Raw genomic sequence first — 57,085 nt, 5'->3', positions numbered from 1 at the left:
CTGCGATTGCCGCCTTTATCGCCGTGGAGCGGGGCATCTACTTCAGTTTCAGCCTGCGCCAGGCGAAGAAACTGGAGTCTGTGCTCAACCCGAAGATGCACAGCGTTGACGACCTGCCCGCCGAGCTGCGCCAGCGCAACAGCCTGCCCCTGGAGATGGTCGCCGAGCTGTTTGCCCACAAGCAGGGGCTGGCCAGCCACAAGGACCTGGAAGACCTCAGCGAGTCGATCTACATCGCCACCCGCAGCAAGCTGATGCATGGCCTGTGGCTGCTGGAAACCGTGGTCACCGCCGCGCCCCTGCTGGGCCTTCTGGGCACCATCCTGGGGATCATCGACACCTTCAAGGCCCTGGCCGAGACCGGTGTCAGCGACCCCGGTGAAGTGTCCAAGGGCATCGGCACTGCGCTGTACGCCACCGCCCTGGGGATCGCCATCGCCCTGGGCAGCATGATTTTCCACAACCACTTCCAGGACCGGGTCGAGCGCATCACCGACCACCTGAAGATCCTGCTGCTGCGCGCCGGCATGGGCACCGCCCTGAAGGCCCCCGCACCCACGGTCCAGGGCAATCTGCAACCGGCCTGATGACCTGACGTGACCTGTAGCCGCTGCCGCAGGCTCGGGCCGCGTTCGGACGATCGACGGCGAGCGCTGTTCCCCAGCGCTCGTCTCTGTCCGATCCAGGCCTGTGTCAGCGGCCTTTTTTTTGCTGATCTGCCAAGGATTTCTTTCATGTCCCGTCTTCGTCCCATGCCCCGGTTGCTGGGTGCACTGACCCTGGCCCTGGTCACCCTGGCCGGTTGCAGCTCGCTGCCGCGCGAGCCGCAACCGGTGGCGGTGAACATCGTCGCCATCAACGACTTGCACGGCTATTTGCAGGCCAACCCCTTCAGCTACAAGGACCCCCAGGCCCCGGGCGGAGTGCGCAAGCTTGCGGCCGGCGGTATCGCCACCCTGGGCGGCATGCTCACCCAGCTGCGCCAGCAGGACCCGCAACTGCTGTTCATCGGCGCCGGTGACCTGGTGGGCGGCAGCCCGCCGCTGTCGGCCATGTGGGCCGACGAGCCGACCCTGGAAGCCCTGCGCCGCATGGACATGAAACTCAGCGCCATCGGCAACCACGAACTGGACAACGGCAAGGCCGAGTTCCTGCGCCAGCTCAATGGCGGCTGCCAGTCATCGCGGCCGGACAAGGCCTGCCAGTTCCGCCCGAACTACCCCGGCAGCGGCTTCCCCTACCTGGCGGCCAACCTGCTGGACAGCGACACCGGCCAGCCGCTGTTGCCGGCCTATCGCATCGAGGAGGTGCGCGGGGTCAAGGTGGCCTTCGTCGGCGCGGTGCTGCGGGACGTGTCTTCGGTGGTCAGCGCCAAGGGCATGCGCGGTTTGCAGGTGGCCGATGAAGCCGACGCCATCAACCGGCTGATTCCCGAACTCAACGCCAAGGGGGTCAACGCCATCGTCGCCGTGGTGCACCAGGGTGGCGCGACCCCGGAACCGTTCGACCAGCAGGACTGCTCGCAGTTGAGTGGCGATATTGTCGACGTGGCCAAGCGCCTGGACCCGGCGGTGGACGTATTGATCAGCGCTCACTCGCACCAGGGCTACCTGTGCAAGGTCGGGCCATTGCTGGTGACCCAGGGCAATGCCTACGGCCATCTGTTGACCCATCTGACCCTGCAAGTGACCCCGGGCCAGCACCGGGTGACGAGCATCCAGGCCCTTAACCTGCTGGCCGATCCGGCCCGTTATCCACAGGACCAGGACTTGGCGAAGCTGCAACAGGAGGTCGAGGCCCGCAGCAATCAGGTGCTGCTCCAGCCGGTAGGGGCGATTGCCGCCTCGCCGATTGCCCGGCGCGCCGACAACGCCGGGGAAATGCCCATCGGCGACCTGATCGCCGACGCCCATCTGGCGGGTGGTCGGGCCAACGGTGCGCAAATCGCCTTCATGAACACCGGCGGCATTCGCAGCGATCTGGCCCTGGAGCCGGGGCAGACCCAGGTGAACTACGGGCAACTGGCGACCTTGCAACCGTTCAACAACAACCTGATCGCCTTCGATCTCACGGGGCGGCAGATCGAACAGGTGCTCAACCAGCAATGGAAGGGCGCGGAGGATGCCAACATCCTGCAAGTGTCCCAGGGCTTCAGCTACCGCTGGGACGCCAAGCGTCCGCTGGACAGCCGCGTGGTGCCGGGCAGTGTGCGTCTCGATGGCCAGCCACTGCAGGCCGACCGCAGCTACCGGCTGGTGATGAATGGTTTCCTGGCCGATGGCGGCGACCGTTTCAGCCTGTTCAAGAGCGGCCGCAATCGCAGCGACCTCGGGCTCAGCGATCTGGACGCGATGCTGCAGTACCTCAAGGCCATGGACCAGCAGGGCCGGCCGGTGGGTTCCAGCACCAGCGCCGGACGCATCCAGCGCCTCAACTGACACCAGAAGCGCCCCGATCCTTGTAGCCGCTGCCGAGCCTGCGAGGCTGCGAAAAGGTCCGCAGGACCTTGCTTGGCGATCTCCCGCCAAGCCAGCAGCGGCCTCAAGACCTCCGCGACCGCTTCGTCGGAATACCGCCCAGCCCGTTCGCCGCCTGCGCCAGCGGCTATAGGGGATGCATCGGGCCGGGAGGGGCGTTTTCGCCGTCGTGAAAATATTTTCAAAAAACAGGTGAGGTCTTTGCGTTCGAGCCACGTGTAGTGCTTGAAAGTGCGACTAATTCGCATTCATGGCTTTTTTACACGCGAGTCTCAAGCATGAAGTCCAGGGCACATTCGGCGGCAAACGCTTCGGTCAAACGGTGGTTCGGCGCTTCGGCGCTGGTGGTGTCGGGGTTGGCATGGCTGCCCCTGAGCGTGGCGCAGGCGGCCGAGGCCGGCAGTGCGCAACACGGTGCGCTGTTCAACTTTGCCATCGTGGCCAAGCCGCTGCCCCAGGCCCTCAGCGATTTCACCCGGGTCACCGGGATCAGCGTGGTCTACACCGACGAAGCGCCTTACGCGTTCAAGGCACCGGCCCTCAGCGGCCCGTTCAGCGCCGAACAGGCCCTGCAGCGTCTGCTGGGCGGTTCCGGCTTCACCTACCGGCGCAGCGACGCGCACACCCTGGTCCTGGAACCCTTGCCCAGCAGTGGCGCACTGAACCTGGGGGCCACCAGCATCACCACCCCGGGCCTCGACGACAGCACCAGCTACCAGCCGCCGGCCACCACTTCGGTGGCCCGTTCCCAGGCGCTGAACCAGGAAATCCCGCAGATCATCAACGTAGTGCCGGCCCAGGTGCTGCGGGACCAGACCCCACGCAACCTGGACGATGCCCTGAAGAACGTCAGCGGCATCACCCAGACCAACACCCTGGGCGGCACCCAGGATGCGGTACTGCTGCGCGGCTTCGGTGACAACCGCAACGGCTCGATCATGCGCGACAGCATGCCGGTGGTGCAGGGCCGGGCGCTGAATGCCACGGCGGACCGGGTGGAAGTGCTCAAGGGCCCGTCGTCTCTGCTGTACGGCATCCAGGACCCGGGCGGGGTCATCAACATTGTCAGCAAGAAGCCTGAACTGCAGCAGTCCACGGCCCTGACCGTGCGTGGCTCGACCTACGGCTCGGGCAAGAACGGCAGCGGCGGCAGCCTCGACACCACGGGGCCGTTGGGTGATTCCGGGCTGGCCTACCGCTTGATCGTCGACCATGAGGACGAAGACTACTGGCGCAACTTCGGCACCCATCGCGAATCCCTGGTGGCGCCGTCCCTGGCCTGGTACGGCGAGCGCACCAAGGTACTGCTGGCCTATGAGCACCGCGAGTTCCTGACCCCCTTCGATCGTGGCACCGCCATCGATCCCAAGACCAACCACCCGCTGGACATCCCGGCCACCCGACGCCTGGACGAGCCGTTCAACAACATGGAAGGGCGCTCGGACCTGTATCGCTTTGAAGTCGACCACGAGCTCAGCGACGACTGGAAGGCCCACTTCGGCTACAGCTGGAACCGCGAGACCTACGACACCAGCCAGGTGCGCCTGACCGCGGTAAATGCCAACGGCACCCTGACCCGGGCCATGGACGGCACCCAGGACGCCTTGACCACCGACCGCTACGCCACCGTCAGCCTGGAAGGCCAGGTGCAACTGGGCGGCATGCGCCACGATCTGGTGTTTGGCCTGGATGATGAGTACCGCAAGATCTACCGCGCCGACCTGATCCGGCAGAAAAGCCGGACCACCTTCAACTACCTGAACCCGGTCTACGGCCGGGAAGTGGCCGGAACCACAGTCAGCGCCAACGACAGTGCGCAGACCGACCTGTTGCGCAGCGACTCGCTGTTTTTCCAGGACGCCATCCACCTTACCGACCAGTGGATTCTGGTGGGCGGCGGACGTTTCCAGGAATACGACCAGTACGCCGGCAAGGGCCGGCCGTTCCGGGTCAATACCAACAGCAACGGACAGAAATTCGTGCCGCGGGCCGGGCTGGTGTATCGCTACACCGACCAGTTGTCGCTCTACGGCAGCTACACCGAGTCGTTCAAGCCGAACTCCAGCATCGCCGATCTGGCCGGTGGCAGCGCGGTGCTCGACGGCTCCATCGCCCCGGAAGAAGCCAAATCCTGGGAGCTGGGGGCCAAGCTCGACATCCCTGGGCGCATCACCGCCAGCGCGGCGCTGTTCGATATCACCAAGCGCAATGTGCTGGTGACCACCGCCACCGCTACCGAGACGGTCACCAGCGTCGCCGGCGAAGTGCATTCCCAGGGCCTGGAACTGGACCTGACCGGGCAGCTCACCGATCAGTGGAGCCTGATCGGCAGCTACGCCTACACCGACACCGAAGTGACCAAGGACACCCAGTACAAGGGCAAGCAGTTGCAGAACGTGGCCAAGAACACCGGCTCGCTGTCGGCGGTCTACGACTTTGGCAGCCTGATCGGTGGCGACCGCCTGCGCGTCGGCGCCGGGGCCCGTTATGTCGGCGAGCGCGCCGGGGATGCGCCCAACAGCTTCGACCTGCCGGGCTACACCGTGGCCGATGCCTTCGCCACCTACGACACCCGGGTCGAAGGGCAGAAGGTCAAGTTCCAGCTCAACGTGAAGAACCTGTTCGACAAGACCTACTACACCTCGTCGGCCAGCAAGTTCTTCGTGTCCATGGGGGATGCCCGCCAGGTGTCGCTGTCCAGCACCCTGGAGTTCTGATGAGCACCCTGATCCAGGGCGTGGCCGTGGCGCCTTAGTCGGCGCCCAGCGCCAGGGCTTGCGCTTGCGCCGCACAGTCGCCGCCGGCAGTCAGGCCCTTGGCGCGAACGGCCAGCAGCTCTTGCCGGGCGACGGCGAAGTCGGCCTGGAAGGTCGGATCGGTGTGCAAGCGTGCCACGGTGGTCGCGCCAATCTCACGGCCTTCACGGACGTCGCTGTACCAGTGCACGTTGCACACCATGCGGCTTTCCGAATAGGCCCGGCCACGGGCCCAGAGCGCGTTGCCGTACTCGGGGGCCAGTTCGCTCAACAGCAGCGCCCAGGCCCAGCCGATGGCGCTGTGGCCCGATGGGTAGGAACCATCCGCGGCCAGCTTGGCTTCATCTTCCGGGGTGCAACTGGGCTGCTGGTTGTAGACGAAGGGCCGGGGGCGCTGGTAGCGCTTCTTTGCGCTATAGGTGGCCAGCCCGGCATCGGTCAGGGTCCGGCGCAAGACTCTGTACAGCGCAGGTGTTTGCTGTTCGCTGATGGGCGCATTCAGCGCACAGGAAAACGTCTCTGCGGCGGCGGGGAATTTCAGGTTGGCATCGCTGATGGCCAACGCCCAGCGTTTGCTGCCACGCAAGGCCTGGCTTTTTTCAGCCATGCTCTGGTCCAGCGCGAAGGCTGGCGTGCCCACCGCAGGAGGTGGTGGTAACAGCGACAGACTATTGGGCAGATCCTGCTGTTTCAGATAACCGATCAAGTAACCCGGTCGGAACTCCGGGACGTTTTCCGCTTGGCTGGTTTGTTTGGCTGCGGCGCTGTGGATCAGACTTGAAAACAATAGACCGGCCAAACAGTTCGATAGTAGGCGTTGCATGTGGATATCACCTCTAGGAGTTTGATTCGCTACATGGGTTCTGCTTATTGGGTTACTTGATGTTCCAGGCGTAATTGAACATCAGCCGTGTATCATCGGTGTCGCGAATGAAGTTCTTGGCATAGTTGGAGCGATAGTGTGCGGTGCGCAGGCGCACACTCAAGTTTTTCAGTGGGCCTTGTTGCACGACATAACGCAGTTCGTTATCCAACTCCCATGACTTGCCAATGGTTCGGGTTCCGGTGATTTCTGCATGGCTGCCGGATATATAGCGGCTGTTGATACTCAGTCCCGGCAAACCCAGGTTGGCGAAGTCATAGCCATAACGCAGTGCCCAGGAACGTTCCTTGGCATTGGCGAAGTCACCCAGTACCGATAAGTTGATCAAGTTGGCATCGGCGCCCAGGATGTTGGCATAACCGGTGTCTCCCAACATTCGCTGATAAGCCAGGCCAAGGCTGTGGCCTTTATAGGCATAGCCGAGCAGCCCCTGCAGAGCGCGGTTGTCGATCTTGCCGCCTTTGGCATTGCCATAGTCGTTCATCAGGCTCAAGCGCAGATCGCTGCTGAACGTCCCCGCGCCCCAGGGGCTCTTGTTGACCAGGGTGAAGACCTGCTGGCGGTAGATGTCCTCCAGTTGGGCGACATGCACCCGCGCCAGCCATTGCTTGTGGAACCGATAGTCGACGCCCGCCATGTCGAAGTGTTCTGCCGTGGCCCCCTGACCCTGGAAGCGCCGGTTCAAGGGGCTCAAGGTCAGCGGCGTGTACTGCGTGGCGTTGCGCTGCATGACCCGGCTCAGGCGCCCGGCGGTCAACTCCAGGTCATCGATTTCATTCGAGGTCAGCAGCCCGCCTTCGAAAATCTGCGGAAACAGGCGGCCGTCGTTGGGTTTCAAGGTTGGCAGTACCGGTGGCACCAGCGCGCCGAACTTGAACAGGGTCTTGCTGGCCTTGAGCTTCCCGGTCAGGGCCAGTTTCCAATAGTCATCCTCTGCCCGGCCATCGCGCCCCACCTTCAGCAGCCCGGTGCCGGTTCGGCCAGGCGCGGAGTCCAGCTTGATGCCGAGCATGCCGATGGCGTCGGCACCCACACCCAGGCGGCCCTCGGTAAACCCCGAGTCCAGGCGCAGGAGCAAACCTTGTGCCCATTCTTCGCGGGTGGGCGCGGTGCCTTCGCGATAGTCCCGATTGAAGTAATAGTTGCGCAGTTCCAGGCGCGCGCTGCTGTCTTCAAGCAGTTCGGCTTTTACCGGGATGGCCAGCAGCCCGGCGCAAATTAGGGTAGAGCGGTTGAGCCATCGTCGTGGCCAGTGTCTTGAAGGCATTTCATCGTCCTCTGTTTTTGTTGTTTTAGGAGAAAGGCGATTGGGGGCTGATGTGTTGAGTCTTTGCCGCTTTGTTTAAATCTGATGAATGGTGGGTGAAGTTGTGGGTGTGGCTGTTTTGGGGTTGAAGTTAATGGGGGGAAGGCGTGTGGCTGTTTGTTGAATCGTTGCGTAATGCCGGGGATTCAAGGCCTAAAGACTAAGTTGGGGCTGGGGTTAAACAAGAATCATCAGTTCTGTGAATGGGGTGATAACTGAAGTTTTAAAATAATTACCTGTTTGCGTTTTTGTTTGTCATACAGGTACTTGTTAGAAGTGCTCTTTTATAGAGGGCTGCGTAGGAGTTTATTAATTGTTTGGTAAGAGTTGTCCTGTTTAGGTAAAGAATTTGAGTAACTTACTTATTCAGGCGTGCCGATGCGGACTTTGGCATAAGAAGGGGCCTACAGAGGCGGGTCAGGATCAAGCCGAACTTCAGCGCAGGAATGCCAGGCGGTAGTCCCCCGGTGTTCCACCCAGGGCCTGGCGGAAGCGATTGTTGAAGTGGCTGGCACTGGCAAAACCACAGGCCAGGGCAATCTCCCCCAGAGGCTGGGCAGTGCTGCGTAGCAGGTGCCGGGCCCGGCTCAGGCGTCGGGCCAGCACATACTGATGGGGCGGCAGGCCGAAGCTGGCGCGGAACATGCGGGCGAAGTGGTACTCCGACAGCGCACACAACCCCGCCAGTTGGCCCAGGCTCAGGGGCGCGTCCAGCTGGCTGTCGATGTAGTCCACCAGCAGGCGGCGCTGGTGCGCGGCCAAGCCGCCCTTGAGCCGGGCACCCTGGCGCAGGCCCACTTGATTGAGCAGGGCATGGCTGAGCATCTCGTGGGCCAGGCTGCTGGTGAGCAGGCGCTCGCCGGGCTCGTCCCAGTTCAGGCGGACCAGTTGCGCAAAGCGCCGGGTCTGCTCGGGGTCATCGACAAAGGTGCTTTCGCGCAGTTGCATTGCCCGGGGTTCGCGGTCCAGCAGGGTGACGCAACCCAGGGCGAATTGTTCGGGGCTGAAATACACGTGGGCCAGGCGGATATCGCCGTTGATCACCCAGGCCGACTGGTGCTCGGCAGGCAGGATGCACAGCTTGCCCGGGCCGCCTTTGCTGCCCGGCTGATCGCGGCGAAAGGTGCCGGTGCCGCCGGCCAGGTAGCAGGACAGGGTGTGGTGGCCGGGTGCCTCATATTCCTGGGCGTCGTGATGGTTGCTCCACAAGGCGGCGGACAAGCCGTCTCCGAGCTCGGCGCTGTGCTCCAGGCGAGCATGGGGCGAGCGGTTCAAGGCTTGGAAGACTTGCAGGGTATCCAGTGCGGGCATGCTGTTCGAGTCGGCAAGGGGTCCGGTTTCCGGTGGTTCGCATGCTACTCCCTCGCCGGTTCGCCGCCAGCCCCGGGCCGATAAAAAGCGCAAGTTTATGCAAGCGCCCAAGGTCGGGCGGGCGGGACACTGCACGCCTTATAAAGGAGTCGCGCCATGAACCTATCGCTGTACCTGTTGACCGTGCTGATCTGGGGCACCACCTGGATCGCCCTGAAACTGCAACTGGGGGTGGTGGCGATTCCGGTGTCCATCGTCTATCGCTTCGCCCTGGCGGCCCTGGTGCTGTTCGTCCTGCTGCTGCTCAGTCGCAAGCTGCAGCCGATGAACCGCCGTGGCCACCTGATCTGCCTGGCCCAGGGCCTATGCCTGTTCTGCATCAATTTCATGTGCTTTCTGCACGCCAGCCAATGGATTCCCAGCGGCCTGGTGGCGGTGGTGTTTTCTACCGCGACCTTGTGGAACGCCTTGAATGCGCGAGTGTTCTTTGGCCAGAAGATCGCCCGCAACGTGCTGCTGGGCGGCGGCCTGGGCTTGCTGGGGTTGGGGCTGCTGTTCTGGCCGGAACTGGCAGGCCACAGCGCCAGTCCGCAAACCCTGCTGGGCCTGGGCTTGGCCCTGCTGGGCACCCTGTGTTTCTCGGCGGGCAACATGCTCTCCAGCCGGCAGCAGAAAGCCGGGCTCAAGCCCCTGACCACCAATGCCTGGGGCATGGCCTACGGCGCGACGATGCTGGCGGTGTATTGCCTGTCCCAGGGCATCGCCTTCGATGTCGAGTGGACCACCCGCTACATCGGCTCGCTGCTGTACCTGGTGATACCGGGTTCGGTGATCGGCTTCACCGCCTACCTGACCCTGGTGGGGCGCATGGGCCCGGAACGGGCGGCCTATTGCACGGTGCTGTTCCCGGTGGTGGCGCTGAACGTCTCGGCCTTTGCCGAAGGCTACCAATGGACCGCCCCGGCATTGGCTGGACTGGTGCTGGTGATGCTGGGCAACGTGCTGGTGTTCCGTAAACCCAAGGCTGCGCCAGCCTCTGTAGCCGCTGCCGAGCTTGCGAGGCTGCGAACGGCGGCGCAGCCGTCGCAAAACCAGGCGACCTGATGCTGCCGGGCTATCGCTGAAGGTCCTGCGGACCATTTCGCAGCCTCGCAGGCTCGGCAGCGGCTACAGGTGGTGATAGGCAGTGGGTGGTCAGCCCTTCCACACTTGCGGGTTGACCAGGTCCTGCGGGCGTTCGCCCAAAAGGGCGCTGCGCAGGTTGCGCATGGCGCGTTCGGCCATGGCGTCACGGGTTTCATGGGTGGCCGAGCCGATGTGCGGCAGGGTCAGCGCGTTCTTCAGCTGGAACAGCGGCGATTCTGCCAACGGCTCTTTCTCGTACACATCCAGGCCGGCGCCGCGGATCTGGCCCTTCTGCAAGGCGTCGATCAACGCCGGCTCATCCACCACCGGCCCGCGGGAAATGTTCACCAGGATCGCGCTGGGTTTCATCAGGGCCAGTTCGCGGTGGCTGATCAGGTGCCGGGTCTGTTCGCTCAACGGCACCACCAGGCAGACGAAATCCGCCTCGGCCAAGAGTTGCTCCAGGCTGCGGAACTGCGCCCCCAGTTCCTGCTCCAGGGCGGTCTTGCGGCTGTTGCCGCTGTAGAGGATCGGCATGCCGAAGCCCAAACGCCCACGGCGGGCGATGGCCGCGCCAATGTTGCCCATGCCGACGATGCCCAGGGTCTTGCCGTGCACATCGCAACCGAACAGCGCCGGGCCGACGCTGGCCTGCCATTGCCCGGCCTTGGTCCAGGCGTCCAGTTCGGCCACCCGGCGGGCGTTGCCCATGAGCAGGGCAAAGGCCAGGTCGGCGGTGCTTTCGGTGAGCACGTCCGGGGTGTTGGTGAGCATCAGCCCGCGTTCGTTGAAGTAGTCCAGGTCGTAGTTGTCGTAGCCCACCGAGATGCTCGACACCACTTCCAACTGCGCGGCTTTTTCCAGCTGTGCGCGTCCCAGTTTGCGGCCGACGCCGATCAGGCCGTGGGCCTGGGGCAGGGCTTCATTGAACTGCGCGGCGATGTCCCCGAGCTTGGGGGTGGGGACGATGACCTCGAAGTCCTGTTGCAGGCGTTCGGTCATCTCGGGGGTGATGCGGCTGAAGGCAAGTACCGTCTTTTTCATTGCGGGAAGACTCATCAGGCGGGAGAGAATGCCAAGCAAGCTAACATTCCCCACCGGCTTTTTGTAGCCGCTGCCGCAGGCTGCGATGGCGTGCACAGGGGCGGCCTGGTGGCCGCTCTGGAGGGTTCGGCGTGCGTTGCTCAGGCTGGGCCCGTGCAGCCTCGCCTTGGCTCGACAGCGGCTACAGGCCCCCGGTTCAAGGGGGCGGGCTCAGGTGGCCAGGCGTGCGCCGCTCAGGCTGCCGCTCAGTTCATAGGCCGCCAGTTCCGCCTGGTGCGCGGCGAGGATCTCCGGCAGGGAGCCGCGCAGGTATTCGACCCAGGTCTTGATCTTGGCGTCCAGGTACTGGCGCGACGGGTAGATGGCGTACAGGTTCAACTCCTGGGAGCGGTACTGGGGCATGACCCGTACCAGGGTGCCGTTGCGCAGGCCTTCGATGGCGGCGTACACCGGCAGCACACCCACTCCCATGCCGCTGATGATCGCGGTCTTCATGGCGTCGGCGGAGTTCACCAGGAACGGCGAGCTGTTGATGGTCACCATCTCCTGGCCTTCCGGGCCGTCGAAAGCCCACTTCTCAAGCGGTATCACCGGGCTCACCAGGCGCAGGCAGGCATGGTTGAGCAGGTCGCTGGGTTTGTGCGGGCAGCCGTTGGCTTTCACGTAGGCCGGGGAGGCGCAGACGATGCTGTAGGTGATCCCCAGGCGCTGGGAGACGAACCCCGAGTCCGGCAGCTCGCTGGCCAGGACAATGGACACGTCGTAGCCCTCGTCCAGAAGGTCCGGCACGCGGTTGGCCAGGGTCAGGTCGAAGGTCACGTCCGGGTGGGTCTTGCGGTAGCGGGCGATGGCGTCGATCACGAAGTGCTGGCCGATGCCGGTCATGGTGTGCACTTTCAACTGGCCGGCGGGGCGGGCGTGAGCGTCGCTGGCCTCGGCCTCGGCTTCTTCGACGTAGGCCAGGATCTGCTCGCAGCGCAGCAGGTAGCGCTTGCCGGCTTCGGTCAGGGCGATACGGCGGGTGGTGCGGTTGAGCAGTCGGGTTTGCAGGTGAGCCTCAAGATTGGAGACTGCGCGCGAGACGTTGGCCGTGGTGGTGTCCAGTTGCACGGCCGCGGCGGTGAAACTACCGGCTTCGGCGACGCAACTGAAGGCGCGCATGTTTTGCAAAGTGTCCATGGGGTGCTCTCTGGGGAGATGGCAAATTGTGACACGAAGTTACGGGGGCTTGGATAGGCGACCAAGGGATTATCGCGTTTACGGTAACAAAGATTCACAGGAATCCCACCTTATCGCCGCCACGGGCGCCCCCTAGAATTGCGCCGATCCGTAGGAGCCGGTTTGCCGGCGATCCGCGCAACGCGGTTTAGCAGGCGTATCGCTGCGCCGGCCAGCCGATGCCTACGAGAGAAATACTCCCCCCGATCTTCAGGAATTCGCAGCAGTGCCGCGTCGCATCAGCAGAGGGTTCAAGACCCTCAGTGTTTGGGCTTTATCGTTAGCAATCAGCGGCTGCATCGGAACCGGAGGCATTGCCCCACTAGGCAAGACACTTCCCGCTAATACACTGGCCACCGACGAGGCGATAAAGAGCGCCGCGCAAGAGGCCCACTGGCCCAATGCCCAGTGGTGGCAGGCCTATGGCGACCCGCAGCTGAACCGCTGGATCACCCTCGCCATGCAAGGCAGTCCGAGTCTGGCCATGGCCGCCGCCCGGGTGCGTCAGGCCAAGGCCCTGGCCGGTATTGCCGAGTCCGCCGAGTCGCTGCAGATCAAGGGCGACGCTACCCTCAAGCGCCACAACTGGCCCACCGATCAGTTCTACGGCCCCGGCGCCCTGGCCAACAGCACCACCTGGGACAACAACGCCGCCCTGGGCTTGAGTTATGCCCTGGACCTCTGGGGCCGGGAAAGCAACAGCACCGAGCGCGCCGTCGACCTGGCCCACATGAGCGTGGCCGAAGCCCGCCAGGCCCAGCTGGAACTGGTGAACAACGTGGTGCGCAGCTATATCCAGCTGTCCCTGCACTTCGCCCAGCGCGATATCGTCGCCGCCACCCTGAAGCAGCAGCACCAGATTCTCGAACTGGCGCAACGGCGCCTGGACGGCGGCCTGGGCACCCATTTCGAAGTCAGCCAGGCCGAGGCGCCGCTGCCGGAAACCCATCGCCAGCTGGACGCCCTGGACGAAGCAATCGCCCTGACCCGCAATCAACTGGCGGCCCTGGCCGGCAAGGGCCCGGGGGAGGGCGCGCAACTGCAGCGACCGAGCCTGTCCCTGGGCGCCGCGCTGAAACTGCCCTCGGCCCTGCCCGCCGAGCTCCTGGGCCAGCGCCCCGACGTAGTCGCCAGCCGCTGGCAAGTGGCGGCCCAGGCCCGTGGCATCGATGTGGCCCACGCCGGCTTCTACCCCAACGTCGACCTGGTGGGCAGCATCGGTTTCATGGCCACCGGCGGCGGGGCCCTGGAGTTCCTCACCGGCAAGAAGCTCAACTACAACGTCGGCCCGGCCATCAGCCTGCCGATCTTCGACGGCGGGCGGCTGCGCTCGGAACTGGGTGAAGCCGCGGCCGGCTACGACCTGGCCGTGGCCAGGTACAACCAGACCCTGGTGGACGCGCTGAAAAGCATCTCCGACCAGTTGATCCGCCGCGAGTCCATGGACAAGCAGCAGGCCTTCGCCGCCGAGTCGGTGGCTGCGGCGCAGAAGACCTACGACATCGCCACCGTGGCCTTCCAGCGCGGCCTGACCGACTACCTGAATGTGCTCAACGCCCAGAGCCTGCTGTTCCACCAGCAGCAGATCCAGCAACAGGTGCAGGCCGCGCGCCTGACCGTCCAGGCGGACCTGGTCACGGCCCTGGGCGGCGGGCTTGAAGCCGGCCGTGACGTCCCCGCGGAAAATCGCACCCAGGCACCCAAGACCCCCGCGGCCCTGGCCGTGTTCGACCACTGAAGCAGGCCCTCATGACTTCCTTGCCCGCCCCTTTGCGCTGGCTGTACTCCCTGGAATGGCGCCGGGGTTTCTTCGACTGGGCGCGCAGCGACGGCGTGACCTGGGTGTATATCTTCAAGGTCCTGGCCGCCGCGTTCCTCACCCTGTGGCTGGCCATGCGCCTGGAGTTGCCGCAACCGCGCACGGCGATGATCACCGTGTTCATCGTCATGCAGCCGCAGAGCGGCCAGGTGTTCGCCAAGAGTTTCTACCGCTTTCTCGGCACCCTGACCGGCTCGGCGGTGATGGTGGCGCTGATCGCCCTGTTCGCCCAGAACACCGAGCTGTTCCTCGGCTCACTGGCGATCTGGGTCGGCATCTGCTCGGCCGGTGCCGCGCGCTACCGCAACTTTCGCGCCTACGGTTTCGTGCTGGCCGGCTACACCGCGGCCATGGTCGGGCTGCCGGCCCTGGCTCACCCGGAAGGTGCCTTCATGGCGGCGGTGTGGCGGGTGCTGGAGATCTCCCTGGGGATTCTCTGCTCGACCCTGGTCAGCGCCGCGATCCTGCCGCAGACCGCCAGCGCCGCCATGCGCAACGCCCTGTACCAGCGCTTTGGGGTGTTCGCCCTGTTCGTCACCGACGGCCTGCGCGGGCGCAGCCAGCGCGACAGCTTTGAAAGCAGCAACGTGCGCTTCATTGCCGAGGCCGTGGGCCTGGAAGGGCTGCGCAGCGTCACTGTGTTTGAAGACCCGCACATGCGCCGGCGCAATGGCCGCCTGAGCCGCTTGAACAGCGAGTTCATGGGCATTACCACGCGCTTCAACGCCCTGCACCAGTTGCTCGAACGCCTGCGCAGCAGCGGCGCCGACCATGTGGTGGCGGCGATCAAGCCGGGCCTGCAGGACCTGGCGGAACTGCTGGACGGTTTCTCCGGTCGGGCCCTCACCAGCCCCGACGCGGCGCGCCTGGCCACGGCCCTGGCGGCCTACAAGAGCGAGCTGCCGGCGCGGGTGCGCAGCCTGCGCGCGGCCTTCCAGGAGAGCGGTCCGAGCGATGCCGAGCAGCTGGATTTCCACACCGCCTACGAGCTGCTCTACCGCTTCGTCGACGAGATGCACAGCTATGCCCAGACCCACGCATCCCTGGCCGACCACAGTCACGAACGCGAGCGCTGGGACGAGCCCTACACGCCGCAGACCAACTGGCTGGCCTGCGCCGCTTCGGGCATCCGCGCGGCCTTTGTGCTGGTGGTGCTGGGCAGCTACTGGGTGGCCACCGCCTGGCCCAGCGGCGCCACCATGACCCTGATCGCCGCCGCCACCATCGGCCTGTCCGCCGCGACGCCGAACCCCAAGCGCATGGCCTTCCAGATGGCCTGCGGGACCTTGATCGGGGCCCTGGTGGGCTTCGTCGAAATGTTCTTCGTGTTCCCCTGGATCGACGGCTTCCCGCTGCTGTGCCTGATGCTGGCGCCGGTGATCGTGCTCGGTTCATTCCTCGCCTCGCGGCCCAAGTACGCCGGGGTCGGCCTGGGCCTGCTGATCTTCTTCAGCACCGGTTCGGTGCCGGACAACCTGACCGTCTACAACCCCTACACCTTCATCAACGACTACATCGCCATGGTCATGGGCATGCTGGTCTGCGCCGCGGCCGGGGCGATCATCCTGCCGCCCAACAGTCGATGGCTGTGGCGGCGCCTGGAGCAGGACCTGCGCGGCCAGGTGGTGTACGCCATCAGCGGCAAGCTCAAGGGCCTGGCCTCCAGTTTCGAGAGCCGCACCCGCGACCTGCTGCACCAGGCCTATGGCCTGGCGGTGGGTCAGCCCAAGGTGCAGAGCGAACTGCTGCGCTGGATGTTCGTGGTGCTGGAAGTCGGCCACGCCATCATCGAGTTGCGCAAGGAACAGGCGATCCTCCCGGTGCACCCGGCCTATGCCGAATCCCAGCCCTGGCGCCAGGCGATCCGGGTCATGGGGCGCTCCCTGGTGCGGCTGTTCCTGCAACCGAGCCAGAGCAACCTGGAGCGCGGGCTGATCGCCGTGGACCACGCCATCAGCCGGGTCCAGGCCACCGACGAACCCTTTGCCCCGCACTTCGACACCTCGGCCCTGCGCCGGGTCAAGAGCTACCTGCACTTCATCCGCACTTCACTGCTCGACCCGCAATCGCCGCTGGCGGCCTATGCCGTGGCCAAGCCGGCGGCGCCTGCCCCCCAAGGACTTGACCATGCCTCGTGAAATCGCCTTCCACGGCGTTTACATGCCCACCATGACCCTGATGTTCTTCATCGCCGCTGCCCTGGCCTGGGCCCTGGACCGGTTCATTTCCGGCTATGACCTGTATCGCTTCTTCTGGCACCCGGCGCTGCTGCGCCTGAGCCTGTTCTGCTGTCTGTTCGGCGCCATGGCGCTCACTGTCTACCGTTGAGATTCGCCCAATGAAAAAGTTTTTCAGCCTGCTCGCCACCCTGCTCGTGCTGGCCCTGGCCCTGTGGATCGGCCGTACCCTGTGGGAGCACTACATGTACACCCCCTGGACCCGTGACGGCCGGGTGCGGGCGGACATCATCAACGTCGCCGCCGACGTCACCGGTGAAGTGGTGGACGTGCCGGTCAAGGACAACCAGTTGGTGCGCAAGGGCGATCTGCTGATGCAGATCGACCCCGAGCACTACCAGATCGCGGTCAAGCAGGCGCAATCGCTGGTGGCCTCGAAGAAGGCCACCTGGGAGATGCGCAAGGTCAACGCCAAGCGCCGCGCCGACCTGGACAACCTGGTGATCTCCAAGGAAAACCGCGACGACGCCGGCAACATCGCCGACTCGGCCCTGGCCGACTACCAGCACGCCCAGGCCCAGCTGGAAGCGGCGGAGCTCAACCTCAAACGCACCCAGGTGCGGGCGGCGGTGGACGGCTACGTCACCAACCTCAACGTGCACCGCGGCGACTACGCACGCATTGGCGAGGCGAAGATGGCGGTGGTCGACATGAACTCGTTCTGGGTCTACGGCTTCTTCGAAGAAACCAAGCTGCCCCACGTGCGCGTGGGGGATAAAGCGGACATGCAACTGATGAGCGGCGAAGTGCTCAAGGGCCACGTGGAAAGCATTTCCCGCGGCATCTACGACCGCGACAACCCGGAAAGCCGCGAACTGATCGCCGACGTCAACCCGACCTTCAACTGGGTGCGCCTGGCCCAGCGCGTGCCGGTGCGCATCCACATCGATGAAGTGCCGGAAGGCGTGCTGCTGGCGGCGGGCATCACCTGCACCGTCATCGTCAACCTCGAGCCCCTGTAAGAGCTGGCAGGGGCGATGCAAGGCTCGCGGGCCTCTTCGCCGGCAAGCTGGCTCCTACGAGGGAGGCATCGGCTGTAGGAGCTGGCTTGCCAGCGAAAGCGTCGGCATGGGTGATGCGAGGCTCGCGGGCCCTTTCGCCGGCAAGCCGGCTCCTACGACAGTGGGGGGGACGGTTATTTGTAGGTTTTCTGCATGATCGCCAGGGACTTCTTCGCCGTGGCTTCCAGACCGTCGTTGACGTGGTTGATCGCGGCCACCAGCTTCGGGTTCTGCAGCACGTCGACACCGGGGTAACGTTGTTGGGCCAGGCGCGAGACGATGATGTACTGGGTCACCGCGTAATGCAGATCGAACTTGCCGCTGTCCCGGGCCTTGGCAATGGCCGCTTTGACAAAGGCCTGGCGCTCGGCCGTGGTCATGCCCTGGAACAGGTCGGGGAGATCGAAATGGATCTCGGCCGAGAAAATCGCCACCTCCTCATCCCGCGCTTCGTCGTACATCACCTGCTTGCTGGTTACGCGCTTCTTGAGGTCGGCAAAGCGCTGTTCGCCTTCGGCCAGTTGCTCTGGGCTCATCTTGCCTTTCAGGGCATCCAGCTGGCTGGTGTCCTCGGTGTTGTCGATGACTTTCAGCCAGGCGTAGGCCTTCACCAGATCGCCGGACTCTTCGGCGGCGTCGGCCAGGCTCTGCTGCGGTTCCGGGTTGCCGTGCAGCGCCGAGCGTTCCAGCCAGCGCAGGGCCAGGTCCCGGTCCTTGGGAATGTCCTTGTCGCCGAACCAGTAGGTGGCGTACATGCCGTACTCGGCGCACCAATCGTTCTGCGACGCCGAGTAGGCGATGTAGTTGAACGACTCGCGGTCGCGCTCGGCCTTGGGCTTGTCCGTTTCCTGGTCAGTGGTGGTGGACAGGTAGCAGAAGGCCCGGGTGTAGTGCGGCGCGGCCATGGCGAAGCAGCCCTTGGCGTTCTTGTAGTCCTCGATCTCGTTCAGCTTGTAACCGATGCCGTACAGCAGATCGGCCTCCATGGCCGGGTTGCAGTATTCGTTGCTGCTGACCTTGGGCAAGACGCTGTCCAGCGTCAGCTTGGGCAGGGTGTCATTCAGTTCGGGGACTTTCGGTTCGGTGTTTTCCGGAGCTGTGGAGGCGCAGGCCGCCAGCAAGACAGCCAAGGCCAGTGGCAGCGCGTTGAACAATTTCAATGGGTATTCCCTGATCGGCGAATGAAAAGGCGCGCATGAAATCAGGCTGGGACAGGACGGGAGAGGGTGGAGCGTTAGCCATTCCGTGCTTGGGTGTCGACGCCAGCGATTCCATGCTGCATGAGCCCTAAGGGCTCAAGGTCGCGCATTCTACTGGGATTGAGAGGGCGTACAACCCAAACCGCGGCATCTGGTTGACCGCGGCAAGGGGACCTGAGGCCTTGAGCGGATGACACTTCGGCGACGGCTTCAACAGCGCTAGCGCCGCCGCTCCCGTTCTGACTTGCGCTTGGCCAGAATGATTTTGGCCTTGGCTACGCTGTCTTCCACGCTCAGGTCATCGTCCTCCAGCACGGCCTGCAGCGCCGGGTCTTGCCACAGGTCCACGGCCGGGCCGGTGCTCTGCACCAGGCGGGAGATCAAGGCGTAGGCCACCAGTTGGCCGCGGGTGTGGAACTTCGGGTGGCGGTCCTGCATGTCCACCAACTGGGCGACGAACGCATGCCGTTGCTCAGGCGACATGCCCGCGAATACTTCCGGGTAGCTGAAGTACAGATCCCCTGTGCCCAGGGCGATGAGGTCCTGGCGCAGCGCCTGCTCAATCTCCTGTTTCGGCGTGAGTTGACCGAGCAATCGGGTGTAATGCTGCTCGCCTTCGGCCAACTGCTGAGGGCTCATCTTGCGTTTCAGCGCTGCGAGCGTTTGGGCGTCATCCAGGGTTCGGGCCCAGGCGAAGGCCAGCGGCAAATTGTCCTGTTCGTTGCGGCGCACCATCTCCTGTTGCGAGTCCTGGTCGCCGTGCCGAGCGGCGCGTTCCAGCCAGGCCATGGCCAATGCCTTGTTCGGGGGCTGGTCCAGCTTGCCGACGTTATAGATGTGGTACAGGCCCGCTTCCGCACAGGATTCATTGTGCTGGGCGGCGTAGGCGATGTAGTTGAAGGCTTCGCTTTTGTCATAGTCCTTCTGCCTGGAGCCGACGATCCCGCCCAGGATGCACAGGCTCATGGTGTTGTGGGGGGCGGCCATGATCAGGCAGGCGCGGGCCATCTGTATGGCCTGGCTTGCCAGCAGGGTACGGCTTGCGCCATGCCGCACCTCGTCCTCATTGATCAGTCGGATGCCGAGGCCGACCAGCCGTTCGCTGTCCATCTCCGGTGAGCAGTACGGGTTGGCCTCGACCTTGGGCAGGATCTGTTCCAGGCTCAGGTCCGGCAGGGTGGCATTGAGTTTTTCGTCCGGTGACGAGGCATTGCAGCCCAGCAGCAGAGTGAGGATGGCCAAGGGCAGCAGGCTACGAGATTTCAATGAAGAGTCCCTGAGGTTCAATCGTAAAAGGCAGGACGCCAAGAGGGCATGAGCAGGGGCGGGGTGCAGCCGTTGCGTGCCTGAGGTGCCGCTTCCCTGGAATTTGAGTGCGGGCATTCTATGGGCATCGGCGCGGCATACAACGGTGTCATGCAACGGATGCCCTGCGTGGGGTGCTCAGAGCTTGGCGTTCAAGCCAAACCGCTTCATCAGTCCCTTCTCCAGCCAACCCTTGGGCAGCAGGTTGGCCAGCAGCGGCAGGGCGCGGCTGCCATTGCCCAGGCGCACCAGGCGCGGCGGGTTGTCCTGCTGCACGGCCTTGAGCAAGCCGGCGGCAAATTCGCTGGCGGGGGTCGGCTTGTCCTGGGAGGCCTTGGCCCGGGCGCGGATGCCCTCGCGCAGGGGCCACCAGGGCGATTGTTCGTTGAGCAGCTGTTCGGCTTCATGCCCGGCGTTCTTGGCGAAGCTCGATGCAATGGCCCCGGGCTGCACTTCCATGACCCGGATGCCGAACGGCGACAGCTCCATGCGCAGGGCGTCGCTCAAGGCATGCACCGCGGCCTTCGAGGCGCAGTAGGCGCCGGCAAACGGCGTCACCAGCACCCCGGACACACTGCCGATATTCACCACCAGGCCACGGCTGCGGCGCAGCACCGGGAACATCGCCCGGGTCACCCCGACCACCGAGAACACATTGGTTTCGAACTGGCGCTGCATGGCTTGCACACCGCCATCCAGCAGCGGGCCCATGGCGCCGTAGCCGGCGTTGTTGATCAGCACATCCAGGCCGCCGTATTGCTGGTTGATCTCCTCGCTCAAGGCGCTCAGGGCCGGGGCGTCATTCACGTCCAGTTGCACGGCCTTGAAACCGGCGTCTTGTAGGGTGTTCACGTCCTCGGCCTTGCGAGCGGTGGCGAGCACGGTGAAACCGGCGCCCTTGAAGGCATCTGCCAGGGCGCGGCCGATGCCGCTGGAACAACCGGTGATCAACGCTACGGGCATGGCGCGGTCCTTGTGCTGGGTGAGGGGAGGGGCGAATCAGTCGGAGAAACTACCCTGTAGACGCTCGGCGCGAAACTCCAGGGTTTGCGGGCGATAGCCGGGGCGCAGCGGTGGCAGCGGCAGGCAGTCCTGCCAGTTGGCGCCGGCCTGCAACTCGCCGGGGCCACGGTAGCGCGGGGCGCTGTACTGGTTGTCGGCGAGGTTGACGGTATCCCCCGGGGCATAGGCGGCGACCCGCCAGCGCAGTTCCACCAGGGGCACCTTGTTGCCGTTGTTGAGCTTGACCTGCAGCGGCCGGTCGGCGGGGCAGTGGTCCGGCGCGTAGCTCAGGCGCAGCTCCAGGCGCGCCAGTTGCTGGGCTTCGCGGTTGTCCAGCCAGACCACCCAGCAGGCCACCAGGGCCAGGCCGAACGCAGCGGCCAGGGACACAGGAAGGGCTTTGGCGGGGTAGCGCAGAAGCAGGATCAGCCAGGTGATGACCAGCAGAACGCCGATGAACATGAGGTGAGCCTCGGGGAAAAGGAGGGGACATCCTACCTAAGCGTAGGTGGGGTTGGCGATGGAGGAGGGCTGTTGTGACGTTATCCACAGGCCTGGTTTTGATGGGGGTGTTAGGGACAATAGAAGGTCTGTTAAAGCGGATTTATGCCGATAGTGGACATCATGTGGTCCACTCTGGTGCCCGCCCGAGCGGGTGGTTGGCATGCTCCCGGGGCCTCTATTCACTCCTGGAACACCTTTACCGGGACTGGAAAATGCTCAGGTTCTAAGGGCTGCAAACATCGAACGAGGCGAATGCTAGCTGAAGGGGTGGACTCCGCTTTCGACTGTGAAGAGTGCTGGTGCCAAGGACGAGACATGCCCGTGGTGGCGATCTATGAGGTGTATAATCTCCGGGCTTTGGCATCAATCATGGGGCGATGATGGACGTATCACTGCAGCAGATTTTGCAAACTGCACAGATCAGCGATCTGAAGAAGCTGGGGACGTTTCTTGAGGTCAAACGCTTTGTCGAAACTCAGCTCTATTTGAAGTTAGGGGCAAATGGCTGGAGCTCTTTATCTTTGAAGTTGAAGCGCCTCAGTGCCCTCGCAGAAGAGGGGCGAGAGTGCGAACGTGCGCTCAGTGATGCCTTGCCCTATCCGGTTGTGCGCAATGAAGTTTCAAAAAGAATCGGCTTCAGGATGTGCGCCAGGAATGTTGCAGAACTAAGAGACGCTTTGTCCTTGTTGTCGAAATGCGCTGTTCGTCCTAGGTTTGATCCTTACGAACGTTTCGAAAAGAACAAGCTTAAAAACTTTGTAAGCAGTTCAAGACTGGAAGGCATAGACATACCGATCTTCGACGAAAAAGCCTCGTTGGAAAAAGTCTTGGCCAAGCATGGAAGACCGTTGAATAGATAAATACGACGCTTCTCATGATCATTACTGCTACCCCGCCTCCTCAGTGCTTAAAAACAAGCTGAATATCCAGGAAATGGCCGCCCTTGAGGCGGCGGAGAGGGACATCACCGCGCTGACCGTCAGTCGGGTTCGCTATGTTGCTCCGCCCTACAGCCTGGAGAATCTCAAGCTGCTGCATCGACAGTTGTTTTCCGACCTCTATGCCTGGGCGGGAGAGATAAGAAATGTTGATATCTCCAAGGGCGGGACGCGTTTCTGTAACTGCGGAAGAATCGAGGCGGAAGCCCTGAAGATTTTTTCCAATCTTCAAGAAAACAACTGGCTGAGTGGACTTGAACGAAACGATTTCTGTGAAAAGTTGGCGGAATTCTACTGCGAGCTGAACATGATTCATCCGTTTCGCGAGGGCGATGGCCGAGTCCAGCGGATCTTCTTTGAACACCTCGCGCTATCGGCCGGTTACGAACTGGACTGGGAAGAGGTCAGCCAGGATGAGTGGCTTGAAGCGAATATCAATGGCGTCTATGTGAACTACGCGCCCATGGCAGAGATCTTCAAGCGCATCGTCACTGCCTAAAACCTCCTATCGAAGTTGGCCGCAATGGCCTGCTTGTTCTGGCGTGCTACGGCGTGCCGCCATCCTAAACATTCCCAACACCCATGGCTTGGACATAAACGGCGACGCCTTCGTCGTTGCTGCGTGTCGAACCCGGACTAGCCTTTGAGCGTCGCAGCACACTCAGCGACCGGGCTTGGTAACTCGTTCTGATACAGGCGCAACAGCGCCGCATTTCACTTGTGCAATGGCAGCTGTGCGTGGGAGGGGGCGTCCCTGCCGGGTTCCTGTATCTCCGGTTTACCAACCTGCACGCAGCTGCCACCCCTCCGCTTGGTAACCCGTTTTGATGCAGCTGCAGCAGCGTCCCATTTCGCTATGGCAGGCGGGTTGTGCGCCTGCGCATTCGTGCAATGGCAGCTGTGCGTGGAAGGGCTTCGTCCCTGCCGGGTTCCTGTATCTCCGGTCGACCAATCCACGCACGGCTGCCACCCATTCGTTTGGTCGCGAACGTGGCAGTCCTCACTTTGATACGGGAGGTTCAATCATGTGCGCTATCAAAACCTCGGGCTTCGTCACCTTCGGTTCCTGTGGTGATGCCGATCAGTCCCTGTTCCGCGTCAATGCCGACGTGCCTCTGCAGCAGGCGCTGGAGCACGCGTCGACCCTGCTGTACTACGCCAAGAAATTCGCTCTGGATGCGGCCATGGAAGACCAGGGCGAGCGTTACGCCTGGGCCGCGCATTTCCTGGCGGAAATGGGCAAGGCGGTGATCGATGACGTGGGATTGGGAATGAAGGAAGAGGTGTTGCACGCCTGATCGATGTTTCCTGATGGAGGGAGTCGAAAGAGCGCTGTGTCTTCGTGGGAGGGACGCAGCGCTTTTTTGTTTCTTGTAGCCGCTGCCGCAGGCTGCGAACGACCGCGTAGCGGGCGCAGGGGGCTTGAGATCGCTGAAGGTCCTTCGGCCCTTTTCGCAGCCTGCGGCAGCGGCTACAAAAATCCCCCTGTCCAAGTGCCTGCGGATAGGGGACGCCGGCACCTGGAAAGGGGGAGCACAAAGGTCTTGCTAGCACGACTCCCTGCTTTTACTTGCAGCTTGCCGCTTGAAGCTTACGGCTGCTTCTACTTGCCGCTGTTACTGGGCGATGGTCTTCACCGAGACGCCACGTTCCACCGGGGTGGAGCGGCCGTAGATATCCTCAAACCGCTCGATATCGTCCTCGCCCAAATAACTGCCCGATTGCACTTCGATGATCTCCAGCGGAATCTTGCCCGGGTTGCGCAGGCGGTGCACCGAGGCAATCGGGATGTAGGTGGATTGGTTCTCGGTGAGCAGGAACACGTTCTCGTCACAGGTGACTTCGGCGGTGCCGCTGACCACGATCCAGTGTTCGGCGCGGTGGTGGTGCATCTGCAGCGACAGGCAGGCCCCCGGCTTGACCGAGATGTGCTTGACCTGGAAGCGCCCGCCCATGTCCACCGAGTCGTAGGAGCCCCACGGGCGGTAGACTTCGCAGTGGTTCTGGGTTTCGCTGCGGCCCTGTTCGTTGAGGGTGTTGACCATCTGTTTCACCCCTTGGACCTTGTCCTTGTGGGCAATCATCATGGCGTCCTTGGTTTCTACGACGACGATGTTGTCCAGGCCGATCACCGACACCAGCTTGCCGTTGCCGTGGATCATGCAGTTGTGGCTGTCCTGGATCACCACATCGCCTTTGCTGACGTTGCCGTTGGCGTCCTTTTCATGCACGTCCCACAGTGACGACCAGCAGCCGACATCGCTCCAGCCGGCGCTCAGTGGCACCACGCAGGCGCGTTGGGTCTTTTCCATCACCGCGTAGTCGATGGAGTTGTCCGGGCAGCAGGCGAAGGTGGCTTCGTCGATGGTTACGGTGTCCGCGTCCTGCTGGCTGCGTTCCAGGGTCAGGAGGCAGGTGTCGTAGATGTCCGGGTCGTGTTTCTTCAGCTCTTCGAGGAAGCGGCTGGCGCGGAACAGGAACATGCCGCTGTTCCAGAAGTAGCCGCCGGCCTGGACGAACTCGGTGGCGCGTTTTTCGTCGGGTTTCTCGACGAACTGCGCGACCCGGCTGATGCCTTCCGGCAGCAGCGCATCGTTGCTGGACTTGATGTAGCCGTAGCCGGTTTCCGGTTTGGTCGCCGGCACGCCGAACAGCACCATTTCGCCCCGCTCGGCGGCCACGGTGGCCAGGGCCAGGGCCCGTTGCAGGGCTTTCTGGTCGTCCAGGACGTGGTCGGCGGGCAGCACCAGCATCAGTTCGTCACGGCCTTCGTTGACCAGCATCATCGCGGTCAGGGCCACGGCGGGGGCGGTGTTGCGGCCGAAGGGCTCCATGAGGATGCGCTGGGATTCGAGCTTACGGGCTGCCAGTTGCTCGTTGACGATGAAGCGGTGGTCCTTGTTGCAGACCACGATCGGGGTGTCCATGCCTTCGAACACCAGGCGCTCCAGGGTTTGCTGGAACAGGGTGTGTTCGCCGGTCAGGGCGAGGAATTGCTTGGGGAATTGCTTGCGCGAAAGCGGCCAAAGACGTGAGCCGCTACCACCTGACAAGATCACCGGAATCATGTTGTTACTCCTTCAAACATCGTATGGGTTAGAGCTACTGCGTTCTGTCGTTTCACTCTTGTTTTTGTCTCGGTGTAGCCGCTGCCGAGGTACGAGGCTGCGCTGGGCTGCGAAGCGGCCCCGGAGGGCGGTCCTGCGGACCGCGTCGCAGCCTCGGGCCTCGGCAGCGGCTACAGGTCTTAACGGGTGGAGACGGGGCGTTTCACCCACACCGGCGACAGGTTGCTGCCGTTGCCGGTGACGTAGAGCACCGCCGCTTCGCCGCGCTCCAGGGCCACGGGCTTGAGGTCGCTGACTTTTTTATCGCCGTCATACAGGGCGAAGCTGACCTTCACCGGGTTGATTTCGCGCTCGCCGCGGCCTTTGGCAGCCACCGCCTTGACCACGTCGGTCTTGCCGTCGGCGGTCTTCAGGGTCAGGGCCTGGTCGCTGAGGTTCTGTACCCGCACCAGGGATTTCTGCTTGTTCTTGAACGGCGGTTCTTCGATCAGTTGCGGCTGGCCGCTGGCGTTGTTGACCAGGGTGTAATAGTGATCGGCGGCCAGTTTCACCGGCACGCTCTGGCTGCCCACCTTGGCGGTGTAGTCGCCGCCGGGCATGAAGCTGAAGTCGCTGCTGGCCAGGGGCGCGACGTCGTTGACGTTGGTGCTGCCCACCGTGGCGCTGACTTCGCTGTTGCTGGCGTTGTAGAGGCGCACGAAGGTCGAGCCCTTGGGCGCGGTGGGGCCGTACAGCGCGGCGTCGCCACCGGCGAAGGCGGACAGGGACAGGACGCTCATGCCGGCAGCCAGGGTGATTGCTTGGGCGAGACGGCGAGGAGTAGTGATGAAAGTCATGAGTGTTACCTCTTTTTTCAGTTTTGCGCCCGGTCGGGCGTCTCGGATTTCGAAGTGTTGCTGGCCAGGTTTTGCTGGCGAGCACCGGCTTGCTTGAGCGCTGCGACCCACTGCGGGTCGGCGTCGCCGATTTCGTTGTTCACAGGCAGATAGCGTTCAGGGAATTCCCAGATCAGCACCTGGGGCGGGTGGTTCTTGAAGTCGTCGCTTTTCAGGTAGCTGAGCATCGGCAGGATCGGGCCGTGGCCGTCTTCGGCGTAGCTCAGGACGTCGCTGTGCAGGGCCTGTTTCAGGGCGCCGACGAAGTTCCAGTTGGGGTTGGCGCTGTAGCTGGTGCCCACCAGGGTCACCGGCACTTCATGGTCGGCGAACAGTGCGTCGTCGGCGGCCGGCTGTTCCTCGCTGGCGCGGGTCACGCGCTTTTGCAGGGGCTCTTCGGCCGGCATCAGGTTGTCGAACAGCGGGTCCAGGGGCAGGAAGCGCCGCAGGTCACCCTGGTGCTTCACGGTCTCTTGGGTCTCGGTGACGAAGCGTTGTGGCTGACCGCTGAGCGGGGTCTTGGCGGCGATGGCCTGGGCCAACTGGCGAGCGACGACTTCGGCGCCGGCCGGGGTCCAGTGGGTGTCGGTACGCAGGAACACTTGCTGGCCCTGTTGCTTGGCCTGTTGCAGGGGGCCCAGCAGGTCGGGGGCAAGGATCTTGTTGGCGGCGACCCGGGCATGGAAGTCCTGGTAGAGGTTGGCGTGAATGCGCGCCGGGCGCACCTCGTCCAGGTGCTCCGGGTACAGGCGCGCCTTGGCCGGAATGATGGCCATCACCAGTTTCACTCCGTGCTCTTTCAAGGTCTGGCGCACGCCTTCCACCAGGGCGTAGTTGCCTTGCAGGTTGAGCTCCTCGTTGACCACGGGGTTGAACTCTTCATCGCTGTACAGCCACTGGTCGCGGCCCAGTACCACCCCGGGGCGGCCTTCGTTGAACAGCTTGAAGTCCAGGGCGGCCCACAGGTTGGTGCCCAGGCGCTTGATCGGGAACTGGTCGTCGTAGTGGGTTTCCACGGCCTTGGCCCAGCGCCCGTTGAGCACGGTGGCGTCATTGTTGGTGCTAAAGCCGAAGAAGCTGCGCACCGACCACAGCCCCAGCGCCAGCAGGGTCACCAGGAACAGGGCGATGTAGAACACACGTAATGAGCGGGTCATGGGCAGATCCCTCAGAACTGGAAGTAAAGGAACGGCGAGAAGCTTTGCGCCGAGAGTTTGAGAATCGAGGCGATGAACAGCAGCAGCACCAGGGCGCGCATCACGTAGCGCGACCAGTCAGCGCTCCAGTAAGCCGGTTGCACCTGGGCCTCGGTGCCGACGATGTAGCCGGGCTGGTGAATGCTGCCGGGAGTGTCCCCGGGCACTGCCTTGATCAGGCCGGGCTGGGCGCTGGCCGGGCCGTCGGCGGGGGTAGCGACGTCGGGCTTGGCCTTGACCGGTGCCGGGTTGCGGTACAGGTCACGCAGGCCGAAGAACGCCAGGGTGGCGTAGGCCAGGATCAGGGTCGCCACTTGCAGGCCGGTGAGGCTGGCGCGATTGAGTTCCGACAGCGACCAGTCGCCAAAGCTGAACATGGCGCCGTACATGCGCCCGGCCACGTGCAGGTTCTCGGCACGGAAGATCACCCAGCCCATCACCACCAGCAGGAAGGTCAGGGCCCAGCGCACCGGGTTCAGGCTGCGTGGAGTGGTGTTGATGCCCAGGGCCTTTTCGATGGCCAGCCACATGCCGTGCCAGGCGCCCCAGACGATGTAGGTGATGTTCGCACCGTGCCACAGGCCGCCCAGGAGCATGGTCAGGAACAGGTTGCGGTAAGTCATCAGCGTGCCTTTGCGGTTGCCGCCCAGGGTGATGTACAGGTAGTCGCGCAGCCAGGTGGACAGGCTGATGTGCCAGCGCCGCCAGAACTCGGTGATCGACTGGCTGATGTAGGGCTGCTTGAAGTTTTCCATGAAGCGAAAACCCATCATCAAGCCCAGGCCGATGGCCATGTCGCTGTAGCCGGAGAAGTCGAAATACAGCTGCGCGGTGTAGGCCAGGGCGCCGAGCCAGGCATCGCCCGTGGTGGGGTTTTGCAGGGCGAAGCAGTGGTCGGCGACCACCGCCAGGGTGTCGGCGATGAACACTTTCTTGATGAAGCCCTGCATGAAGCGAGTGCAGCCTTCGGAGAACTTGTCCAGGGTGTGGGTGCGATTGTTGAACTGGTCCGCCAGGTCGCGAAAGCGCAGCACGGGGCCGGCGATCAGGTGCGGGAAGATCGCCACGAACGCCGCGAAGTCGATGAGGTTGCGGGTGGCCGGGGTGTCGCCGCGGTAGACGTCGATGATGTAGCTGATGGACTCGAAGATGTAGAACGAGATGCCGATCGGCAGCAGGATGTGGGTCAGGATGAACGGTTCCAGACCGTAGGAGGTCATGATCGCGTTGATGCTGTCCACGCCGAAGTTGGCGTACTTGAAGTAGCCGAGGATGCACAGGTCGACGCCGACGCCGAGCAGCAGCCAGCGTTGGGCCGGCTTGGTGCGGACCCCGGCGGCGCCGACTTTCAGGCCGATCCAGTAGTTCCACAGGGTGACCCCGGCGAACAGCGCCAGGAAGTCCACGCGCCACCAGGCATAGAACACGTAGCTGGCGATCAGCAGCAGCAGGTTGCGATAGCGTTGCCCGCTCAAGTAGTACAAGCCGAGAAAGATCGGCAGGAACAGGAACAGGAACACATTGGACGAGAAAACCATCCCGATCTCTCCATGTTTAACCAATAGTCAGAGGCCGCAGCCCCCCCCAACCCCCCCCGTGAAAAACCGCGGGGGCGTATTGCATTCATGACGTTCTCTGTCGCCGCTGCCGAGGTACGAGGCTGCGATGGGCTGCGAAGCGGCCGCCCTGGCGGCGGTCCTTTGGACCGCGTCGCAGCCTTGTGCCTCGGCAGCGGCTACAGGTGTTGCTGTTACGGGCCCTTGCTGCCTTTTTCGTGGGTCGGGTCGTAGACCTTGGTCAGGTCGCCGCCCAGGCGGAAGGTCTTGAACGGCTGCATCTTGTGCTTGCGTTCCAGCACATCCGGGGCGCAGGTGTAGAGGCTGCAGTAGGGTTCCAGCCAGGCGAATTTGGAGTCGACCTTGAGGTCGGTCATGTCCTGGGCCTTGCCGTTTTTCTGCTCGAAGGTGTCCGGGTCTTTCACCCCAGCCAGCACTCGCTCGCCCAGGCGCTTGAGCGCGCCGTTGTTTTCCTGGCGCAGGTCGACGCCGTTGACCTGGGCGAAGCTGGCGATCATCGCCAGCGGCGGCAAGGCGTAGTTGTGGTACGCCAGGGCCCGTTGCTGGCGCTTGAGTTCGTTGGGCAAAAAGCCGTCGGCGTCGACCTGGTGGGCGCCGACCTTGTATTCCTTCACGGCCCAGTCGAACAGGTCGCGGCGGTTGGTGGCCACGGCGGTGGCCATCACCGACCAGGCGGCCCAGTAGGAGTGGTTGTTGGTCTTGTCCAGGGGCAGGTTGTCCCAGTCGCTGACTACCTGGTCGGCCATCTTGCTGAACCAGGCCTCGATCTTCTGCGCCTGTTCCTGGTGGCTGGCCAGGGGGTGGGAGTCGGAGAACTTCAGCCGCAGGTAGGCCGAGGCCATGCTGCCCAGGGCCCATTTGCGCATGGACTTGCCGGTGTGGTTGAAGTCCTTGGACATCAGCGCGTCGGCCTGGGCCCAGGCGCTGAGCCAGGCGAGGGTGCAGTCCAGTTGCTCCGGGCGGCCGTCGCGCATGAACTGCATGACCCGCTTGCTGGTGCCGCGCTCGATCTTGGTGATGTCCGCGGTGGTGTCGCGAAAGGCCTGTTCGGACTGCACGTTGAGGGTGGCCCGGGCCTTGTCCGAGCCTTCGTACTTGCTGCGAAACTGCAGGGCGCCGGTGTAGGGCGCGGGCATGGCGTCGCAGCCTTCGCTGTCGTCACCGCTCTTGAACTTGTCCACCGGGGCGTAATAGCCCTGGGGCGGACGCAGCGGCGCGGCGGCCTGGGCGCTGCCGGTGACCATGGCCAGCCCCAGCAGGCTGGGGATCAACAGGCGTTTCAGGTGTGTGCTTTGCATAGGTAACCTCATTGCCCGATCTGCGCGGTGCGTTGCTCGGCGCTCGGGAATACGTTGCGTTTGCAAATTTTCGCTTCGACCTTCTGCCCGGCAGTGCCCGCTTCCGGGCCCTGGATTTCGACCGCCAGCAGGTTCTGCGAGGCCCAGTCTTCGTCAGTGCGCAGTTCGAAGGCGAAGCGCCCGTCGGTGTCGGACGTTTCCGGTTTTTCGATCTTGATGTCCTCGTGGCGGCCGTTCATGTACCAGAGGGTGGCTTGCAGGGTTTTCACCGAAGGGTCGGCGAAGCGGATGTCGACCTGATGGCCGCTGTTGCGCAGGTCCAGGTTCTTGCTGTTGACCAGCAATTCGTTCTTGCCCGGCTTGAGGGTGGTGCTGGCGCTCATCTGCGGGTCCTTGCCTTCGCAGCCGTTGTCCAGCAGGGCCATCATCTGCCGGTAGATGGTTTCCTGGTCCAGGCGGTACAGCGGCGAGAATTCCCAGATCAGGATCTTCGGTGGGGACTTCTGGAATTCGTCGCTGCCCAGGTACTGCAGCATCGAGCCTTCCAGGCCACCGCCGGGGAAGGCGACGTTGAGAATGTCGGCACCGATGGCCTCTTCGAGGAAGCCGGCGAAGTTGTAGTTCTTGCCGCTGTGGCTGGTGCCCACCAGGGTGATCTGCGGGTTGCCGGAATCACCGAACAGGTCGCCGTCGCCGGCCTCGCCCTTGGGCTCGGTGGTGAACTGGTCCATGTACTGGATGGCGTAGCTGGTGCCGCACAGCTGCCCAGCCATGTTGTGCAGGGTGCCGGTCTTGCCCATGCGCCCGGACTTGTGGGTCTCGAATTCACGCCGGGGAATGTCGGCGAAGGCTGGCAGTTGCTTGACCTTGTCGGCGACGATCTTGGCGGTGCGCTGGGCGCCGTAAGGGGTCCAGTGCTGGTCGCCGCGGAAGTAGAAGTCGTGGGCCGGCAGGGTGTCGGGCAGTTGTTCGTTGGTCAGGGGCGACAGGTCCGGCACCACGTAGCCCATCTGCGCAAAGCGCCCGAGCATGGCCTGGTAGTTGTTCAGGGCCTTGTCGTAGTCGAAGCGGGCTTTCTGTTCCGGGTTGAGCTTGTTGCGGTTCACCAGGCCGCGAGTCGGCTGGTAGACCAGCACCAGTTCCACGCCCTTGCTCTTGAAGGCTTGGTGCAATTGCTTGAGGCGGCGATAGCCTTGCGGCGTGGTGTCAAATTCGGTGCGCAGGTCTTCCTGGGTGCGGAACAGCCAGTCGCCCTGGGCTTGCACCAGGGTGGTGAAGTTCTGCTGGTAGCGGGTGGTGTAGTTCTTCGCATCATGGGCGGCCGGGCACAGGTTGCAGCACGGCTCGGCGGTGAAGTTCGGCGCCTGGGGCTCATCGGCACGGGCGCCGGCACTGGCGGCGAGAATGCCGGCGGTCAGCGCCGACAGGCTCAACAGTTTGATCAGGTGTGGGGGCATGACAGTCATCCTCAATCGCGCATTTCGGTCTGGCGTTCGACAGGGTCGATCAGCACGGCTTTTTGCTGGCGCACCATCAGGTCGAGGATTTCATCCTGGCGTTCGCCAAGGATCCCCGAAAAGCTGATGCCGCTGCTTTTGGTGGGCGCGAGCATGGACACGCGATACAGCTCCACGCTCAACGGCGAGTCGATGGACAGCGGGCCGCTGCCATTGGCCGCCAGCTCGCCGCCGACCACGATCAGCGAAACCTGAGCGTCGAATGGGTCGAGCTTGATGTCGCGGTCGGTGTCGGACAGGTCCTTGATGTGGCCGTAGACGCCGGTCAGGCCGTTGGCCATGGCGATGTTTTCGTACAGGCGGATGTTCACGCTGTTGCGAATGCGGATGCCGTGGCGTTTGTTGCTGATCACCTTGTTGCCCCACAGCAGGTTGTCGGCGCTCTCGTAGAGGGTGATGCCGTCGGTGTGGTTGCGGTAGATCTCGTTGTAGGCGATCAGGTTGTTGACGCTGTTACGGTCGATCACCAGGCCCGAGAGTTTGTTGTCGTAGCTACGGTTGTTGAAGATGAAGCTGTCGTTCACTTCCCGGGAAATGATGATGCCGTGCTTCTTCTTGGTCCCGTGGACGGTGTTGTCGGCGATGATCAGATCGTGGGAACGGTCGTGGGGGTCGATGCCGTAGACGATGTTGTCCTTGTAGGTGTTGCCCTTGACCACGAAGTCGCGGGTTTCGTAGCAGTAGAAGCCGTACCACATGTCCGAGAAATCCGAGCCGATGATCCAGCCGGTGGGTTCATCGCGCTTGAGCACCTTGGCCATGTTCGGCGTGTACTGGGAAATACTCACCCCGTAGGACTTGGAGTTGGCGTAGCCGAAGCTGGCCATCTGGCTGTTGACGATGTAAGTCTCGGTGCCGCCCCAGGCCAACAGGAACGGGCGGAATTCCTTGGGCGAGCGGAAGGTCGCCGGGCCGTTGTCTTTCTCGCGCCAGCCGGTGACCTTGGTGTCGCGCACAAACAGCTGGCCATCGTTGACCAGGAACGAACCGCCTTCCTGGGACAGGCGCAGCTCCTGGGTCTGTTTGTCGATTTCCAGGATGCCCTTGCGCCCGACCACGATCGGCAGGCGCGCGAGGAATACACCCGGCGCGGTTTCGCTGATGTACTGCTTGGGCAGTTTCTTGGCCAGGTCCTTGAGGTTGATGTAACCGTCGTCGATAAAGATCGCCTGGGGAATGCCGTGCTGGCGCACCACCCATTCGGCCATCTTGTTGTCACCGCCGATAAAGTCTTTCAGGGCGTCTTCCTGCATCATCCGGCGCACGCTGATCTTGCCCGGCTGGCTGCGCACGATCTTCGCCGCAACGGCCTCGGCGGTGTAGCCGGAGAGATCGGGCAGGGTCGGCGTGGCCAGGTTCAACGGCTCAGTGGGCGCGCTGCTGACGGTATAGGTCTTGGCCTGTTGCAGTTCCTTGGCGACGATCGGCGTCTTGGCCGGCTCGGCAGTGGCGAACGCCGAGCTGCTGGCCAGCAACAGAGCGCCCGCCAACAGGCTGATGGCGCCTTTCGCAGCGGGGCTGTTCATGGGGTAGCAGTTCATTTCGGGCACTCCCTTCGCGGTTCGCATCAGAAGCGCCAGATCACGTCGATAAAGGCGCGGTGCATGTACGAGTCGACGTCTTTGCCATAGGCATCGCCGGGCTTGAACACGCCGCCACGAAAACGCACCAGGGCCGACGGCTCATCGATGGACTGGCTCAGGGCCGCCGGCAACAGGCCTTGCTTGAAGTACTTGGTGACCACCAGGTCCATTTCCTGCCCCAAGTCTTTCTTGCCGTCCTGCAGGGGCAGCGCGGTGCTGGAGAGCAGGTTGCCGTTGCCGTCATAGTCGTTGTCCACGGCGTTGATGCCGTTGCTGCCCACCGGCTTGTTGCCGTCCACGCGCCAGAACTTGTGGTAGATCAGGCTGGCGTCGTATTCATCGTTGAGCATCCAGGAGCCGAACAGGGTGGCGGTCTGCATGTTGTTCATTTCGCCGCGATAGGCTTCGCCGAAACGGTGCACGCGGGAGCGGGTGCCGGTGTAGTTGGAGCGGTTGCTTTCCAGGCCGTTCTGCTCGTAGTCGCCGCTGGCGCGGGCATAGGCGGCGCCGACTTGCCAGTTGGGGTCCAGGCGCAGGCGTACGCCCAGGTCGGTGGCCCAGCCGTCGAGGTTGTCGCCGCGCTTGGCCTGGGCCGGGCGGTTGCCATTGGCGTCCAGTGCGTTGACCGTGTCGCGCTCGCCGCGCATGCCGGTCAGGCTGGCCCAGTAGTTGACGGTGTTGGTGTTGCGCCAGTTATAGGCGTCGCTGTCGGCGGTGAGGCCGAGCCAGGTGAGGTCGCCGTTCTCTTTCTTGTCCAGGGAATCGGCGGCTTCGCCGGGCACCGGATAGTCGAGCTTGCCGTCATCGTGAGTGTGATGACCGCGAATCCCCACCCAGTTGCCTGGGGTCCACTGGTAGGCCGCGTCGCCGTAGACGTGCAGGCGGTCCTTGTCCTTGGGCGCCAGTTCCTTGAGGTCGGTGCGGTATTCGCTGAAGCGCTCGGCGGCGCCAACGTTGGCCCGCAGCAAGGTGGTGTCGAAGGTCCAGTTCAGGGCTTCGATGTTGGTGTCGCGCCACTGGCCGTCGTCGTTGCGCAGGCGTTGGCGACCCAGTTTCAACTGCTCGCCGGGGTAGGGCGTGAAGCCGCTGTAGCCGATCCAGAACTCGCGCAGGGCCAGGTAGTTTTTCTGGGTCTTGCGGTCGTCATTGCTCGACTGCTGGGTACCGTCGGCGTCCGACTGCTGCAGGGTATCGGTTTCGATGATGTCGGTGGAGGTCACCGCCTGGCCCATGGCGTAGGCGCTCCAGGCACCGCGTTCACCGTAGACCCACGGCCGCAGGTCCAGGCCCAGGCCGTTGACGTCGCCGCCGCTGAGGGTGCCCAGGTCGCGATCATCTTCGGATTGGCCGGTGATCTTCACTTCCAGGCCGAAGTTCTGGGTATCGGTCATCGCCGCCAGGGTCGGGTTGGACCCGAGCATGGCAAAACCCAGGGCCATGCCCAGTTTCGACAGGCTGAAACGCTTGCCTGTAGCTGCTGCCGCAGGCTGCGCCCGGTCGCGCAGCGGCCGCGATTGGCGGGGGCTGGTGTGGCGAGCGCTTTGCGCTCGATCGCAGCCTGCGGCAGCGGCTACAGGAGGTGTATTGAGTGGGGGGAGCGTCATAGGGTTTCCTCGCCGTCTTCTTGCAGGGCGTGCAGTTGCAGCGCGTTCTGGCTCAAGGCCCCACGCACGGCCTGCTCTTGTTGCAGCAGGCGTTGGGCTTCGGCGCGCTGTGCAGGCGGCAATTGGCTTTCCAGTTGTTGCGCCAGCTCGTTGGCCTGCGGTGTGTCCTGGACCTTCGCCAGTTGGCTGAAGACGTAGGCGTTGACTGGGTTGGGCTGGGTGCCGCGGCCCTGGGAGAACAACTGGGCAATGGCGAAGTCGGCGCTGTTCTGGCCGTTGCGCGCGGCGGTCAGCAGGTGGTCCAGGGCCTTTTGTGGGTAGACCTGGCCCAGGTAGCCACGACGGTAGATCTGGCCGAGGTAGTAGTCGGCAGCCACTTCGCGGCCCACGGCTTTCTGAAAGTGTGCTTCGGCGACCTTGGCGTCGGCCGGCACCCATTTGCCTTCGTAGTAGAGCTTGCCCAGCAGCAGTTCGGCGCGGGGCTGGTCGGCGGCGCGGCCGTTGTCCAGGTACTGCATCATCTTGTCGACGTCACCCAGTTCGGGGAAGTCGTAGAGCAACTGGGCCAGGCTGACCCAGGACGCCGGGTAACCCGGAGCGACCTGCTCCAGCAGGGCCTGGGTGGTTTTTTCATCTGGTTTGCCCAGGCTGGCATCGCCCAGCGCCCGGGCCACGCTGTCGACGCGCTGGGCGCTGACCGTGCCACGGCTGTAGCTGGCCTGCAGCTGCTTGAGCAGCTCGGCCTGTTGCTCCGGCTGGCCGCGTTTCTGATAAACGGTGGCCAGTTCCACGTAGCAGATGTCGGTGCTGTTGAGCGCGGCCTTGCAGATGCTTTCCACCTCGGCCAAGTGCTGGTCGTAGCTGCCTTGGGTGCGGTACAGCAGCACCTGGGCCAGGCCGGCTTCCGGGTAACCGGCGCTGCGCCATTGACTGATCTGCTGCTGGGCGTCGACGTTGGGGAAGCTGTGGGGGTATTGCAGGTACAGCATCGCCAGGGGAATCAGGGTGTTGCCTTCACCGTTGGCAAAGGCTTTTTTCAACAGGCCTTCGGCTTCGTGCTGCTCGGCCTCGGTGGAACCGGGCTTGGCCACCAACAGGCGGCCCAGGCGCGCCTGGGCCCGGGGCGACACATCGGCTGCGGCGCGATAGGTGGCCTCGGCCTGCTTGATCTGCGCCGGGTCGCGGCTGTCCACCTGGATGTCGGCCAGGCCTACCTGGGCCTCGCTGTAGCCCAGGTCCGCCAGTTGCCGGTAGTTCTGTTCGGCCAGCGCGGTGTCGCCGCGCTTCAGGGCTTCGTTGGCCAGTCGCTGGTCCGGCAAGCCGGCGCAACCGGCCAGGGCCAGGGCGGCGACCAAGGGCAACACCGAACCCTGTAGCCGCTGCCGCAGGCTGCGATCGAGCGCGCAGCGCTCGTGCTGGTTGTCGGGGTGCATCGAGTCGACCGGATTGCGTCCACTGCGCGGCTGGGCGCAGCCTGCGGCAGCGGCTACAGAGAGCTGGGTAGGCACTGTCATGGTTACAGACCCGCAGCCATGGCTTTGTCGATCAGCCAGTTCATCGACGGGCCGCGGTCGCTGCTGACTTCCACCGGGCGGCCGGCGAAGGCGCTGCTCAGCGGCGCGTCGGGCTTGATCTGCACGCGGATGTCAGAGGACAGGTCGCTGCTGTTCAGGCTGGTGCTGCTGACGATGGTGCCGGTGCGTACTTCATCCTCGCCGGCGATCTGGAAGTTGACCCGGGTGCCCGGGCGCACGTCGCCGAACTGGCGGTAGGAGAAGCGCGCCTCGACGTTGGCCTGGCTGTTGCGGGGCACCAGTTGGAAGATCACGTCGCCTTTGCTGGCGTACTGGCCGTCGGCGACCATTTGCTGGGCCACGATGCAGTCGCAAGGGGAGGTCAGGGTGCCGGTCATTTGCTTGCCGAACAGTTCCTCGACCTTGGCCGGTTGCAGTTGGTCTTCAGCCAGGTGGCCTTTGAGCACGTCGAGCATGCTGGTGCTGAAGGTGGCCAGTGGCGCGCCCTTGGCGGCGATGCCGTCGCTCTGCACCAGGCTTTGCACAGTGCCGTCGCGCGGCATGGTGACGTTCATCCCCGGGACGCTGACCAGGCCGGCCTGGGCGTGGCTGACGAAGTACATGCCGTACACCGACTTGAGGATGAAGCCGAACGCCGCCAGGCCCACCACGAAGATCCCGGCGCTGAAAGTCACGGCCCGCAGGCGGCCCATGGCGGTCATGCCGCTGCCGCTGTCCTTGACCTTGCGCGCCTTGGTGAAGTTGTCGCGCTGTAGGGTGGCGAGCACGTCGCCCATGCTGACGATGTCGCCGGCCAGGTGCGAGGTGATCAGGTGGCGCAGGGTGGAAATGTCCTGGGGTTCGAGGTTCTGGAACTGGCAGCCGACGCGGCCGCTCTGGCGATCGAAGGAGCGGATCTGCAGCTCCACGTCCATGGCCAGGCCCAGGTTGTCGATGACGAACTGCAGGCGGCCCTTGTGCACGGCACCCACGGTCAGCATCTGCTGCCCGGCGTTGAAGCTCAGGCCGCCGGCGGAGAGGTCGTGGACCCGCACTTCCAGGGGCTTGGCCTCGTTGCCGAAGAAGCGCAGCTTGGCCGGGATCTTGACCCGGGCGTGCTGGCGTTGGGCTTCGGATTCATGCACTACATTGACGTTCACGGCGGTGTTCATAGGGTCGATTTCCTAGTTAATTCAGGCAAGGCGGTTCAGACCATCAGCAGCAGGACAGCGACGAACACGCTGCCGGCCGAGAAGGTCATGGTCCGAGACGACCAGGTGTTGAACCAACGTTGAAAACTGGCCAGGTCGCGGGTCAGCTTGGTGTCCTGGCGGGTCCAGGATTGCTGGTCGAGGCGGAAGAACACGTAGATCTTCACCAGGGCGCCGACGATCTGGTTGTAATAGAGGATCAAGGGGTAGGCCGGGCCGATGTGGTGCCCCGAGCAGGACAGCAGCAGGGTCAGGATCAGCCGGGTGATGCCGATCCACAGCAGGTAGGCGAGGATGAAGGCGGTGCCGTACTTGACGCTGGCGATGATGGCCACGGTCAGGCCCAGTAGCGAGGTCCACATCGACACGCGCTGGTCGAACAGCACCACGCTGGTGAACAGTCCCAGGCGCTTGACTCCCAGACCCAAGGCCCGGGCGTTCTGCCGCAGGTTGTTGCCGTACCAGCGGAACATCAGCTTGCGGCTGGCCTTGATGAAGCTCTTCTCCGGCGGGTGTTCCACGGTGTTGATCGCCGCGTCGGGCACGTAGAAGGTGTCGTAGCCCAGGCGCATCAGGCTGTACCAGCTGGACTTGTCGTCGCCGGTGAGGAACTTGAAGCGGCCCAGGCGCCAGTGCTGCAGGGAGTCGCTTTCCACGTCGGCGATGAAGTCCGGGTCGGTGACCACGGTGGCGCGGAACACCGACATGCGCCCGGTCATGGTCAGCACGCGCTTGGACAGGGCCATGGAGCACATGTTGATGTGGCGCTGGGCGAAGCGCAGCTTGTGCCATTGGCTCATGACGTAGCCGCCGCGCACTTCGCAGAATTCGTTGGTGGTCAGGCCACCGACATTGCCGAACAGCTGGAACCAGGGCACGGTCTTGCGCACCACGCCTTCGCCGAGCACGGTGTCGCCGTCGATCACCGCCACCACGGCGCGGTTGTCCGGCAGGTGGCGGGAGATGGCGCGGAAACCGAAGGCCAGGCCGTCGCGCTTGCCGGTGCCGGGGATGCGCACGAAGTCCAGCTTGACCCGCTCCGGCGGATTCATCCGCGTCCACAGGCTTTTCACCAGCAGCTCGTCGGACATTTCCACGATCGAGCAGACCACGGTGGTGGGGAAGCCGCAGTCGATGGCTTCGCGGATCACCGAGCCGTAGACCTGGGCGGTGGTCAGCGCATCGATGCGAAAGCTGGTGACCATCAGGAACACGTGGGACGGGTCGGCCGCGCTGCCGAGCTTGCGCACCTTGCGCCGCAGGTGCGGGTAGACCACGTAGAGAAACAGCATGCCGCGCACGAAGTGCGTGGCGCCCATGGAATAGCGCCAGATGCCCACGGCGCCAATCAGGAAAATGAAGTCCTTGGACTGCGAGTCGAAGGTCGATGCGGGCAGCAGCAAGGCCATGCCCATCAGCAAACTCAAGTAAAACAGCCAACCGGCGGCCTGAAGCAGGCCGTGCTTTAGCCTGTGCATAATCTGCGTCCTAAAATTCTAAGCGGTACCCTGTAGCCGCTGCCGTAGGCTGCGATAGGTCCGCAGGGCCTCGAGATGCCCTCGGGAGCACGCCCCTTCGGGGATGATCGCAGCCTGCGGCAGCGGCTACAGGCGCATGCCTTTACCAGCAGATCCCTTCGGTTCGGCCCTGGACGCTGGAGGCTTTGGACATGAAGCCCACCAGGTCGATGACCTGCTTGCCGTGGGGCACGTCTTCGGCCAGGGCGCGGAACTTCTCGTCGCGGTTGCCGAGGATGATCACGTCGGACTTGCCGATCACCGCGTCGAAGTCCGAGTTGAGCAGGGACGAGACGTGGGGGATCTTCGACTCGATGTAGTCCTTGTTGGCGCCGTGGACCCGGGCGTACTCGACGTTGCTGTCGTAGATGCTCAGGTCGAAGCCCTTGCCGATGAGCATTTCCGCCAGTTCCACCAGCGGGCTCTCGCGCAGGTCGTCGGTGCCGGCCTTGAAGCTCAGGCCCAGCAGGGCGACCTTGCGCTTGTCGTGGCTGGACACGATGTCGAAGGCGTTCTGTACCTGGGATTCGTTGCTGCGCATCAGCGAGTTGAGCAGCGGCGCTTCGATGTCCAGGGAGCTGGCGCGGTAGGTCAGGGCGCGCACGTCCTTGGGCAGGCACGAACCGCCGAAGGCGAAGCCGGGGCGCATGTAGTACTGGGACAGGTTGAGGGTCTTGTCCTGGCAGACCACGTCCATCACTTCACGGCCGTCCACACCCACCGCCTTGGCGATGTTGCCGATCTCGTTGGCGAAGGTGACCTTGGTGGCGTGCCAGACGTTGCAGGTGTACTTGATCATCTCGGCGACTTCGATGTCCTTGCGGATGATCGGCGCGTCGAGCTCTTCGTACAGCGCTTGCAGCACGTCACCGGAGGCCTGGTCGAACTGGCCGATCACGGTCATGGGCGGGAAGTCGTAGTCCTTGATCGCGGTGCTTTCACGCAGGAACTCCGGGTTCACCGCGACGCCGAAATCCACCCCGGCCTTCTTGCCCGAGCAGTCTTCGAGAATCGGGATCACCACGTTCTTCACGGTGCCCGGCAGCACCGTGCTGCGCACCACGATGGTGTGGCGGGTGGCCTTGTCGCGCAGGACGAAACCGATCTCGCGGCACACCGATTCGATGTAGTCCAGTTCCAGGTCGCCGTTCTTCTTGCTCGGGGTACCGACGCAGATCATCGACAGGTCGGTATCGCGGATGGCTTCGGCGAAGTTGGTGGTGCCGCGCAGACGAGCGGTCTGGATACCTTGCGCCAGAAGTTCACCCAGACCCGGTTCAACGATCGGCGATTTACCGGCGTTGATCAGGTCGATCTTGTCTTTGGAGATATCTACGCCAACCACTTCATGGCCCCGTGCGGACAGGCAACCGGCACAGACTGCACCGACGTAACCCAAACCAAATATGCTGATGCGCATCGCATTTACCTCTGTGTTATTCACGCCATTAGATGGCCGGAGTTAATGTTTGCCAGCTGTTGTTGCGCACTCGGAAGTACAACGAAGTACGTTGTAGGGCCGCGTGCAGGCAGACTAAGTTCCGAGTGTCTAAATAAGTGCACTCAAGTTGTGCGCAACCGATCCTTGTTGTTCTGATTTGCCCTTGAATGTTGCCGGCGGCTCCTGCTGCAGGGTTCGCGAGAAAAACCATCCGTTATCCTTGGGATGGCTGAAGGCCAAGTAATACGGGCTTTTCAGTTGGTTCTCGCGGCCCTTGAAGGCCAGCTGTTCCTTGGCTCGTTAGGGGATAGTTGTGCTGCCTTATCTCCTGTTGTTTACCCTTTAGTTCAAGTTTGTGACTCATTGGTCAAAGGTGGACGCAACTTGATTAGTTTCAGTTGAGTCCGTGTAAGTCATCTCCTACAAGCTCGTTGAGAATCGTTACCGGTGGTATGAGCGGTGTCCGCAGGCATAGTTCCGGCCCGCTCATCCTGTTTTGCGAAATTTCTTGAAATATTGAGAAAGATGGCACTGCTTTCAAACTGATAGCACTTAAGGTTTGGGCCTTTAGTTGTGGGGAGTTGAACTGCGTAGATAGTTTTGTGCCACTACCTAATAAAAAAAGTGGTGCCACTACTGAAAAAAATCACTGTTGTCGAGTGAAAGAAAAGTTATAGAAATAGATGAAGATTTTATGGCGCCAAAAAAATGGCTAAAAGAGGGCGGGGAATGTGCGAGTGATCACATTCTGGCGCGCTCGCCGGGTGGCAACGAGCGCGGCAGGGGAACGTTTTATTCCGGTGCGTGGTCGCGCAGGAACACCAGGTTGTCGGCTTTGGATTGCTCCGCGCTGAAGCGATAGCCCTGGACGTCGAATTGCTTGAGTTGTGCGGGGTCGTTGATGCGTTCCTGGATGACGAAACGGCTCATCAGGCCCCGGGCCTTCTTGGCATAGAAGCTGATGATCTTGTACTGGCCGTTCTTCAGGTCCTTGAACTCGGTGTTGATGATCCGCGCGTTCAGGGCCGTGCGCTTGACTGCCGAGAAATACTCGTTGGAGGCCAGGTTCAGCAGCAGATCGTCGCCCTGATCGGCCAGGGCCTCGTTCAGCCACTCACTGATGCGCGTGCCCCAGAAAGCGTACAGGTCCTTGCCACGGGCGTTGGCCAGCTTGGTGCCCATTTCCAGGCGATAGGGTTGCATCAGGTCCAGGGGGCGCAGCAGGCCGTACAGGCCGGAGAGCATGCGCAGGTGCTGCTGGGCGTAGTCGAAGTCCGCTTCGCTCAAGGATTCGGCGTTGAGCCCGGTGTAGACGTCGCCCTTGAAGGCCAGCAGCGCCTGCTTGGCGTTGTCGGGAGTGAAGGCTGGGGTCCAGCTGCCGAAGCGCGCGGCATTCAGGCCGCCGATCTTGTCGGACACGTGCATCAGTTCGCTGATCTGCGCCGGGCTCAGTTCCCGCAGTTGCTGGATCAGTTCCTGGGAGTGGTCGAGGTATTGCGGCTGGGTAAAGCGCGGGGTGACCGGCGGCGTCTCGTAATCGAGGGTCTTGGCGGGTGAAATCACCATCAGCATGAGTCGTCTCCTTTTAGCGTCGGGGGATTCTATTGGCTCGGGCGTTCGGACTCCACCTATCAAGGCGATAGCTGACGCGTGGCGGATGCCGGGTGAATGCCTTCGCTGCGCGGCATATCGGCTATAGTGCCGCGCGGGTTTTGTTCTGGAGGCGTCTCTTTTGCGTATCGCGTTTTTCTTCTCGGCCTGGCTTCTGAGTCTCAGTGTGCTGGCGGCGCCCAATGATGTGGCGACCCTGGATCGCAGCACCTGGCCGGAAAAGCTCGACAATCCGACCCTGTTCGACGTCGCCTCGCGGGCCGAGATCCTGACCTTTGCCCGCGCCTTGCTGGTCAGCGAGGCCTGGGACGAGGCGTCCCTGAAGCAGCGCCTGGGCTTGCGCATGATCAACATGGAGGCGATCTCTGAGCTGCGCGAGCATCTCTGGAAACGCCTGCTGGACAACTACAACTTCGCCCAGCAGAGCTGCGACCAGGACGCTTCGTTCTGCTACCTGGTGGAAAACATGCAGCAACTGCGCAAGCAGGCCGGCAAGTTCCACTTGGCGGAGGATTCCTACTACGCCCGTTGGGGCGAGCCGAGCCGGACCTTCCATGAGCAGTACCTGGACGAGTTGCTGCGCAAGGCGGCGCTGGCTCCCCAGACCAGCAGCGAGGTGCTGCGCTACGGCGACTACGAGCGCAATGGCGACGAACTCAACGACCGGCTGTTTCTGCTGACCTTCGACAGCGCCGCCAACCTGGCGCCGGACAACACGCCCTGGCTCACCAACTACCTGCGCAAGGCCAATCTCAGCGGGACGTTCTTTGTCCTGGGCAACGACATCCAGAATCGCCTCGACAAGGCCTCGGTGGCCAGCCTGCAATCGCTGTACTCCAGGCAGTGCGTTGGCGTGCAAGGCTGGGAGTTCCGCTCCCACAGCCACTGGCAGGACTGGCAGTATTCGATCCAGCGCAGCGCCGATCTGGTGAAGAGCAAACTGCCGGAAAACTATGTGCCCTTGTTCCGCCCGCCCTTTGGCCAGCGTCGTGCCGACGCCGAGGGCTTCTTCAATGCCCAGGGCATGCAGGTGGCATTGTGGGACATCGACGCCCAGGACGGTGCCGGCAGGCTCAAGGCCGAGGACAGTGGCCAGCGGGTGCTGACCTTGATGTTGCTATGGCGGCGTGGGGTGATCGCTTTCAATGCCAAACAGGACGGGGTCAAGAGCAGCTTGCCCTGGCTGCTGGCGCAGACCGCGCAAAGTGGCATCGGTTGGGAGGATTGTCAGGACGCGTTTCGCTGAAACGGCCAAGTGCCCGTAAACACGGGGCGTGGGCGCAAAAGGGGGCGGATTACGGCGGGATTTCGAGGCAGGCGGACTTCCGACTTTAACGGTGACCGGGCAGCGCGCCAAGGGCTTTTCGTCACCCTGAAAAATAAACATCAAAAAAGCGTCAAAGTGCGTTTTCCTGTCACGGTTTTTGGAGTATTACAAACTCAGACCGCCGAAACCTGCGACACAGGTGGCGTCTCCCAAGACTCCTTGTGTGTGCAGCTCACCTGAACCCCTGCGGGTGAATTCGGTGGTCATTCGAGGCGCGATACCCCATGGTATTGCGTCGACTGGCTCCCACATAAGGTGACCGAGTATGGATGACCACGGACGTAGCGCTTCCTCCAACCAGCCAATCCTTTATGTACTCGATACCAATGTATTGATTCACGATCCCAACGCCTTACTGAATTTCGAAGAACACCACGTCGCCATCCCCATGACAGTCCTTGAAGAGCTGGACAAGCTCAAGAGCGGGCATCACAGCGTGGCCGCCGAATGCCGTCAGGCGATCCGCCTGATCGACAAGACCCTGGGCGAGGCTTCGCCCGAGGATGTCGAGCTGGGCGTGCCGATCCAGCGTGGCAAGAGCGGGCCCAAGGGCTTGCTGTCGATTCTGATGAGCAAGCGCAACGAGCCCAACAGCCTGTTGCCGGACAATCTCAACGACAACATCATCATCAACCAGTTGATCGACCTGCACGCGCGCAACAAGGACTTGCCCGTGGTGCTGGTGACCAAAGACATCAACATGCGCCTCAAGGCGCGGGCCTGCGGGATCGCCGCCGAGGACTACAGCACCGACCAGCTGGTGGACGACGTGTCCCTGCTGCCCAATGGTTTCCACAACATGAGCGGCTCGTTCTGGGACCGCGTAAGCAAGGTGGAAACCCGTCAGGATCACGGCCGTACCTGGCACCAGGTGCAGTTGATCGACAACCTGCCGGCGGTGCATATCAACGAATTCATCATCGACGAACAGGGCTTTGTCGGCTGGATCAAGGAGATCCGCGCCGATGTGCTGCTGATCCTCGACCTGCATCAGGAACCCCTGTTGCACCAGGAAGCCTGGGGCCTGAAACCGCGCGACATCTACCAGGGCCTGGCGCTGTACGCGCTGCTCGACCCGGACATCCACCTGGTCAACCTGTCCGGCGCCGCCGGCTCCGGCAAGACCATCCTGGCCCTGGCTGCCGCTATCGAGCAGACCATGGTCAGCAAGCGCTACCGGCGCATCATCGCCACCCGCAGCGTGCAGGGGCTGGACCAGGAGATCGGCTTCCTGCCGGGCACCGAGGCGGAGAAGATGGAACCCTGGCTGGGCGCCATCACCGACAACCTCGAAGCCCTGCACATGGATGACGAGAACACCCACGGCAGCGTCGACTACATCCTCAGCAAGGTGCCGTTGCAGTTCAAATCCCTGAACTACATCCGCGGTCGCAGCTTCCAGCAGAGCCTGATCCTGATCGACGAATGCCAGAACCTCACCCCGCACCAGATGAAAACCATCATCACCCGCGCCGGCGCCGGTTCCAAAGTGGTGTGCCTGGGCAACCTGGCACAGATTGATACCCCTTACCTGTCGGCCACCAGCTCGGGCCTGACCTACCTCACCGAACGCTTCAAGGACTTCCCCAACGGCGTGCACATCACCTTGCAAGGGGTGCCGCGCTCGATCCTGGCGGAGTACGCGGAGAGCCATCTGTAACGGCAATTGCTTCCAGCACGGGCGGCCTTCGGGTCGCCCGTTTTGCATTCGGCCTGCGCCACTGGGTTATTCTGCGGCTCCCCGCCGTAGAGCGCTTCCCAGTTGGAAAACACCGGATGACCCGCGTTTCCCTGCGCAATATCGATCTGAATCTGTTGGTGGTACTCGATGCCTTGCTGACGGAAAAGCACGTGACCCGCACTGGCGAGCGCCTGCACCTGAGCCAGCCTGCTATCAGTCATTCCCTGGGCAAGCTGCGGGTGCTACTGGATGATCCGTTGCTGATCCGCCAGGGCAACGACGTGCTGCTCAGCCCCCTGGCCCGCAGCCTGCAAGAGCCCCTCAAGGAGATTCTCAGTCAGATCGAAACCCTGTTCGGCAAGTCCCTCGACTTTGATCCGGCCACCTCCCAGCGGATCTTTCACCTGGCGATGTCGGATTACGGTGCGGCGATCGTGCTCCCCAGGTTGCTGGTGCGTCTGCGTGGCGAAGCGCCCTTGATGCGCCTGGTGGTAACCCAGGGCAGCCGCCACGAGATGTTCGAGCAGATCACCCAAGGCAAGATCGACCTGGCCCTGGGGGTGTTTCCCACCTCCTCGGACGAGATCGTCAAGGAAGTGCTGTTCGAGGAAACTTTTTCCTGTCTGGTGGACCGCGCCACCCTTGAGGGTGACGGCGGCCTGGACCTGACGGCCTATCTGCAGCGTCCCCATCTGCAGGTGTCGATGGATGGTTGTTTCAATGGTGAAGTCGATCACCGCCTGGGGGAGGAGGGACTGCAACGGCAGATCGCGGTCAGCGTGCCCCACTGGGGCATCGCGCCGGGGATGATCCGCGGCACCGACCTGATTCTTACCGTGGCCAGCCGCACCCTGGACGAGATTCTGCTGCCGGAAGGGCTGCTGCGGCTGACCCCGCCCTTGAACATTGCGCCCTTCAAGTTCGTGCAGATCTGGCACTCGCGCTTGAGCGATGACCCGGCCCATCGCTGGTTGCGTGAACAGGTCAAGCTGGCCAGCGTGGCCAAGGCCTGAAATGGCGCCTCAGCCGCGGGTGGTGATGACGAAACCGCCGATCACCACCAGCACGCCGATCAGCTTCTGCAGGCTGATGTCCTTGCGTGGCAGACCCACCAGCCCGAAGTAGTCGATGATCAACGAGATCAGCAACTGGCCGATGATCACCACCATGATGAAGTTCAGCGCCCCCAGGCGCGGCGCCATCAACAGGGCCACGGTGATGTAGAGCACTCCAGCCAGGCCGCCCATCCAGATCCACCAGGGGCCTTGCAGCGCGGCCATGAGATTGGGCTTGGGCACTTTAATGAACAGCAGCAGGACCCCCAGCACCAGCAGGCTGACCAGCAGCGAAACACCGGTGGCCCACAGTGGATGCCCCAGCAGGGTGCCCAGGCGGGCGTTGGTCCCGGCCTGGAGGGGCACGGCGAAACCGGCGAGCAGGCTGAGCAGGATCGAAACGAACAAGGCCATGAAGTGACTTCCTTTTGCGGGTTTTGCGCTGTTGTACGTTTATCCGCAGTCGGGCTCCAATTCGTTGTTTTGATGCGAGTTATTCGCCAGGCTGATTGCCGGTTGGCGCGGCCAAACGCCGGGCAGATGCCCCGTGCGAAAAACTGACCCGCAGGTTTACAATCGGCCCACCTGATCAGGAGTAACACCGTGCTGACTCATCTCGATTCCCAAGGTCGCGCCAATATGGTCGACGTCACCGATAAGGCCGTGACCTTCCGCGAGGCGGCGGCCGAAGCCCGGGTGCGCATGCTCCCGCAAACCCTGCACATGATCGTCAGTGGTGGTCACCCCAAGGGTGACGTGTTCGCCGTGGCGCGCATCGCCGGAATCCAGGCGGCGAAGAAAACCAGTGAGCTGATTCCCCTGTGCCATCCGTTGATGCTCACCAGCGTCAAGGTCGAGCTCAGTGCCGAAGGCGAGGACAGCGTGCGCATCGTGGCGCGTTGCAAGCTGTCGGGGCAGACCGGGGTGGAGATGGAGGCGTTGACCGCCGCCAGCGTCGCCGCGCTGACGATCTATGACATGTGCAAGGCCGTGGACCGCGGCATGACCATCGACGGCGTGCGAGTGCTGGAGAAATCCGGCGGCAAGAGCGGCGATTACCGGGTGGCTGACGCATGAGGATCTCGGTGAAGTTCTTTGCCCGCTACCGTGAGGCCCTGGGGCTCGATGGCCTGCTTGTCGAGGGCGACTTTGCCTGTGTCGACGATGTGCGCCAGGCGCTGTTGTCCCGTGACGGGGCCGCCGTGCTCGCCGAACAGAACCTGATGTGCGCCCGCAACGAAGAGCTGTGCCAGCTTGACGAGCCCCTGGCGGACGGCGATGAAGTGGCGTTCTTCCCCACTGTGACCGGAGGCTGAGATGGCAATCCGTGTGCAAACCGCGGCCTTCGATCCCGGCGCCGAAGTCAACGCCATGCACGCTGCCGATACCGGGGTTGGCGCGGTGGTCAGCTTTGTCGGCTACGTGCGCGACTTCAATGACGGCCAGGACGTGCATGGCATGTTCCTGGAGCACTACCCGGGCATGACCGAAAAGGCCCTGGGCAAGATTGCGGCCGAAGCCGAGCAGCGCTGGCCGCTGTTGCAACTGGAGGTGCTGCACCGCATCGGCGCCCTGGAGCCGGGCGAGCCCATCGTTTTCGTCGGCGCAGCCAGTGCCCATCGTCAGGCGGCGTTCGAAGCCTGCGCCTTTGTCATGGATTATCTGAAGACCCGGGCGCCGTTCTGGAAAAAGGAAAACACCGCCGACGGCCCCCGTTGGGTAGAAGGCCGCGACAGTGATCACGCGGCGGCCGCGCGCTGGAAAGACTGATCCCCCTGATGCTGGCCGGCGGGGCTTGAGCCCGCCCCAATTCAACCTGTAATCGACTGCGACTGTTCCCGCCGACCGCTGGGGATAAGTCGCTGTGCGCGCCGTTGACGATATGTACGTAAAAGTCCAGTATGGATTTACAAGTACAAATACAGCGTCCTCCGTTTCATCCTTTCCTTCTGTCTTGCCAAACCAACAACAACCCGCGAGAGAACGAACATGAAAAAATTCCCCCTCATCAGTGGCCTGGCCTTGAGCTTGTTGGCGTGCAGCAGCCTGATGGCTGCCGAGAAAACCTTGCGCCTGGGCATCGAGGCGGCGTATCCGCCGTTCGCCTTCAAGACCGCCGACGGCAAGATCGGCGGATTCGACTACGACATCGGCAATGCCCTGTGCGCGCAGATGCAGGTCAAGTGCGAGTGGATCGAGGGCGAGTTCGACGGCCTGATTCCCTCGTTGAAAGTGAAGAAGATCGACGCCGCGCTGTCCTCCATGACCATCACCGCGGAACGGCGTAAATCCGTGGATTTCACCCACAAGTACTACTTCACTTCGTCGCGCCTGGTGATGAAGAAGGGCGCGGTGGTGGACGACCAGTACGCCAGCCTCAAGGGCAAGACCGTGGGCGTGCAGCGTTCCACCACCACCGACCGTTTCGCCACCGAGGTCTTCGAGCCCAAGGGCATCAAGGTGGTGCGCTACAGCAACAACGAAGAGATCTACATGGACCTGGCGGCCGGGCGCCTGGACGCGATCTTCGCCGACACCATTCCCCTGGAGGATTTCCTGTCGATGCCGCGGGGCGCCGACTACGCCTTTGTCGGGCCTGAGCTGAAAGATCCGAAATACGTTGGGGAAGGCGCCGGGATTGCGGTGCGCAAGGGCAACAGTGAACTGGTGGGCGAGTTGAACAAGGCCATCGATGAGATTCGCGCCAAGGGCGAATATCAGAAGATCCAGGCCAAGTACTTCAAGTCGGACATTTATGGGGATTGAGACGTTGCGGCGTTCTTGAGGACGCTTTCGCGAGCTCGTTCCTAGGGGATATGTGCAGGGGCGAGCTCGGGAACCTTTATTGTCCCTTCAATTCCTTCAAGTGCTTGTACACCGTCGCCCGGCCCATGTTCAGTACGTTGGCCACGTAGTTGGAGGCGCTCTTGCCCTTGAAGGCGCCCTCGGCGTGCAGCGCCAGTACCAGTTCGCGCTTGTGGTCGCGGGTCAGCAGGTTCAGCCCCAGCTGGCGCTCGCGCAGCCAGTTGTGCAAGAAAGTGTTGATGCGTTCCTGCCAGTCGTCGCGAAACAGTGAATCGGGCTGGGGAATCAGTTTGCTCGGTGAGAGAAACAGGTCCAGCGCGGCCTTGGCATTTTCGAACAGCGAGATATTCAGGTTGATGCACAGCACGGCCATTGGCTGACCGTGGCTGTCGCGCAGCACGCTGCTGAGGCTGCGGATCTTCTGGCCGTCCCAGTTGAGCTTTTCATAGGGACCGATATTGCGTTCGTCGCTGTCGCCACTGAGCAGGTCTTCCAGGGCCGCATCGTCGCCCACTTCGCGCTTGGACAGGTTGTTGGCGATGTAGTCGATCTTCTGCGTGCGCAGGTCGTGGAGCACCACCTCGGCGTGAGGGAAAAACAGCGTGGCGATGGCATCGGCAATCGCCCGGAAATTATCCAGGGCTGGGTCCTTTGCGGGTGAGGTCATGGGTCGTACTCCAGGCGGCTTCAGCGCCCGCCGTTAGCGGGCGCTGGGAGTGTGCCGCAATCGTTCGGGCGCGTCACCCCGCAGGCGGGTTCAACCGAGGCGGGCAGGGGAGAGCATGGCGGACTCCAGGCCGAAGCGGGTCAACTGCTCCGGCAGGGGTTGGCCACGCACCAGGGCGGCGCTGGCCTGGCCCATGGCCGGAGATGTCTGGATGCCGTAGCCGCCTTGCCCGGCGACCCAGAACAGCCCGGGCACCTGTGGATCAAAACCGGCCAGCAGATCGCCGTCGCTGACAAAGCTGCGCAGGCCGGCCCAGGTCCGGGTCGGGCGACGAATACTCAGGGTGGTGGCCTCTTCGATCTGGTAGATGCCCAGGGCAATGTCCAGCTCTTCAGGCTGCACATCATGGGGCTCCACCGGGTCGGCGTTGGCCGGCGAACCGAGGAACATGCCGGCGTCGGGCTTCATGTAGAAGGACTCGTCCAGGCTCACCAACATCGGCCAGTGGTGAATATCGACCCCTTCCGGGCCGGCAAAGATAAAGGCCGCGCGGCGCTTGGGTTGCAGGCCCAGGGGGCGGGCACCGGCCATCGCGCCGATCTGGTCGGCCCAGGCCCCGGCAGCGTTGATCAGCACCGGCGCACTGAAGCCCTGGCCGCTGGTTTGAACCTGCCACAGCCCTTGTTCATCACGGTGCAGCCCCAGCACTTCATGGTCGGTATAGACCTGGCCCTGATGGCGGCGGATGCCCCGCAGGTAGCCCTGATGCAGGGCGTCGGTGTCGATGTCGCTGGCACTGGGGTCGTAGAGGGCGCCATGGACCTTTTCGCGACGCAGGATTGGCAGACGAGCGCAGGCTTCGTCGGCACTGAGCAGTTGCATCTCCGGCACCGTGGCCTTGGCGCTCAGGTACTGGTTGTTCAGTTCGGCCGGATCGCCGGTGAAGTCCACGGTCATTTCCCCTCGTGGCGTCAGCAGCGGGTGGTCGCAGAAGCCCTCCGGCGGATGGTCGAAAAAGTCCCGGCTGGCCAGGGTCAGGGCCCGCACCTGGGCGGTGCCATAGGCGGCGGTGTAGAGCGCGGCAGAGCGGCCGGTGGAGTGATAGGCCGGATGGGATTCGCGCTCCAGCACGATGACGCGGCCGTGGCGCGACAGCCAGTAACCGGTGGAGGCTCCGGCGATACCGCCGCCGATGATGATGAAATCTGCCTGGATCATTCAAGGCTCCTGGAAAAGTGCTAGTGACAGGCCCTTAGTGCGGGTGCCTCAGGTGGTACAGGGCATTGGCCAGGGCGATGTCTTCCAGGCCCAGGCCGATGGAGCGGAAGAACACATGGCGCTCGGCGCTGGGGCGTTGAGCCTGGTTGCTCAGCAGCTCCGGCAGGTCGCCGAGAATCGCCGCGTTGTCCCAGCCGTGCTGTTCACCGGCAATCAGCATCTCGCCGGCCGAGCCCGGGGTGGTACGGCGATAGTCACAATAGACCTGCATCTGCTGCAGTGCGGCGGGCGGCACTTCGTGGGCCCGTGGCGCATTGGTGCTGATGGAGGTGATCAGCGCCGGCTTGTTGAGGGTGCGTGGGTCGATGACCGGTCCGGCGGACGAAGTGCAAAGCATGACCACGTCGGCATCTTCGACAGCCTCTTCAAGCTGCGGGACGATTTGCAGGCGCGGATCGAGGGCCTTGAGACGCGCAAGCTCCTCGGCGGATTTGCTCGCAAGGCTTGGGGAAAAGACGCGGATGCTCTGCCAGGGGCGCAGGTCTTTCACGTAGTGCAGATGAGCCTGGGCCACGGCGCCGCTACCGATGATTGCCAGGTGCCGGGCCTCGGGCGTGGCCAGTGCCTCGACGGCGACCGCCGTAGTGGCGGCGGTGCGTGCGGTGGTCAGTTCGGCGGCGTCGCACAGCAGCAGGGGCTGGCCGCTGTCCATGGACATCAGCAGGGTCCAGGCGGTGACCAGCGGGCCTTCGGCGCGAACGATGTAGGGCGAAGTCTTGACCCCGTAGACCCGATCTTCAGCCAGCACGCCCAGGTAGTTGATGAAGTCGCCGGCGCCCTGGGGAAACTCCACCAGCTGTTGTGGCGGTTGTACGGCGAGTCCGGCGGCCAGGTCGCTAAACAGTTTGCGCAGGATCTGCGGGACGTCGATTTGCGCGAGCAACTGGCGGGCTTCGGTCTGGGCAATCAGGTAGGGCGTGCTGGGCATGTAGGCGTTCCCAAGGAGTTGAACTTATTTGTCCATTATGGACTTTTAGTTTACTTGAGCAACATCCAGGCGAAAAAAAACGCAGCCGGTGATGGGCTGCGTTTTTTCGGCGCGTCTGCTATCAGGCTTGCGGGCGTTTGCGCTCTACTGGGCGCAACAGCTCGGCCGGCGGCATCTCGCAGCTGATCTTGCGCCCCAGCAGGGCTTCGATCGATGGCAACTGATAGGAGTCGTCCTCGCCGGCGAAGCTGATGGACACGCCGTCGGCACCGGCACGCCCGGTCCGGCCGATGCGGTGCACGTAGTCGTCCGGCACTTCCGGCAGGGTGAAGTTGATCACGTGGCTGATGCCGTCGATGTGGATACCGCGGCCGGCCACGTCGGTGGCCACCAGGACCCGGATCTTGCCTTCGCGAAAGCCTTCCAGGGTCTTGATCCGCTTGTGCTGGGGCACGTCGCCGGACAGTTGGGCGGCGTTCACGCCGTCGCGCACCAGGCGTTCTTCGATGCGCCGCACTTCATCCTTGCGGTTGGCGAAGACCATGACCCGCTCCCAGCCGTTGTCGGTGACCAGGTTGTACAGCAGCTTGTACTTGTCGGCCCCGGCCACGGCATAAATGTGCTGTTCGACGTTTTCGCTGGCGACGTTCTCGGCCTCGATCTCGACGATCGCCGGGTCGGTGGTCCACTGCTTGGCCAGGTTCATCACGTCTTCGGTGAAGGTGGCGGAGAACAGCAGGGTCTGGCGCTCGCTCTTGGGCGGGGTCTGGCGAATGATCTGCCGCACTTGCGGAATGAAGCCCATGTCGAGCATGCGGTCGGCTTCGTCCAGCACCATCACTTCGACCATGTCCAGGTGCACGTCACCGCGCTGGTTGAAGTCCAGCAGGCGGCCCGGGGTGGCCACCAGGATGTCGCAGTGGCGAGCTTCCAGGTGCTTGAGCTGCTTGTCGAAATCCATGCCGCCAACGAAGGTCATGACGTTGAGGCCGGTGTATTTGGTCAGGGCCGCGGCGTCCTTGGCGATCTGCACTACCAGTTCCCGGGTCGGGGCAATGATCAGTGCCCGTGGTTCGCCCATGTAGCGCTCTTTCGGCGGCGGGGTCTGCAGCAACTGGGTGATGATCGAGATCAGGAACGCGGCGGTCTTGCCGGTGCCGGTCTGGGCACGGCCGATGGCGTCTTTGCCCGCCAGGGTGAAGCCCAGTACCTGGGCCTGGATCGGCGTGCAGTAGGGAAAGCCCAGGTCCTGGATGGCGTGCATCAGTTCCGGAGCGAGCTTGAAGTCGTGGAAACGGGTCTTGCCTTCCTGGGGTTGCACCACGAAGTCTTCGAGTTTCCAGGTGCTGGCCGCTGGTTTTGGCGGCCGCGGGCGCTGCGCTTGCTCAGGTTTGGGTTGCTCGGCCTTGGGCTTCTCTTGGCGCGGTGCTTTGGGAGCGGAAGGGGCGGCCGGTGTGTTCACCGGTTCTTTTTTAGCTGCGGTAGCAGGTGCGCTCCGCTCCGGCTGACGGCCGTCATTGCGGCTGCTGGAACTGGGGGAAGGGGCGCTGGGGCTTGGCGCGAGCGGCTCAGCCTCGCTTTTACCGAAGATTTTCTTGAGTGCTTTGAGCACGGTCATCTCATCAATTGGTTAAGGAATGTACGCCGGCCAGTGTAATGCAAGAAACGGGCGCGGCGTAGTCTGTTGCTTGTGGTCCTGGCGCGAGGCACTTTTTCTAGCGCAAACGCTCGCTCAGCCAGGTGCCGATATCACGGATTTCTTCCGGTAACACCTCGTGTCCCATTGGGTATTCCTGCCATGTCACGGTGACACCGTGCTGTTTCAGGTACTCGTATGCGGTGCGTCCCATGGCGTTCTGCACCACTTCGTCGTACTGGCCGTGCAGGGACAGCACCGGAATCCGCTGTTGGCTGGCGCACAGTTGCAGTTCGTCGCTGAAGGTCGGGGCATAGGTGGAGAGGGCAAGTACGCCACCCAAGGGACCCTGCCATTTGAGGAAGGCGGTGTGCAGTACCACGGCGCCACCTTGGGAGAAACCCGCGAGGAAAATGCGCGATGCGTCTATTCCGCTTGCGCGTTGCTCTTCGATAAGTCTGATGACCTCGTCAGATGATTCTTCGAGCTGTTCGCGACTGATCGCGCGAGCCGGGCTCATGGCCAAAATGTCGTACCAGCTGGGCATGGCGTATCCGCCATTGATGGTCACGGCACGGGTCGGTGCCTGGGGCAGGACGAAGCGGGTGCTCAAGAGTTTTTCCTGCAGCATCTCGGCCACCGGCAGGAAGTCGTAACGGTCCGCTCCCAGGCCATGAAGCCAGATCACACAGGCATCTGTGGGCTTGCTGGGCTGAAGAATCAAGGGCTCGGTCATGGCTGCTCCATTTATGTGCGTGCGCGCTGATTGAGTGCGAGGTTAAGGGGCGCGCCCGGTTGATCGGTGAAGAAGATGTCGCACGGTTGAACGTTTTGCTATTGACCACTGGCTGAAACGCTTTAGCCGAAACTGTGGTACGGGCTTTGCTATGGCTCAGAAAGAGGAGCGGATGTGATAGCACGCTCTGCCGGCGGTAACACTAACAGGCTACCGCGGGCGATGGCATACCCACCTCCTCTGATACAGGTTCGCCTACGGCCGCTACGGGCTCTGTGAACTGCAAAGGGCTAAAGCCCGTTCGGCCGATTGGTGAGATGTAGGTCCCCCATTACGTGGATTTCTCCTACTAGACTCATAGCGAAGGTCTTACGCCGCTTGACCCTATAAAAAGCCGACACGGGTCAACAGCGCCTCATGAGGGTGCGGCAGGACTCAAGCTCCGACACAACAAGAGCAAAACTGGAGGTTTGAATGAAGATGTTGAAATCCACCCTGGCCGTCGTTACGGCGGCCACGGTACTGGCTACAAGCGGTTTCGCACAGGCGGGTGCGACCCTCGATGCAGTACAGAAGAAAGGTTTCGTACAGTGCGGCGTCAGCGATGGTCTGCCGGGCTTCTCGGTACCGGACGCTACCGGCAAGATTCTCGGCATTGACGCCGATGTCTGCCGTGCCGTGGCCGCAGCCGTATTCGGCGATGCGACCAAGGTCAAGTTCAGCCAGTTGAACGCCAAGGAGCGCTTCACTGCGCTGCAATCCGGCGAGATCGACGTGCTGTCGCGCAATACCACCTGGACCAGTTCCCGTGACGCGGGTATGGGCCTGATGTTCGCCGGCGTCACTTATTACGACGGTATTGGCTTCCTGGTGAACAACAAACTGGGTGTGAAAAGTGCCAAGGAGTTGGACGGTGCGACCATCTGTATTCAAGCCGGTACTACCACCGAGCTGAACGTGTCGGACTACTTCCGCGGCAATGGTCTGAAATACACCCCGATCACCTTCGATACTTCCGATGAAAGCGCCAAGTCCCTGGAATCCGGGCGTTGCGACGTGCTGACATCCGACAAGTCCCAGCTCTACGCACAGCGCAGCAAGCTGGCGACCCCGACCGATTATGTCGTGCTGCCGGAAACCATCTCCAAGGAGCCTTTGGGCCCGGTGGTGCGTAAGGGCGACGAAGAGTGGTTCAGCATCGTCAAGTGGACCCTGTTCGCCATGCTCAACGCCGAAGAGGCGGGCATCACCTCGAAAAATGTCGAGGCTGAAGCCAAGTCCACCAAGAACCCTGATGTAGCACGTCTGCTGGGCGCGGACGGTGAATACGGCAAAGACCTGAAACTGCCGAAGGACTGGGTAGTACAGATCGTCAAGCAAGTAGGTAACTACGGTGAAGTGTTCGAGAAAAACCTCGGCAAGAGCACGCCACTGGCCATCGACCGCGGCCTGAACGCGCTGTGGAACAACGGCGGCATCCAATACGCACCACCTGTGCGCTGATGGTTCTATCACCCGGCGGGCCAACCGCCGGGTGATGTTCTGTTCCATTATTCCTGGGGCACTTCATGCAAAATTCAATCGGCGCACCCAAGCAGAGGCTTAGCCTCAGCGATCCGCGTGTGCGCGCCTGGCTGTTCCAGATCATCACCCTTGTGGCGGTGGTTTCGCTGGGCTGGTTTCTGTTCGACAACACGCAAACCAACCTCCAGCACCGGGGTATTACCTCGGGTTTCGACTTTCTTGAGCGCAGCGCCGGTTTCGGCATCGCTCAACACTTGATTGCCTACACCGAAGCGGACAGTTATGCCCGGGTCTTCGTCATCGGTCTGCTCAATACGCTGCTGGTGACCTTTATCGGGGTGATCCTGGCGACCTTGCTGGGGTTCATCATCGGGGTGGCGCGGCTGTCGCAGAACTGGATCATCAGCAAACTGGCGACGGTGTATGTGGAAGTGTTCCGCAACATTCCGCCGCTGCTGCAGATCCTGTTCTGGTACTTCGCGGTGTTCCTGACCATGCCGGGGCCGCGCAACAGCCATAACTTCGGCGACACCTTCTTCGTCAGCAGTCGTGGCTTGAACATGCCGGCGGCGCAGATGGCTCCAGGGTTCTGGGCGTTCTTTGCGAGTGTGGTGCTGGCCATCGTCGCCATCGTGCTGATGTGCCGCTGGGCCAACAAACGCTTTGAAGACACCGGGGTGCCGTTCCACAAGTTCTGGACTGGCCTGGCGTTGCTGCTGGTGATTCCGACGCTGTGCGCGCTGGTCTTCGGCTCGCCCGTGCATTGGGAGTTGCCGAAGCTGCAAGGCTTCAACTTCGTCGGCGGCTGGGTGCTGATCCCCGAACTCTTGGCCCTGACCCTGGCCCTGACCGTCTACACCGCGGCGTTCATCGCCGAAATCGTGCGCTCCGGGATCAAGTCGGTGAGCCACGGCCAGACCGAGGCGGCCCGCTCCCTGGGCCTGCGCAACGGTCCGACCCTGCGCAAGGTGATCATTCCCCAGGCCTTGCGGGTGATCATTCCGCCACTGACCAGCCAGTATCTGAATCTGGCGAAGAACTCGTCTCTGGCCGCCGGTATCGGTTACCCGGAAATGGTTTCGCTATTCGCCGGCACGGTGCTCAACCAGACCGGCCAGGCCATTGAGGTCATTGCCATCACCATGAGCGTGTACCTGGCAATCAGCATCAGCATTTCCCTGCTGATGAACTGGTACAACAAGCGCATTGCGCTGATCGAGCGGTGAGGAAGCGCCCATGACGACTCATACTTTCAAGCCCGATATGCCGCCGCCCAGCCGCAGTATCGGCGTGCTGGCGTGGATGCGCGCC

49 protein-coding genes (2 of these 49 cut by a window edge) are annotated in these 57,085 nt (G+C 62.9%); 21 read left to right on the top strand and 28 right to left on the bottom strand.

Translation table 11 applies throughout. From position 1 onward, the window contains the following. The 3 genes from Q8O96_RS13495 to Q8O96_RS13485 all read left to right on the top strand — a co-directional run. Positions 1-587: the 3' portion of a MotA/TolQ/ExbB proton channel family protein gene (locus tag Q8O96_RS13495; protein ID WP_102861218.1), read on the top strand. The gene continues 52 nt to the left of window position 1, outside the view; the window shows 587 of its 639 coding nt (coding positions 53-639); its start codon lies beyond the left edge, outside the window; it ends in the stop codon at positions 585-587. A 147-nt stretch (positions 588-734) separates the two neighbouring features. Beyond that, the gene (locus Q8O96_RS13490) at positions 735-2,438 is read left to right on the top strand and encodes a bifunctional UDP-sugar hydrolase/5'-nucleotidase (RefSeq protein WP_305948944.1); all 1,704 of its coding nucleotides are present in this window, start codon (positions 735-737) and stop codon (positions 2,436-2,438) included. 317 nt (positions 2,439-2,755) lie between these two features. Next, complete coding sequence (locus Q8O96_RS13485) at positions 2,756-5,194, top strand: TonB-dependent receptor (RefSeq protein ID WP_305948943.1); 2,439 nt, start codon at positions 2,756-2,758, stop codon at positions 5,192-5,194. Positions 5,195-5,228: 34 nt separating this feature from the next. On the opposite strand, the gene Q8O96_RS13480 is transcribed toward Q8O96_RS13485, so the two are convergent. The 3 genes from Q8O96_RS13480 to Q8O96_RS13470 all read right to left on the bottom strand — a co-directional run bounded on the left by Q8O96_RS13480 (position 5,229) and on the right by Q8O96_RS13470 (position 8,733). Further along, positions 5,229-6,056 (bottom strand): phosphatase PAP2 family protein, encoded by an 828-nt coding sequence (locus Q8O96_RS13480; protein WP_102861221.1) that lies wholly within the window; start codon positions 6,054-6,056, stop codon positions 5,229-5,231. Between the two features lie 52 nt (positions 6,057-6,108). Continuing rightward, positions 6,109-7,383 (bottom strand): OprD family porin, encoded by a 1,275-nt coding sequence (locus Q8O96_RS13475; protein WP_102861222.1) that lies wholly within the window; start codon positions 7,381-7,383, stop codon positions 6,109-6,111. A 474-nt stretch (positions 7,384-7,857) separates the two neighbouring features. Beyond that, the gene (locus Q8O96_RS13470; RefSeq protein ID WP_102861223.1) at positions 7,858-8,733 is read right to left on the bottom strand and encodes an AraC family transcriptional regulator; all 876 of its coding nucleotides are present in this window, start codon (positions 8,731-8,733) and stop codon (positions 7,858-7,860) included. Positions 8,734-8,889: 156 nt separating this feature from the next. Between Q8O96_RS13470 and Q8O96_RS13465 the strand changes: the two genes are divergently transcribed. Next, the gene (locus Q8O96_RS13465) at positions 8,890-9,837 is read left to right on the top strand and encodes a DMT family transporter (RefSeq protein WP_305948942.1); all 948 of its coding nucleotides are present in this window, start codon (positions 8,890-8,892) and stop codon (positions 9,835-9,837) included. A 90-nt stretch (positions 9,838-9,927) separates the two neighbouring features. Here the strand turns inward: Q8O96_RS13465 and Q8O96_RS13460 are convergent, their stop codons facing one another. Next, on the bottom strand, positions 9,928-10,902 hold the full coding sequence (locus Q8O96_RS13460; RefSeq protein ID WP_305948941.1) for a D-glycerate dehydrogenase: 975 nt from the start codon (positions 10,900-10,902) through the stop codon (positions 9,928-9,930). A 210-nt stretch (positions 10,903-11,112) separates the two neighbouring features. After that, positions 11,113-12,081 carry a LysR family transcriptional regulator gene (locus Q8O96_RS13455; RefSeq protein ID WP_102861226.1) on the bottom strand — a complete coding sequence of 323 codons (969 nt, stop codon included), beginning with the start codon at positions 12,079-12,081 and terminating at the stop codon, positions 11,113-11,115. Between the two features lie 265 nt (positions 12,082-12,346). Between Q8O96_RS13455 and Q8O96_RS13450 the strand changes: the two genes are divergently transcribed. The 4 genes from Q8O96_RS13450 to Q8O96_RS13435 are packed head-to-tail and all read left to right on the top strand — an operon-like array spanning position 12,347 to position 17,138. Then, positions 12,347-13,858: an efflux transporter outer membrane subunit gene (locus tag Q8O96_RS13450; protein WP_305948940.1), complete on the top strand. Its 1,512-nt coding sequence runs from the start codon at positions 12,347-12,349 to the stop codon at positions 13,856-13,858. 11 nt (positions 13,859-13,869) lie between these two features. Beyond that, on the top strand, positions 13,870-16,077 hold the full coding sequence (locus tag Q8O96_RS13445; protein ID WP_250329098.1) for an FUSC family protein: 2,208 nt from the start codon (positions 13,870-13,872) through the stop codon (positions 16,075-16,077). Beyond that, on the top strand, positions 16,067-16,267 hold the full coding sequence (locus tag Q8O96_RS13440; protein WP_007930063.1) for a DUF1656 domain-containing protein: 201 nt from the start codon (positions 16,067-16,069) through the stop codon (positions 16,265-16,267). Before Q8O96_RS13445 ends, Q8O96_RS13440 begins: the two co-directional genes overlap by 11 nt. Before the next feature lie 10 nt (positions 16,268-16,277). Beyond that, positions 16,278-17,138 carry an HlyD family secretion protein gene (locus tag Q8O96_RS13435; protein WP_305948939.1) on the top strand — a complete coding sequence of 287 codons (861 nt, stop codon included), beginning with the start codon at positions 16,278-16,280 and terminating at the stop codon, positions 17,136-17,138. 173 nt (positions 17,139-17,311) lie between these two features. On the opposite strand, the gene Q8O96_RS13430 is transcribed toward Q8O96_RS13435, so the two are convergent. From Q8O96_RS13430 to Q8O96_RS13415, 4 genes are all read right to left on the bottom strand, one after another. After that, positions 17,312-18,337: a sel1 repeat family protein gene (locus tag Q8O96_RS13430; protein WP_242553901.1), complete on the bottom strand. Its 1,026-nt coding sequence runs from the start codon at positions 18,335-18,337 to the stop codon at positions 17,312-17,314. Positions 18,338-18,595: 258 nt separating this feature from the next. After that, positions 18,596-19,642, bottom strand: coding sequence for a sel1 repeat family protein (locus tag Q8O96_RS13425; RefSeq protein ID WP_305948938.1), 1,047 nt, complete (start codon positions 19,640-19,642; stop codon positions 18,596-18,598). A gap of 177 nt (positions 19,643-19,819) precedes the next feature. Beyond that, positions 19,820-20,644, bottom strand: coding sequence for an SDR family oxidoreductase (locus Q8O96_RS13420; RefSeq protein ID WP_207815764.1), 825 nt, complete (start codon positions 20,642-20,644; stop codon positions 19,820-19,822). Between the two features lie 36 nt (positions 20,645-20,680). Then, entirely contained in the window at positions 20,681-21,145 is a 465-nt protein-coding gene (locus Q8O96_RS13415) for a multidrug transporter (RefSeq protein WP_102861233.1), read from the bottom strand. A gap of 422 nt (positions 21,146-21,567) precedes the next feature. Here Q8O96_RS13415 and Q8O96_RS13410 point away from each other — a divergent pair, with 422 nt between their 5' ends. From Q8O96_RS13410 to Q8O96_RS13400, 3 genes are all read left to right on the top strand, one after another. Beyond that, positions 21,568-22,047: a YhfG family protein gene (locus Q8O96_RS13410; RefSeq protein ID WP_180988522.1), complete on the top strand. Its 480-nt coding sequence runs from the start codon at positions 21,568-21,570 to the stop codon at positions 22,045-22,047. Beyond that, positions 22,040-22,624: a putative adenosine monophosphate-protein transferase Fic gene (locus tag Q8O96_RS13405; RefSeq protein WP_102861235.1), complete on the top strand. Its 585-nt coding sequence runs from the start codon at positions 22,040-22,042 to the stop codon at positions 22,622-22,624. The genes Q8O96_RS13410 and Q8O96_RS13405 overlap by 8 nt, the downstream gene beginning before the upstream one ends. Positions 22,625-23,150: 526 nt before the next feature. Next, complete coding sequence (locus Q8O96_RS13400) at positions 23,151-23,423, top strand: DUF3077 domain-containing protein (RefSeq protein ID WP_305948937.1); 273 nt, start codon at positions 23,151-23,153, stop codon at positions 23,421-23,423. Between the two features lie 318 nt (positions 23,424-23,741). Here the strand turns inward: Q8O96_RS13400 and Q8O96_RS13395 are convergent, their stop codons facing one another. The 13 genes from Q8O96_RS13395 to yaaA all read right to left on the bottom strand — a co-directional run bounded on the left by Q8O96_RS13395 (position 23,742) and on the right by yaaA (position 42,098). Continuing rightward, positions 23,742-25,193 (bottom strand): mannose-1-phosphate guanylyltransferase/mannose-6-phosphate isomerase, encoded by a 1,452-nt coding sequence (locus Q8O96_RS13395; RefSeq protein ID WP_102861237.1) that lies wholly within the window; start codon positions 25,191-25,193, stop codon positions 23,742-23,744. A 179-nt stretch (positions 25,194-25,372) separates the two neighbouring features. Then, positions 25,373-26,029 (bottom strand): alginate O-acetyltransferase AlgF, encoded by a 657-nt coding sequence (locus Q8O96_RS13390; RefSeq protein WP_047301872.1) that lies wholly within the window; start codon positions 26,027-26,029, stop codon positions 25,373-25,375. 17 nt (positions 26,030-26,046) lie between these two features. Then, positions 26,047-27,225 (bottom strand): alginate O-acetyltransferase, encoded by a 1,179-nt coding sequence (locus Q8O96_RS13385; RefSeq protein ID WP_102861238.1) that lies wholly within the window; start codon positions 27,223-27,225, stop codon positions 26,047-26,049. A gap of 11 nt (positions 27,226-27,236) precedes the next feature. Continuing rightward, complete coding sequence (locus Q8O96_RS13380) at positions 27,237-28,802, bottom strand: MBOAT family protein (RefSeq protein ID WP_102861239.1); 1,566 nt, start codon at positions 28,800-28,802, stop codon at positions 27,237-27,239. 212 nt (positions 28,803-29,014) lie between these two features. Continuing rightward, positions 29,015-30,139, bottom strand: coding sequence for a mannuronate-specific alginate lyase (locus tag Q8O96_RS13375; protein ID WP_250329111.1), 1,125 nt, complete (start codon positions 30,137-30,139; stop codon positions 29,015-29,017). Positions 30,140-30,147: 8 nt separating this feature from the next. Beyond that, positions 30,148-31,596 carry an alginate O-acetyltransferase gene (locus Q8O96_RS13370; protein WP_305948936.1) on the bottom strand — a complete coding sequence of 483 codons (1,449 nt, stop codon included), beginning with the start codon at positions 31,594-31,596 and terminating at the stop codon, positions 30,148-30,150. Positions 31,597-31,607: 11 nt separating this feature from the next. Further along, positions 31,608-33,197, bottom strand: a complete 1,590-nt coding sequence (gene algG / locus Q8O96_RS13365) for a mannuronan 5-epimerase AlgG (RefSeq protein ID WP_305948935.1) — start codon at positions 33,195-33,197, stop codon at positions 31,608-31,610. 26 nt (positions 33,198-33,223) lie between these two features. Next, positions 33,224-34,678, bottom strand: a complete 1,455-nt coding sequence (locus tag Q8O96_RS13360; RefSeq protein ID WP_115581652.1) for an alginate export family protein — start codon at positions 34,676-34,678, stop codon at positions 33,224-33,226. 161 nt (positions 34,679-34,839) lie between these two features. Continuing rightward, the gene (algK, locus tag Q8O96_RS13355) at positions 34,840-36,276 is read right to left on the bottom strand and encodes an alginate biosynthesis TPR repeat lipoprotein AlgK (RefSeq protein WP_305949027.1); all 1,437 of its coding nucleotides are present in this window, start codon (positions 36,274-36,276) and stop codon (positions 34,840-34,842) included. A gap of 83 nt (positions 36,277-36,359) precedes the next feature. Then, positions 36,360-37,529 (bottom strand): alginate biosynthesis protein Alg44, encoded by a 1,170-nt coding sequence (locus tag Q8O96_RS13350; protein ID WP_305948934.1) that lies wholly within the window; start codon positions 37,527-37,529, stop codon positions 36,360-36,362. A gap of 35 nt (positions 37,530-37,564) precedes the next feature. After that, positions 37,565-39,046 carry a mannuronan synthase gene (gene alg8, locus Q8O96_RS13345; RefSeq protein WP_115581653.1) on the bottom strand — a complete coding sequence of 494 codons (1,482 nt, stop codon included), beginning with the start codon at positions 39,044-39,046 and terminating at the stop codon, positions 37,565-37,567. Positions 39,047-39,188: 142 nt separating this feature from the next. Continuing rightward, on the bottom strand, positions 39,189-40,505 hold the full coding sequence (locus Q8O96_RS13340; RefSeq protein ID WP_102861245.1) for a nucleotide sugar dehydrogenase: 1,317 nt from the start codon (positions 40,503-40,505) through the stop codon (positions 39,189-39,191). A gap of 813 nt (positions 40,506-41,318) precedes the next feature. Continuing rightward, entirely contained in the window at positions 41,319-42,098 is a 780-nt protein-coding gene (yaaA, locus tag Q8O96_RS13335) for a peroxide stress protein YaaA (RefSeq protein WP_102861246.1), read from the bottom strand. A gap of 160 nt (positions 42,099-42,258) precedes the next feature. On the opposite strand from yaaA, the gene Q8O96_RS13330 reads away from it, so the two are divergent. From Q8O96_RS13330 to Q8O96_RS13320, 3 genes are all read left to right on the top strand, one after another. Continuing rightward, positions 42,259-43,383, top strand: a complete 1,125-nt coding sequence (locus Q8O96_RS13330) for a polysaccharide deacetylase family protein (RefSeq protein WP_305948933.1) — start codon at positions 42,259-42,261, stop codon at positions 43,381-43,383. Between the two features lie 346 nt (positions 43,384-43,729). After that, complete coding sequence (locus tag Q8O96_RS13325; protein ID WP_102861248.1) at positions 43,730-45,124, top strand: PhoH family protein; 1,395 nt, start codon at positions 43,730-43,732, stop codon at positions 45,122-45,124. A gap of 116 nt (positions 45,125-45,240) precedes the next feature. Next, positions 45,241-46,158: a LysR family transcriptional regulator gene (locus Q8O96_RS13320; RefSeq protein ID WP_305948932.1), complete on the top strand. Its 918-nt coding sequence runs from the start codon at positions 45,241-45,243 to the stop codon at positions 46,156-46,158. Positions 46,159-46,167: 9 nt separating this feature from the next. Here the strand turns inward: Q8O96_RS13320 and Q8O96_RS13315 are convergent, their stop codons facing one another. Next, a complete protein-coding gene (locus Q8O96_RS13315; protein WP_047301890.1) occupies positions 46,168-46,614 on the bottom strand; it encodes a DMT family transporter in 447 nt (148 codons plus the stop codon). Between the two features lie 189 nt (positions 46,615-46,803). Here Q8O96_RS13315 and moaC point away from each other — a divergent pair, with 189 nt between their 5' ends. From moaC to Q8O96_RS13295, 4 genes are all read left to right on the top strand, one after another. Continuing rightward, on the top strand, positions 46,804-47,277 hold the full coding sequence (gene moaC, locus Q8O96_RS13310) for a cyclic pyranopterin monophosphate synthase MoaC (protein WP_102861250.1): 474 nt from the start codon (positions 46,804-46,806) through the stop codon (positions 47,275-47,277). Continuing rightward, the gene (locus tag Q8O96_RS13305) at positions 47,274-47,516 is read left to right on the top strand and encodes a MoaD/ThiS family protein (protein WP_102861251.1); all 243 of its coding nucleotides are present in this window, start codon (positions 47,274-47,276) and stop codon (positions 47,514-47,516) included. The genes moaC and Q8O96_RS13305 overlap by 4 nt, the downstream gene beginning before the upstream one ends. Before the next feature lies 1 nt (position 47,517). Next, a complete protein-coding gene (gene moaE, locus Q8O96_RS13300; RefSeq protein ID WP_102861252.1) occupies positions 47,518-47,970 on the top strand; it encodes a molybdopterin synthase catalytic subunit MoaE in 453 nt (150 codons plus the stop codon). Positions 47,971-48,189: 219 nt separating this feature from the next. Then, entirely contained in the window at positions 48,190-48,966 is a 777-nt protein-coding gene (locus Q8O96_RS13295; protein WP_159895907.1) for an ABC transporter substrate-binding protein, read from the top strand. Between the two features lie 76 nt (positions 48,967-49,042). On the opposite strand, the gene Q8O96_RS13290 is transcribed toward Q8O96_RS13295, so the two are convergent. The 5 genes from Q8O96_RS13290 to Q8O96_RS13270 form a co-directional block, all read right to left on the bottom strand. After that, positions 49,043-49,672: a transcriptional regulator gene (locus tag Q8O96_RS13290; protein WP_102861254.1), complete on the bottom strand. Its 630-nt coding sequence runs from the start codon at positions 49,670-49,672 to the stop codon at positions 49,043-49,045. Between the two features lie 90 nt (positions 49,673-49,762). After that, on the bottom strand, positions 49,763-50,890 hold the full coding sequence (locus tag Q8O96_RS13285; RefSeq protein WP_305948931.1) for an FAD-binding oxidoreductase: 1,128 nt from the start codon (positions 50,888-50,890) through the stop codon (positions 49,763-49,765). A gap of 34 nt (positions 50,891-50,924) precedes the next feature. After that, complete coding sequence (locus Q8O96_RS13280) at positions 50,925-51,878, bottom strand: ornithine cyclodeaminase family protein (protein ID WP_305948930.1); 954 nt, start codon at positions 51,876-51,878, stop codon at positions 50,925-50,927. A 121-nt stretch (positions 51,879-51,999) separates the two neighbouring features. Continuing rightward, positions 52,000-53,496, bottom strand: a complete 1,497-nt coding sequence (gene rhlB, locus Q8O96_RS13275) for an ATP-dependent RNA helicase RhlB (protein WP_102861257.1) — start codon at positions 53,494-53,496, stop codon at positions 52,000-52,002. Positions 53,497-53,593: 97 nt separating this feature from the next. Continuing rightward, positions 53,594-54,250 (bottom strand): alpha/beta hydrolase, encoded by a 657-nt coding sequence (locus Q8O96_RS13270; protein ID WP_102861258.1) that lies wholly within the window; start codon positions 54,248-54,250, stop codon positions 53,594-53,596. 474 nt (positions 54,251-54,724) lie between these two features. Here Q8O96_RS13270 and Q8O96_RS13265 point away from each other — a divergent pair, with 474 nt between their 5' ends. From Q8O96_RS13265 to Q8O96_RS13255, 3 genes are all read left to right on the top strand, one after another. Further along, a complete protein-coding gene (locus Q8O96_RS13265) occupies positions 54,725-55,753 on the top strand; it encodes an amino acid ABC transporter substrate-binding protein (RefSeq protein ID WP_102861259.1) in 1,029 nt (342 codons plus the stop codon). Between the two features lie 65 nt (positions 55,754-55,818). Continuing rightward, complete coding sequence (locus tag Q8O96_RS13260) at positions 55,819-57,000, top strand: amino acid ABC transporter permease (protein WP_305948929.1); 1,182 nt, start codon at positions 55,819-55,821, stop codon at positions 56,998-57,000. 10 nt (positions 57,001-57,010) lie between these two features. Beyond that, positions 57,011-57,085, top strand: partial view of an amino acid ABC transporter permease gene (locus tag Q8O96_RS13255; RefSeq protein WP_102861261.1) — the 5' end (the start) only. 1,023 nt of this gene lie beyond the right edge of the window; only the first 75 of its 1,098 coding nucleotides appear in the window; its start codon is at positions 57,011-57,013; its stop codon lies off the right edge, out of view.

Origin of the sequence: Pseudomonas sp. LPH60, from assembly GCF_030718165.1 — a bacterium.
GTDB lineage: Bacteria > Pseudomonadota > Gammaproteobacteria > Pseudomonadales > Pseudomonadaceae > Aquipseudomonas > Aquipseudomonas danubii.
This window is presented reverse-complemented; position numbering and strand designations above follow the sequence as displayed.

Bases quoted from the DNA above. Each gene is read 5' to 3' on its own strand.
- Q8O96_RS13490 (WP_305948944.1), top strand. From the start codon at position 735: ATGTCCCGTCTTCGTCCCATGCCCCGGTTGCTGGGTGCACTGACCCTG.
- Q8O96_RS13485 (WP_305948943.1), top strand. From the start codon at position 2,756: ATGAAGTCCAGGGCACATTCGGCGGCAAACGCTTCGGTCAAACGGTGG.
- Q8O96_RS13480 (WP_102861221.1), bottom strand. From the start codon at position 6,056: ATGCAACGCCTACTATCGAACTGTTTGGCCGGTCTATTGTTTTCAAGT.
- Q8O96_RS13475 (WP_102861222.1), bottom strand. From the start codon at position 7,383: ATGCCTTCAAGACACTGGCCACGACGATGGCTCAACCGCTCTACCCTA.
- Q8O96_RS13470 (WP_102861223.1), bottom strand. From the start codon at position 8,733: ATGCCCGCACTGGATACCCTGCAAGTCTTCCAAGCCTTGAACCGCTCG.
- Q8O96_RS13465 (WP_305948942.1), top strand. From the start codon at position 8,890: ATGAACCTATCGCTGTACCTGTTGACCGTGCTGATCTGGGGCACCACC.
- Q8O96_RS13460 (WP_305948941.1), bottom strand. From the start codon at position 10,902: ATGAAAAAGACGGTACTTGCCTTCAGCCGCATCACCCCCGAGATGACC.
- Q8O96_RS13455 (WP_102861226.1), bottom strand. From the start codon at position 12,081: ATGGACACTTTGCAAAACATGCGCGCCTTCAGTTGCGTCGCCGAAGCC.
- Q8O96_RS13445 (WP_250329098.1), top strand. From the start codon at position 13,870: ATGACTTCCTTGCCCGCCCCTTTGCGCTGGCTGTACTCCCTGGAATGG.
- Q8O96_RS13440 (WP_007930063.1), top strand. From the start codon at position 16,067: ATGCCTCGTGAAATCGCCTTCCACGGCGTTTACATGCCCACCATGACC.
- Q8O96_RS13435 (WP_305948939.1), top strand. From the start codon at position 16,278: ATGAAAAAGTTTTTCAGCCTGCTCGCCACCCTGCTCGTGCTGGCCCTG.
- Q8O96_RS13420 (WP_207815764.1), bottom strand. From the start codon at position 20,644: ATGCCCGTAGCGTTGATCACCGGTTGTTCCAGCGGCATCGGCCGCGCC.
- Q8O96_RS13415 (WP_102861233.1), bottom strand. From the start codon at position 21,145: ATGTTCATCGGCGTTCTGCTGGTCATCACCTGGCTGATCCTGCTTCTG.
- Q8O96_RS13410 (WP_180988522.1), top strand. From the start codon at position 21,568: ATGGACGTATCACTGCAGCAGATTTTGCAAACTGCACAGATCAGCGAT.
- Q8O96_RS13400 (WP_305948937.1), top strand. From the start codon at position 23,151: ATGTGCGCTATCAAAACCTCGGGCTTCGTCACCTTCGGTTCCTGTGGT.
- Q8O96_RS13395 (WP_102861237.1), bottom strand. From the start codon at position 25,193: ATGATTCCGGTGATCTTGTCAGGTGGTAGCGGCTCACGTCTTTGGCCG.
- Q8O96_RS13390 (WP_047301872.1), bottom strand. From the start codon at position 26,029: ATGACTTTCATCACTACTCCTCGCCGTCTCGCCCAAGCAATCACCCTG.
- Q8O96_RS13385 (WP_102861238.1), bottom strand. From the start codon at position 27,225: ATGACCCGCTCATTACGTGTGTTCTACATCGCCCTGTTCCTGGTGACC.
- Q8O96_RS13380 (WP_102861239.1), bottom strand. From the start codon at position 28,802: ATGGTTTTCTCGTCCAATGTGTTCCTGTTCCTGTTCCTGCCGATCTTT.
- Q8O96_RS13375 (WP_250329111.1), bottom strand. From the start codon at position 30,139: ATGCAAAGCACACACCTGAAACGCCTGTTGATCCCCAGCCTGCTGGGG.
- Q8O96_RS13370 (WP_305948936.1), bottom strand. From the start codon at position 31,596: ATGCCCCCACACCTGATCAAACTGTTGAGCCTGTCGGCGCTGACCGCC.
- algG (WP_305948935.1), bottom strand. From the start codon at position 33,197: ATGAACTGCTACCCCATGAACAGCCCCGCTGCGAAAGGCGCCATCAGC.
- Q8O96_RS13360 (WP_115581652.1), bottom strand. From the start codon at position 34,678: ATGGCCCTGGGTTTTGCCATGCTCGGGTCCAACCCGACCCTGGCGGCG.
- algK (WP_305949027.1), bottom strand. From the start codon at position 36,276: ATGCACCCCGACAACCAGCACGAGCGCTGCGCGCTCGATCGCAGCCTG.
- Q8O96_RS13350 (WP_305948934.1), bottom strand. From the start codon at position 37,529: ATGAACACCGCCGTGAACGTCAATGTAGTGCATGAATCCGAAGCCCAA.
- alg8 (WP_115581653.1), bottom strand. From the start codon at position 39,046: ATGCACAGGCTAAAGCACGGCCTGCTTCAGGCCGCCGGTTGGCTGTTT.
- Q8O96_RS13340 (WP_102861245.1), bottom strand. From the start codon at position 40,505: ATGCGCATCAGCATATTTGGTTTGGGTTACGTCGGTGCAGTCTGTGCC.
- yaaA (WP_102861246.1), bottom strand. From the start codon at position 42,098: ATGCTGATGGTGATTTCACCCGCCAAGACCCTCGATTACGAGACGCCG.
- Q8O96_RS13325 (WP_102861248.1), top strand. From the start codon at position 43,730: ATGGATGACCACGGACGTAGCGCTTCCTCCAACCAGCCAATCCTTTAT.
- Q8O96_RS13320 (WP_305948932.1), top strand. From the start codon at position 45,241: ATGACCCGCGTTTCCCTGCGCAATATCGATCTGAATCTGTTGGTGGTA.
- Q8O96_RS13315 (WP_047301890.1), bottom strand. From the start codon at position 46,614: ATGGCCTTGTTCGTTTCGATCCTGCTCAGCCTGCTCGCCGGTTTCGCC.
- Q8O96_RS13305 (WP_102861251.1), top strand. From the start codon at position 47,274: ATGAGGATCTCGGTGAAGTTCTTTGCCCGCTACCGTGAGGCCCTGGGG.
- moaE (WP_102861252.1), top strand. From the start codon at position 47,518: ATGGCAATCCGTGTGCAAACCGCGGCCTTCGATCCCGGCGCCGAAGTC.
- Q8O96_RS13295 (WP_159895907.1), top strand. From the start codon at position 48,190: ATGAAAAAATTCCCCCTCATCAGTGGCCTGGCCTTGAGCTTGTTGGCG.
- Q8O96_RS13290 (WP_102861254.1), bottom strand. From the start codon at position 49,672: ATGACCTCACCCGCAAAGGACCCAGCCCTGGATAATTTCCGGGCGATT.
- Q8O96_RS13285 (WP_305948931.1), bottom strand. From the start codon at position 50,890: ATGATCCAGGCAGATTTCATCATCATCGGCGGCGGTATCGCCGGAGCC.
- Q8O96_RS13280 (WP_305948930.1), bottom strand. From the start codon at position 51,878: ATGCCCAGCACGCCCTACCTGATTGCCCAGACCGAAGCCCGCCAGTTG.
- rhlB (WP_102861257.1), bottom strand. From the start codon at position 53,496: ATGACCGTGCTCAAAGCACTCAAGAAAATCTTCGGTAAAAGCGAGGCT.
- Q8O96_RS13270 (WP_102861258.1), bottom strand. From the start codon at position 54,250: ATGACCGAGCCCTTGATTCTTCAGCCCAGCAAGCCCACAGATGCCTGT.
- Q8O96_RS13265 (WP_102861259.1), top strand. From the start codon at position 54,725: ATGAAGATGTTGAAATCCACCCTGGCCGTCGTTACGGCGGCCACGGTA.
- Q8O96_RS13260 (WP_305948929.1), top strand. From the start codon at position 55,819: ATGCAAAATTCAATCGGCGCACCCAAGCAGAGGCTTAGCCTCAGCGAT.